This is a genomic window from Massilia sp. UYP11 (genome assembly GCF_050434805.1).
Lineage (GTDB): Bacteria > Pseudomonadota > Gammaproteobacteria > Burkholderiales > Burkholderiaceae_D > Telluria.
Genome location: NZ_JBNDJE010000024.1, coordinates 1 through 56,260 on the forward strand (window position 1 = coordinate 1; position 56,260 = coordinate 56,260).

Below are 56,260 nucleotides of genomic sequence, written 5' to 3' on the forward strand. Positions count from 1 at the left end.
CTCTTCTGAAAACAACCGTCTTTCACGTGCCATGTAATTCCTCCGATAGGGACATCATACCTATCGAAAGTGTCCGAGCTGGTGGGGGAAGGCCAGGATGCTTACCCCAAGTCGGGCCGCTACTTCGCTTGCTGGGTGACCGCCCTGCGCCACCTGCTTGGCCGCTGCAATCTTGAATTCCTCTGTGTACCGCTTACCGCTCATATCTTCTCCTTGTGCCCGATATTATGGCTCAGGAGTGTCTACGATAGTCGTGGCGATTCAATCCGAATGAAGAATGAGATCTTAATTCTGCTTGACGCTATGCCCAAGCCAGAGGTAGCTGTTCTGGCAGGCACGTCTGCGATAGGTGTCAAATATCCGCGTGCGTAGCGTCGATCTCAGAGTGTAGCGGCGGCCATTGCCGCCTCTCCAGGTAGTCTGAATTCACACTTCTCTGACCAAATTAGTACCCTTGTCAGCGAAGTGCTAGTTTTACTTACAAAAACAGGAAGTAAAACCGTCAGATCAGAGCTTTCGAAAGGCCATGTGCTGCTATGGCGAGCGATGATACCGATCTTACAAAATTACTTCCGAGAGCTCGGTGTCCCCGGCTCCGGGTATGACAGCACCGAGCAAGGCTGTTGGTGAGGTACGCGCTGATGAATACGGCTCTTCCATAAGGTCAGCCAGCCTCAATCATGCGCAGCCTGGGCACCTGCTATAGTCTGTCCACCACGATACCATTGCCTGGATACGCCGCGGGCGAGCCACAAACTGATACGGCGCCACGTTTCATCCTCAAGCTAACTATGCGCACATCGCTTCACACCGTCGGCTTTCTCGGGTTCGACGTTTTCGGCACCGTCGTCGACTGGCGCTCCGGCATTGCACGGGCAGCGCAGCCGTTTCTGGAACGGCACCGCATCGATGTCGATCCATTTGCGTTCGCCGACGAATGGCGTTCGCTGTACCAACCTGCCATGCAGTCGGTCCGGTCTGGTGAGCGCCCCTGGGTTCGCCTGGAGCTCCTGCAGCGCGAAAACCTGGAAACCCTCCTGGCCAGGCATGGCGCCGACTTCGGCGCCATGCCTGGCGCGGAACTGGCAGAGCTGAACCGGGCATGGGAGCGCCTTGACCCCTGGCCGGACGTGCTGGAAGGCCTCGCACGGCTGAAACGCCGGTTCCCGATCGGACCGCTGTCGAACAGTCACATCGCCGGTATGCTGCGACTGGCTCGCTATGGTGGCCTGCCATGGGACACCATCCTCGGCGCCGAGATCGCCAGGAGCTACAAACCCCAGCCACAGACCTACCTGAAGTCGGCCGACGCCGTCGGACTGCCTCCGCATGAATTCGCCCTGGTCGCAGCCCACAACGGCGATCTCCAGGCTGCCCGGGCCTGCGGCCTCAGGACGATCTTCGTGCGCCGGCCCCATGAACATGGTCCGGCGCAATCGACCGACCTGGAGCCGGAGCACGACTGGGACATCGTGGCCGACAGCTTCATCGAAGTAGCCGACCTGCTCGACTGCCCGCGGTTGTGAAACGCCCGCCACCCGGCGCGGAGAATCAGGACGTGGCGATCGCCGCCACATTTGGCCCCGGACTGCCGCATCGAAAGCAATTTGTGTTCTCGATTGCGCAACTAATATCCCAATGCATAAAACCGATTAATACCGAGTCACGGCGCTAATATCGTTAAGTTAAGCTGCTGAGCTAGCCGTCAAATACGTCGTCCCCGCGCAGGCGGGGGGCCAAGTGCTGCAAACGGCGTCGAAACGCTTGCAAGATTGGTTCCCCACCTTCTTGGGGACGACGTTTTTACGCTAACTCAAGAAGACTTTCGCCTAGCTTCCGCGCCGCGACAGCCGTGCTATACTGATTCGACCTATGAACCGTCTGCTCTCGACATTGCTGGTCTGGCTCCTGATGGGCATGCTCCCGCTCCATGCGGTTGCCGGTTCCATCAATATGTCGTGCGCGCCGGTTTTGCCGCAAGTCGCCGTGCCGCTCGCAGACCAGCATATGGCGCACGCCGCTTCCAGCGACATGCATGCGCATCACGGCGACCACGCCATGACCGAAGCGGACGCCGCCTTCGGCGATGACGGTTCCCATGCCAACGTTGAAAAGTCGACGCACTCGTCGTGCAGTGCCTGTTCGATATTTTGCGCCGGCGCCGTGGCGCCTCCATCCTTCTCCCTCTCCTTGCCTGTCTTTGACGGCTCCAGCGCGGCTAGCGCCTCGCCTGCCGACTTCGTGGCTGGTTTCATTCCTGACGGCCTCAGACGCCCTCCTCGGCAATAAATCCGCCTGATCGACCTGGACATCGCCTCGGCCTCTAGTTGCCGCCGCCTGTCCTGAACTTCGGCGCCCCCGCGCGCCCCTGTTTACCGATTTCGAGGATTGACAATGAAACTCAAGCTGTGGGCTGCCTTTGGCACCCTGCTCGCTGCTGCGCTTGGAGCACAGGCCCAGCAAAGTTCCCGTACTCCCGATCCGGCCGACGCATCCGTCGTCGTGCCACCAACCGGGTACGTCTCGGCGATGACCAATCATTCGCCGACCGTGAAAGGTGGCGTGTCACCTGACAAGAACTGGCGCGCCGCCAACGCCGCCGTCGCAGATCCGTCCGCCCACGCTGGCCACGCCAGTCATGGGACTCACGCTGGCCATGCCGGTCACGGGGCTCACGCTGGCCACGCCGATCATGGGGATCACACTGGCCAACCTGGTCATGATGCTGCCCCCGTTCAGAGGCCGCCCGGTAACGCGCCGGCCGACGCATCTGAAGATCACCACAAGCATCACTGAGGCGAGGCCAGGCTATGACAACAACACGAATGGCACCGTCTCTGCGCGCGGTCGCGACCGCGGTCGTCGCCCTGACACTGGGCGGATGCGCGACGTTTTCCAGTGACGGTGGTCTGGACGCCGTCTCGGCAATGACGACCGATCGCATCGGCCAGGACATCCAGCTCAAGCGCCCGGCCGGGACTGATCCTGCCACGCAGGCCGAACTGAACGAGCTGCTCAAGCAACCGCTGTCTGCCGACAGTGCCGTGCGGGTCGCACTGCTCAACAACCAGGGATTGCGTGCCTCCCTCCAGGAGCTCGGTGTGGCCGAGGCTGACCTGGTGCAGGCCGGCCGCATGGCCAACCCATCGGTGGGCTTTGGCCGCATGTCCGGCGGCGGCGAAACCGAAATCGAACGCAGCGTCATGTTTGACCTGGTCGGCCTGCTGACCATTCCGCTGCGCCGCGACATCGAATCGCGCCGGTTCGAAGGCGCCAAGCTCATTGCTGCCACCGATGCGGTGCGTCTGGCTGCCGACACGCGCAAGGCCTATTTCAATGCCGTAGCGGCCGCGCAGTCAGCGCAGTACGCCGAGCAGGTACGCGAGGCGGCGCAGGCAAGCGCCGAGTTGGCTTCCCGGATGGCCAAGGTCGGTAACCTGAGTGCACTGGACCAGGCACGCGAGCAGGCGTTCTCCGCCGAAGCGACTGCCCAGTTGGCCCGCGCGCGCCATCACGCCACCGCAGCGCGGGAGCAACTCACCCGCCTGATGGGCGTGTGGGGAACGAGCACCGCCTTCCAGCTGCCCGAGCGGCTTCCCGACATGCCGGGCACGCCACGTGAACCATCGAACATCGAGTCGCTCGCCATGCAGCAGCGCCTGGACGTCCAGCTCGCCAAACTGAACACGCAAGCGACGGCCCGCGCGCTGGGCCTGACGAAGGCGACCAGCTTCGTCAACGTGCTCCACGCCGGCTATGCCAACTCGAGCACCTCCGGCGAGCCGCGCGAGAACGGTTATGAGATCGAGCTTGCCCTGCCCCTGTTCGACTGGGGTGGGGCCCGCACGGCAAAAGCCGAGGCGCTGTACATGCAGGCGGTTCATCGCACGGCCAATACCGCCATCACGGCGCGCTCCCAGGTACGCGAAGCCTATTCGGCCTACCGGACGAGCTACGACCTGGCGCGGCACTACCGTGACGAGATCGTCCCACTTCGCAAGAAGATTTCGGAAGAGACCCTGCTGCGTTACAACGGCATGCTCATGAGCGTGTTCGAGCTCCTTGCGGACGCCCGCGCCCAGATCAACGGCGTCAATGCCGCCATCGAGGCGCAGCGCGACTTCTGGATTGCCGACACCGACCTGCAAGCTGCCATCCATGGCGCAGGCGGCGCAACCACCAGCCTTTCCAGTTCCGTGGCGACCGAGTCGGCCGCTGCCGGACATTGAAACAAGGATTAAAAACAATGAGCTCTCGTCGAGACTTCTTTACCGGCGCCGCGGCGCTCGTCGGCGCCGGCCTGGTGAGCCGGGCCGGCGCGGCCACGCTGCCCGAGGCGCCCATCATGGACAGCGCCGTCACCCAACCGCCGCCGCCACCACCGAATGGCCGCCCTTTCAACCCCGTCGTGACGCTCAACGGCTGGTCGCTGCCCTGGCGCATGAACAATGGCGTCAAGGAGTTCCACCTGATCGCCGAACCCGTGGTGCGCGAGATTGCGCCGGGAATGAAGGCGAACCTGTGGGGCTATAACGGCCAGAGCCCCGGGCCGACCATTGAAGTGGTGGAAGGCGACCGGGTGCGCATTTTCGTCACCAACAAGCTGCCCGAGCACACCAGCATCCACTGGCATGGCCAGCGCCTGCCCAATGGCATGGATGGCGTGACCGGCCTGAACCAGCCCGGTATCCAGCCGGGCAAGACCTTCGTGTACGAGTTCGTCGCCCGCCGCCCGGGTACCTTCATGTACCACCCGCATGCCGACGAAATGGTGCAAATGGCGATGGGCATGATGGGCTTCTGGGTCACGCACCCGAAAAATCCGGCCCACCACCGGGTAGACCGCGATTTCGTGTTCCTGCTCAATGCCTACGCCATCGAACCAGGCAGCTACACGCCGCGCGTGAACGAGATGCTGGACTTTAATCTATGGACCTTCAACAGCCGTGCATTCCCCGGCATCGATACCATGAACGTGCGCCAGGGCGACCGCGTGCGCATCCGCGCCGGTAACCTGACGATGACCAACCATCCAATCCACCTGCACGGACACGAGTTCGAAGTCACCGGCACCGACGGCGGCTGGACCCGGCCCGAGTCGCGCTGGCCGGAGGTGACGACCGACATCGCGGTGGGTCAGATGCGGGCGATCGAATTCATTGCCGACGAGCCCGGCGACTGGGCCTTTCACTGCCACAAGTCGCACCACACGATGAATGCGATGGGGCATGACGTGCCGACCCTGATCGGCGTCGACCACCGCGGCGTGGCCGAGAAGATCACGAAGCTGGTTCCCGACTACATGGTCATGGGCGAAAAAGGCGGCTCGATGGGCGACATGGAGATGCCGCTACCTGACAACACGCTTCCGATGATGACCGGCCAGGGGCCGTTCGGGGGCGTTGAAATGGGCGGCATGTTCACGATCCTGAAGGTGCGCAAGGATCAGAAGCGTGGCGACTACAGCAATCCAGGCTGGTACCAGCACCCGCCAGGGACTGTCGCCTACGAGTGGAAAGGCGAACCGCCCGCGGCCGTCCGTAGCCAGGACGCGGGCGGCCAGGCAATGCCCACGGCCAACAGGCCGGAAGTTGAAGTAACTGTCCGTAAACCCCAGAACCACCAGGGCCATCACTAACCCGCAAAAGGAGACCTACCCCATGATCAAGCGACTTATTTCACGTGCGGCCATGGCCGCCGTCCTGTCCATTCCGGTGCTGGCGATCGCCGCGGGCCCGGTCATCGACGTCTACAAGACCGAATCCTGCGGCTGCTGCGGAGCCTGGGTCGAGCACCTCGAGGCCAATGGCTTTACACCCCGCGTGACAAACGTCGCCAATCCGGCGGAATACCGCGAACGGGGCGGCATCCCGCACGAACTTGGCTCGTGCCACACGGCGATGATCCAGGGCTATGCGATCGAAGGCCACGTCCCGGCGGCCGACATCAAGCGGCTGCTCGCGCAAAAACCGATGGCCAAAGGGTTGGCCGTGCCCGGGATGCCCCTCGGCTCGCCCGGCATGGAGGGGCCACGCAAGGACCCGTACGACGTCCTGCTCGTGCAGCCCAATGGCAAGACCACCGTTTTTAAACGCTACAACTGATCCGTCTCGAAAGGAACAACGATGAACGCATTCTCGAAACCGGCCCTGGCGATCGTGATGGCCGTCGCAAGCTCGCTCACCCTGGCACAGGAAACCGCCCACGCCGGACACGAAGGCCATGAGTCCCATGCCGGCCACGAAGCGCCGGCGGCGTCCGGGCTCGTCGATGGTGAAGTCAGGAAGATCGACCAGGAGGCCGGCAAGATCACGCTGCGCCACGGTGAAATCAAGAACCTCAACATGGCCGCAATGACGATGGTCCTGCGCGTCAAGGATCCAGCCATGCTCGGGCTGGTCCAGGTCGGCGACAAGGTAAAATTTGCCGCCGATCGCATCGAAGGCGCCATCACCATCGTTCAGCTGGAAAAAGCCCAGTAGTCGAGGCGCGCCCATGCCCCGTGTCTTTCCGCGCCGGCGTGGCGCGGGATTGAGAGGAGAAACCACAGATGACAATGAAAAACCTGCTTGCCGCCGCTGCCGCGGCCATCATCACCGTGGCGGCGCCGTCCGCGCTCGCTCATGCCAGGCTGGAGGCGTCGACCCCTGCTGCGAACAGCGTCGTCAGCCCGGCGCCGGCCCAGGTCCGCCTGCAGTTCAACGAACCGCTCGAACTGCCCTTCAGCAAGGTCAAGCTCGTTGACGAAAAAGGGGGCGTCGTCGATGCATCCAGGGTCGCCGCGGACCCTGCCGATCCCAGGGCGCTGGTCGCGACCACGCCCGGGCTGCATGCCGGCGTTTGGCGTGTGCAGTGGACCACGGTCGCGCGCGATGGCCACAAGGTCAAGGGCGAATTCTCCTTCCGGGTGCAATAAGTGGAATCCGACCTCGCGTCGGTCCAGCGCGCCATCACCGCCCTCCTCAACCTGTCGCTCGCCGTGCTTGTTGGTGCGAGCGCAGCGCTGCTCTGGCTGCGCACCCGCCAATCGCCCTGGGCTGGCGCCCTGCTGGTGCGCCTGCAAAGAGCGCTGCTTGCGGGATCCGGCGCGGCGATCGCTACCTATATCGCCATCCTGTGGATCGAGGCGGCGTCGATGGCCGAAGTGCCACTCGCCGAAGCGCTGCCCGCAGTGAAGTCGGTCATCAGTGCGACCCATTTCGGATTGGCGTGGATGATCGGCGCTGTCGCGCTCGTGGTTGCAGGCGCGGCATCGGCTGCGCCGCTGCGGCTGCAAACCACGCCGGCCGTATCGGCGCTGCGCGTGCTGGCGATCGGCGTGCTGCTGTATAGCCGCAGCATGGTCAGCCATGCCGGCGCGGCGGGCGATTTCACGTGGGCCGTGGCAGTCGACTGGCTACACCTGGTATTGACCAGTATCTGGGTCGGCGAAGTGATCGTGGCAGGCTTGATCACGCTGCGACATGCACCCGACAGCGCTCCGGGCAGCCGATCGGACTGCGTCGCCTACGTCGAGGCGCTCTCGTGCAGCGCGACAGTCGCGCTGGTGGGTATTTTCGCCACCGGCGCAATCAGTGCCTGGCGCGTGCTGGAGCGCCCGGAAAACCTGTTCGGCAATCCGTATGGCGATGTCCTCATCATCAAGCTCGGCCTCGTGTTCTTCGCCGCGGCGCTGGGCGGCTTCAACCGCTTTATCGTGATGCCAGCCGTGCTCGCATCACTGACACAGTCCAGTCAACGTGCGCCGGACGCCAGCAAGCGCTTCGCACGGATCCTGCATATTGAAGCCATCGTCCTGATTGCCGTGCTGGTAGCGGCGGCTGTCCTGACGTCGACCTCTCCCCCAATGTCATCCTGAGCAAGTTCACCTGGAAAGAAAAAATGTTTAAGAAAACCCTGGCCGCCATCATCGTTACCGCTGCGTTCGCTGGCGTGCATGCCTCTGCCCTGGCCGCATCGCCCAAGGAAACAGTCGCCGCATTCCATCAAGCGCTGACCAGCGGGGACAAGGAAAAGGCACTATCGCTACTGTCTCCTGAAGTCGCCATCTACGAATCCGGGTTCGTCGAACGCTCGCGCGACGAGTACGCGGGCCATCACCTGGGTGGCGACATGGCATTTGCCAAGAATGTCACGCGCAAGACCCTCAAGCAGTCCGAGCGTATCGACGGCAACACCGCCATTGTCTGGGAAGAGACGGAAACCGTCGGGTCGTCGCGCGGCAAACCGGTGCATGTCTTCGGCACCGAGACCGCGGTCCTTGAAAAGAAGGGAGAGGACTGGAAAATCGTGCATGTACACTGGTCGTCGCGCAAAGCGAAATGATGCGCTGGTGAAGCGACAGGGCGGGCCTGAAGCCCGCCCTCTATTTCCTGCTCGACGGACTATCCTTGCGGACTATCCTTGCGGACTATCAGTCATCTGCTGGCAGTACTTGCCGAGATTGTCCGGCAGATCAGTCGGACACACGCCGCACTGCTTGTTGCCGGGAACCGCATAATCGATAAATTTCGGGTATGGCAGGTTGAGCCCCGCCATGATCTGCCGGAACTCCTCGATCGAGCGGTCTGCGCCAAGGCGAGGATTGCGCTGCTTTTCCTGCATGACGGAAGACACCCACCGGTTCTGATAATCGTGCGCCGGGTAGACGAGCGTTTCATCAGGCAATGCGAACAGCTTTCCCCGCACGCTGTGATAGAGCGCATCCGCATCGCCCTGCTGGAAATCGGTGCGCCCGCACGCGTCGATCAACAGCGCGTCGCCCGTGAAGACGCGGCTGCCCAGCACATAGGCGAAATGGCCAGACGTATGGCCCGGCGTATGCAGTGGCTGGAATTGTATGGAGCCTACCGTGAAAGGCGTCCCCTCTTCCAGCTGAACGTCCGCACAGTCAACGCGTTCCGCTGCTGGCGCTGCAATCTTGCTCCCCACCTTGTTCTTCAGTTCCAGCGCCGCCGTGATGTGGTCGGCGTGGACATGGGTGTCGACGCTGTATGCAAGTGTCAGCCCCAGGCGTCGAAGCTCCTCCAGGTCACGCTCGACGGTCACGATCACGGGATCGATCAATACCGCTTGACCGGTTTCCGGACAGCCGATCAGGTAGGTGTAGGTGCTGGACAAGGGCTCAAACAATTGGCGGAAGATCATGCGGATTCTCCTACTGACAATCAGGCGTACGTGCCCCTGGATGGCGCAGTATAGACGCCGATGAGATCTCGGGCGCGCGCGTCCACCCCGATACCCTGCGCTTACGCACGCTGCTCGCCCGGCGCATCGGGCAGGCGTTCCAGTAGTTCGAAGATCGCCATCCCGGCCAGCATTGCGCCAGTAAAAATGAGCGGTTTCTCGCCGCCGACGATCAGCGACACCAGCGCCGGCCCTGGACAGTACCCCGCCAGGCCCCAGCCCACCCCGAAGGCCAGACTACCGAACACCAGTCGCCGGTCGATCTGCGTGGCGGACGGCAAGCGCATGGCGTCGCCGAGCAGCGACTTGTTGCGCCCGGCGGCAACATGGAAGGCAATCAAGCCGACTGCGATCGCGCCACCCATGACGAATGCCAGCGACGGATCCCAGTTGCCGGCCAGGTCGAGAAAATTCAGGACTTTCGCTGGGTCTGCCATTCCGGAGACGAGCAGCCCGATACCGAAGATCAGCCCGACGATCAGTGCCATGACGATCTGCATGAATATTCCCCTCTTTACGCCATCAGGTGGCGTACGACATACACGGTGACGAAGCCGGCCAGCATGAAGCTCGCCGTGGCGACCAGGGAACGGGGCGAGCGCCGCGACAGTCCACAGACGCCGTGACCGCTGGTGCAGCCGGCCCCATAGCGCGTGCCCAGTCCGACCAGCAAGCCGGCGACAACCAGGGTCCCGGCGCCGGCATCGATGCGGGCCTCGGGCAAGATGGCAAACATCCCGACCACCAACGGCGCACCGATCAGTCCCGTCAGAAATGCGATACGCCAGGCGATGTCGCCGCGCAGCGGACGCAGCAAGCCGCCGAGCACGCCGCTAATGCCCGCGATCCGGCCGTTGAACAGCACAAACAGCGCCGCCGACAGCCCGATCAGCAGGCCGCCGAACAGCGACGCCCACGGCGTGAACTCGCTCCAGTTGATGGTCATGAATGACTCCCTTTCATCGTTTACAGTACAGCGCGTACAACACTTCCATCACGGCCATCGCTTCCCTGCTCGCTATGCTGTAATGGATCTGCTTGCCTTCGCGGCGGGTATCGACCAGCTTCTCGTCGCGCAGCACCGCCAGCTGTTGCGACAGCGTGGGCTGGCGAATGCCAGTCAAGGCTTCCAGTTCGCCGACACAGAACTCCCCCTGTGTCATCTGGCAAAGCAGCAGCAGGCGGTCGGGATTGCCCAGCGCCTTCAACAGGCCGCAAGCCTGCTCGGCAGCACGGCGCATCGATGCGATATCGATGCCGTCGGCAGGCCGTCGGCTCCCTTCTTCATGATTCATTGACATCGCACGTACCAATCAACATACACTTTTATAGTATATCTTTTATCGATATATATTCAAGTAGATTGTGATTCCTACCGGTGAGGGCTCGCGCCGCACTCACGGGCAGCGTCCTGCATGGCCGCGTGCTGGCGCCGTCGTGCCTGGCTTACGCCAGCAAGAAGAGTTGGTCAGATGGTAAAACCACCCTGGAGATACCATGAGGCAGCCTTTACCAGGCCGGCATGGTTGGGGGCGGAAATGCTCAAGGCCGGCGCCCCCACGCACGACCTCGCCCTGATCACGTCATAAAAAAAACCCAAAAGTTGACGTCCAACTTTTGGGTTTCAGCTCAGAGTGATCGCAACGCTTATTTCTCATCCTGCCAGACGGCCAGACCTGATCCAGTGCGCATTGGCAGGCGCACTGGATCAGGGCGGAATCTGCCCTGAACGCAGGCCGCGCGTCAGCGCGCGACCGCGCCCAGCGGCTGCATCTCGCGCACGCCGTGCGCCGACGCCGGCAGCGGATTGACCAGACGGATGCGCTCCAGCTGCAGGCCTTCGCGTGTCACCGTCTTGCCCGGCAGCGATTCGAGATAGCGCGCCACGACGTCGGTCGCGTCGAGCGTGGCGCCGTCCTTGTCCTTCACCACCACCACATCGGTCGCGGGCAGGCGGTTGATCATGGTCGGAATTTGCTGGTACCAGAAGCCGGCCACGCTGTAGCTGGCGTCCATTTGCACCGGTGCGGCGCCGATGCGCAGGTGTCGCACGCGCGACCCCTGTGGCGCCAGCGGATCGAATTCGGCGACCAGGCCGCTGATGCCGGCAGTCCAGCCGTTCACCCACTCGCCGGCACGCGCCGGGGTGTTCTGCGGCCTGCCCTCGAGCGCGTTCCGGACCTGTTTGCCGCTCAGCTGGCCGCGCGCGATCTGCGCGCCCACCGGCATGAAGTGGTACAGGTCTTCGAGCGTGATCGGGCCGGGAGCGACCACGGTGCCGTAGCGGAAGCCCGTGATGATGCCCAGCTGGGCGTCGCCCTGCTGGCGGAAGGCGTCGGTCAGGAAATCGTGCGACGAGCCCTCGATCACCGCCGGCATGCGCTCGTCCCCGAAGTTGCTGCGGTACAGCGGCACCTCGGTCCGTCCGACCACGGTGTCGATCGGGCGGCGCAGCGGCGCGCCGCTGAACGGATTGACGATGGCGCCGGTCTTGAACCCCGGCCCGCTCACCAGCGGCGCGCGCACCTTGGCGACCAGGGCGGCAATGCGCTTGTCTTCCGCCAGGAGCTCGGTGATCCGGTGCGACACGTAGCGCTTGTCCGTCACTGCGCCTTTCTCGACACGCACGCGCAGTTCGCCCACGACCTGCCCATCCATGCCCTGCTCGACGATCAGGGTGCCATTGCGCGAGACCACCGGCTTGGACGTGAGCTCATGCTTGTCGGACGAGAGAATCACGTCCACGCCGGGAATCGCATCGGCCAGCGTCAGGTTGCCATGCAGGCCGAGTTCCGAGATGACGACCAGCAGGTCGACGTCCTGGCCGCGCACTTCCTTCACGTAGCGCTCGTACTCGGCCCGGCCATCGGTGAAGCGCAGCCCTGCCGTGATCTTCGGGTCGCCGGCCTGCGGACCGCGGTCCGAGGTGAACCCGATGATGCCGACACGCAGGCCGCCGACTTCCTTGACGATGTAGGCTGGTGCAACGGTCTGGCCGTTTCGGGCTTCGAGCCCTGGATAATTATCGTAGTACAGGTTGGCCACGACCAGGTTCCACGGCGCGCGCGGCTTCGGGCCGGTAAAGTAGGACAGGAACTTGTCGGCGCCATACACATAATCCCAGTTGCCTGGCGCATAGGCATCGAAACCGAAGGCGTTGAGCACCTCGATCATCGCCTCGCCCTGGGTGAACATCGCCTCGGCGCCGCCGTGCAGGGTGTCGCCGGTGTTGACCAGCAGGGTCTTGCCGGGCTGGGCGCGGCGGATCTGTTCGACCAGCGTGTAGATCCGTGCGACGCCGCCTTCGGTCTTGCCGAGAGAATCGCTGCGCACGCTGGGGTGCGGCACCAGGTGGCCGTGCAGGTCACCCATGTGGATCAGCGTGACCTCGCCGCTGCCCTTGCCGGCCTGCGCCTGGCCGCCCAGGCCGAACAGGACGGCGGCAAGCGCCGCCGCCAGAAACTTATTGGATTTCATTGCAATTCCTTGGATAACATTGATTAGCTGGCACGGGTCAGCAGGGCCGGTTCGGCGTGGCGTCCGAGCGCTGGTACGGGGGCGGCGGGAAGCCGGAATACGCTGACCGAGCGCGCCAGATCGGCGGCCTGGTCCTGCATGGCGCCGGCTGCCGCCGCCGCCTCCTCGACCAGGGCCGCATTCTGCTGGGTGACCTGGTCCATTTGGACGATCGCACCGTTGACCTGCTCGATGCCGGCGCGCTGCTCCTGGCTGGCAGAGGTGATTTCCGCGATCACGTCGCTGACGCGACGCACGCTGGCGACCACCTCGCTCATGGTCTGCCCTGCGCGGCCGACCAGTTCGCTGCCGATGCCGACTTTCTCGGACGAGCTATCGATCAGGCCTTTGATTTCCTTGGCGGCTGCGGCGCTGCGCTGGGCCAGGTTACGTACTTCCGCCGCGACAACGGCAAAGCCACGCCCCTGTTCACCGGCGCGGGCCGCCTCCACCGCCGCGTTCAGCGCGAGGATATTGGTCTGGAAGGCGATGCCGTCGATCACACCGATGATCTCGGCCATCTTGCGGGCGGATTCGTTAATCGCCCCCATCGTGTCGACCACTTCCGCCACCACGGCGCCGCCGCGGGTGGCCACTTCGGAAGCCGAGATCGCCATCTGCTTTGCTTGATGCGCGTTATCGGCATTCTGGCGCACGGTGCCCGTCAGCTCTTCCATCGAAGAGGCGGTTTCCTCGAGCGCACTGGCTTGCTGCTCGGTGCGGGCCGACAGATCGAGGTTGCCCGACGCAATTTGTTCGGATGCGGTCGCAATACTATCGGTGCCGATACGCACTTCGGCCACGATGCCGGCCAAGCGTTTGGTCATGTCCTGCAGGGCGCGCAGCAACTGGCCGATCTCGTCGCGTCCCGTCGCCACGGCCTCGATACTCAGGTCGCCGCCGGCAACCGCCTCGGCGATGCCGACCGCCCGCTCCAGCGGGCGCGTGATCGAGCGTGCAATCAAGACCATGATGACCACACCGGCGAGGAAAGCCGCGATGCTGAGCGACAGCAGTTGCACGCGGCCGCTCAGGAAGGCTTCCTCCACCAGGAGGCTGCGTGCATCCAGTTTGCCTTGCAGATGCTGCGCCAGCTTGCCCTGAGCGGCGCCGAGTGCGGCCAGACGCGGCCTGACATCGACCTCCATCAGGCGGTTAGCCTCAACCATGTCGCCATTTGCCTTGGCCTTGAACGCGGAATCGAGCGCTGCGCGATATGGCTTCCTGATCGCCTGGGCCTCGGCAAACAGCTCCTTGCCCAAGGGATCATCGGCCAGGCGTTCCTGCAGCTGGCGCTGCAACTCGACGCCGCGCTTGGTTGTCGTGGCGATGGTGTCGAGGAAAAATTTGGTTGCCTGCTCATTGCCGGCCTCGAGCGCCGCCAGGCTGCGTACGCCGGTCACCTCGGCGAGACCCACCCATTCCCGGACAATGCGTGCGGAAGCAAGGTCTTCCTCGACCATTGCACGGTTGGTCAGGCCAACGTCTTGCAGGCGTGTCATGCCAATGCCGGCCACGGCCGCGAGCAAAAGAAGGAGAACGGAAAAACCGAGGCCGAGGCGGACCCCAATTTTCAAATCTGTGAATTTCATGATTGACTCTGCAAGAATGCGCGCGCCGTCGAACACGCCTGACAGCGGACACAATAGAAGGGAGGGAAATGTAGTTTCCGTAAGGCAACAAGTATAGCACCAGCTTTGGACTATATAGGCGACAGATCCATAATTCACGTCGAATTGCAGCCTTTTTGCCACGTTTGGGGCTGTTTCGCGATGAAATCGCTTCTTTTCCGGCCCGGTTGCGCATCCGTCCCTATTGCTTACGGATCCATCTGATGTGGTTTGGAGACGGGGTGGTCGGAAGGAACTTTGAAGAGGGATGCACTCGTCCAACGCAGAAACGACTGACGGCCAAGCGCTACCGCCTGCGCAACGTATCGGGGATAGTCGATCGATCCAGTCCCATGGCGATGAGCGGCGAAGATCCATGGCGCAGTTATTTACATCCCAAGTCTATCGCCAGCACGCCATGTTCACTACGCAGGCTCGTTGGGCTTCGGACGTCTCAACCACGCATAAGCGAAGGCAGCATGAACAGCGTCAGCAGCGTCGCCGAGAACAGCCATCCGACGGCGACGGTGGGCAAAGGCAACTACACCTCGGCCCCGGCCGTTGGCAATCGGCATCGACACGAAGCCGTGCTACGCGCCCAGAGCCATCATCGGCACAGTACACAACCGGCGCGGCGCCCCCGCCCTCACCGCCTCAACCAGCCTCACTAGTTTCTCTAACTACAACAGATGGGTGCACTGAACCGGGTTAACCATCAGCGATGGTCCAAAGGCCGTGCAAAAGCATGCCGCTTAACATGGCTGCGGGTCAGGCCGCCAGCGGTCGGTCGACAGCAGCGCGTCCAGGGAAGCGGGCCGAGCCCAGCCCTCCAGTTCGAGCATGGGTTTCGTATAGAATGCGGTCACGTGACCCAGGCAGAGGATGGCAACCGGCTTGGCGCCATCCGGGATGCCAAGTAGCCCAGCCAGCCTGGCGGGATCGAACAGCGACACCCAGCCCATGCCAAGCCCCTCGGCGCGCGAAGCCAGCCACATGTTCTGGATTGCGCAGGCCACCGATGCGAGATCCATCTCGGGCAGGGTGCGGCGGCCGAACACATGGCGTTCACGCCGGTCCATCAACGCCGCCACCAGCACTTCACCACACTCCCGAATGCCTTCGACCTTCAGCCGCATGAAGGCGTCGCCGCGATCGCCCAGTGCAGCCGCGGTCGCTTGGCGTTCGTCGTCTACGATCTGGCAGATCTGTTCGCGCACGGCACCATCCTTGATGCGGATGAAACGCCAGGGTTGCATCAGCCCAACACTGGGCGCCTGGTGCGCCGCAGTCAGCAGGCGCAGCAGAACCTCCTCGCTGACCTCCCCCGGTATGAAGTGGCGCACATCGCGGCGGTTGGCGATGACGCTGTAGACGGCGTCGATGTCGGCGCTACTGAATTCTTTTGGCAACACAAACCTCATCTAAAAAGAGCGGCCCTTCCGGCATCTGACGGCAGGGGGCGCCATCATGCGCGCCGGATGCGCGCGAACCGACCTTGGTCGAACGACGCAAGCGCTGACGCATTGTCGTCGCGCTCATCCATCTCACTGAGCCTACGCCGCCTTTGCCGCCGGATAGCGAAATGATACCCGACCATCCGCGTACGCCGACGCTGGCGCTGGTGGGTCGCATCAATCATCGTTCATGTCGACGAAGGTGCGCAGCGGTAAAACGGAACTTCGGAGGGGGCTGCACCTGTCCAACGCCAGAAACACTGGTGGCAGCCGGCTGCCGCCTGTGGCGCCTGCGTACCTTCGGCACTTCTGCATGATGCCGGCGTTGTGTCGCGTGGGTCCTGCCGTGTCGGGCAGGCGGCCGACGAGATAGCCGCCCAGGTGCGCGAGCACGGCCATGCCTGCATCGTCAAGGGGACGCATGGCCCAGGCCTCATCGCCAGCCTGCTCTCTGGTGCGCTCGCGCGCCGGGGCTCGGCCTGGCGCGCGTGCCGGTCACGCTCGTCAAGTAAGGGAACAGGAAAAATTCTCCATGAGCGCTACCCGGCAAGCTACTGTCCCCCGCCCCGATCCGCGCGCGAGCCGGCTGGCGAAAAGGATCGCGTCGCTCCGGGCCGCCTGCCTGCTTATCCTGCTGGCCCTGCTCGCGCTGTTGCCCGCCCCGGCCTGCGCCGCACCGGGCGTGGGCCTCTTGACGATCGACGGCGCGCTCGGCCCGGCAAACGCCGACCATGTCGTTCGCGGCATCGAGCGCTCCGCCGCGCAAGGCCACCAGCTGCTGATCCTCAAAATGGACACGCCGGGCGGCCTCGATACCGCGATGCGCACCGTGATCAAGGCGATCCTCGGTTCGCCGGTGCCGGTGGCGGCCTACGTGGCGCCAAGCGGCGCGCGCGCGGCCAGCGCCGGCACCTATCTGCTGTATGCGAGCCACATTGCCGCCATGGCGCCCGGCACCAATGTCGGCGCGGCCACCCCGGTCGAGATCGGCCTCGCGCCGCAGCCGCCGGCATCCGGCGAGCGGGACGGCAAGCAAAAGGACGGGCAAGGCGGCGAGGACGTGGCCTCGCGCATGAGCGCCAAGCAGCTCAACGACGCCGCGGCCTACCTGCGCGGCCTGGCGCAGCTGCGCGGGCGCAACGCCGAATGGGCGGAACGCGCCGTGCGAGAATCGATCAGCCTCACGGCCGAGGAAGCCCTGCAGCAGAACGTCATCGGGTATCTGGCGGCGGACGTGCCGGCCCTGCTCGGCCAGCTGGAGGGCCAGTCCGTCGCGGTGCTTGGCCAGCAGCGCCGCCTGGCGACCAAGGGCGCGATCATCGTCGAGTACGCGCCCGACTGGCGCACAAGGCTGCTCGTGGCGATCACCAATCCAAGCGTTGCCCTGTTGTTGATGACCCTCGGGATCTACGGCCTGGTATTCGAGTTCATGAACCCGGGTTCGGTCGCGCCGGGCGTGATCGGAGGGATCTGCCTGCTCCTGGGTCTGTATGCCCTGCAGCTATTGCCGGTAAATTACGTCGGACTGGCCCTGATCGTGCTCGGTCTGGTCTTCATGTGCGCCGAGGCCTTCCTGCCCAGCTTCGGCATTCTCGGACTCGGTGGGATCGCCGCCTTCGTCGCCGGCGCACTCATGCTCATCGATACCGAACTGCCGGGCTATGGCATCCCCCCCGGCCTGGTGGGCACGCTTGCCGTGGCCAGCGCGCTGCTGCTGTTCGGGACGATGCGCCTGGCCATGAAGACGCGCCGGCGCAAGGTAACGAGCGGCGTCGAAGGCCTCATCGGCACACTGTGCACGGTCGAGAAGGTGGCCGACAACGACGCGCGCCAGGGCTGGACCCGCGTGGATGGCGAGCTCTGGCACGTCGCAGGCGGTTTTCCCCTGTTTCCTTCGCAAGTCGTCCGGATCATCGGCAGACGAGGCCTGACCCTGGACGTCTCCCCTGTCGAGAAAAACTAGGAGAGCTTCACCATGATCGCGATTCCCGGATTCGGCATCGGCCTTGGCGCCGTCTTGTTTTTGGTGCTGGTGCTGCTGGCAGCGGCAATCCGGATACTGCGCGAGTACGAGCGCGGCGTCGTGTTCCAGTTGGGCCGTTTCTGGGGCGTGAAGGGTCCGGGGCTGATCATCATCATCCCGGTATTGCAGCAAATGGTCCGGGTTGACCTGCGCACCATCGTGCACGACGTGCCGACCCAGGACGTGATCTCTCGCGACAACGTCTCGGTCAAGGTCAATGCCGTGATCTATTTTCGGGTGGTCGATCCGGAACGCGCCATCATCCAGGTCGCGAACTTCATGGAAGCGACCAGCCAGCTGGCCCAGACCACGCTGCGCGCCGTGCTCGGCAAGCACGAGCTTGACGAGATGCTGGCCGAACGCGAACGGCTGAACATGGACATCCAGCAGGTTCTCGACGCCCAGACCGACGCCTGGGGCATCAAGGTCGCGAACGTCGAGATCAAGCACGTCGACCTGGACGAATCGATGGTGCGCGCCATCGCGCGCCAGGCCGAGGCCGAGCGAGAGCGGCGCGCCAAGGTGATCCACGCGGAAGGCGAGCTGCAGGCCTCGGAAAAACTGCAGCAGGCGGCTTACGTGCTGGCGCAGCAGCCTGGCGCGATGCAGCTGCGCTACATGCAGACGCTCGGTTCGATCGCAGGCGACAAATCGACCACCATCGTCTTTCCGCTGCCGATGGAGCTGCTGGCTGGGTCCGGCACGCCGATGCGCAAGGAGGCGATCTGAGCGCCAGGTCGCGGCGCGCAATAGCGTTGTCCGCAAACACCGGCGCCCGGAACTCACTTCGCCGTTTGCGCCGGCGCTCGACGCGTCGATCGCCGGGATCGCAGCCTGGTCATTTCGCGCGGCGTTTCACGGCATAGCCATATTGCACCGGCCAATCCGGCTCCTCCTCGAACGCATGCTGGGCCTTCAGGCTCCAGTACGGCTCGCGCAGCAATTCGCGCCCGACCAGCACCAGGTCGGCGTCGCCCCCGGTCACGATGTCGTCCGCCTCCTTCGGATCCGTGATCAGCCCGACCGTGCCGGTAAGGATGCCGGCGTCGTCGCGGATGCGGCGGCTGCATGGCACCTGGTAGCGCTTGGCGACGGGAATGCGTGCGGTCGGCAGATTGCCGCCCGTCGACACGTCGATGAGATCGACGCCCAGGTCCTTGAGGCGCTGCGTCAGTTCGACCGACTGCTCGATGTCCCAGCCGCCGGCGACCCAGTCGGTGGCGGAGATGCGCACGAACAGCGGCAGCTCGGCGGGAACGGTGGCGCGCATGCGTTCGGCGACGCGCAGCAAGAAGCGCATCCGGTTCTCGAGGCTGCCGCCGTACCCGTCAGTGCGCTGATTACTGTGCGGCGACAGGAATTCATGCAGCAGGTAGCCATGCGCGGCGTGGATTTCCAACACCTTGAACCCGGCGGCAAGTGAGCGCCGCGCAGCCGCCTCGAAGGCGTCGACGATGCCGTCGATGCCGGCTTCGTCGAGCGCGATGGGCGTTGGATCGTTCGGATGGAACGGGATCGGACTGGGCGCGACCACGGGCCAACCGCCCTCCTCGGGCGTCGTCAGGGTAGCGCCGCCCGTCCACGGTGCCGCCGTACTCGCCTTGCGTCCCGCGTGCGCGAGCTGGATGCCCGCGCACGCGCCCTGGCCTTCCAGGAAGCGGGCGATGCGCGCCAGGGGTTCGATCTGATCGTCGCTCCAGAGCCCCAGGTCGCCCGGGGTGATGCGGCCGTCCGGCGTGACACCAGTCGCCTCGACGATCACGAGCCCGGCGCCGCCCACCGCGCGGCTGCCCAGGTGCACCAGATGCCAGTCGTTGGCCATGCCCTCCACGGCCGAATACTGGCACATCGGCGCCATGGCGATGCGGTTGCGCAAAGTCAGGCTGCGCAGCGTTAGCGGACTGAGCAGGTCAACTTCCGGCACTTCCTGGTCATGGGCGGCGCCGGCCATCGCGCCATGCACGCCTGGATGGGCAAGCTGGGCGGCCGGCCCCGTGGATTGGTTCTGTTGCGGGTTCATTGCTTGCCTCCGGGTGAAAACAATGGTGAAAGTACATGGCGACCGCTGGGAGAACACTGTTTGCGCTGTTGCGCCCACCGCCGCGGTGGCGCTGGGGCCCTTGCGCACCAAGCCGGGTTGTCGCGCAGCTTAGAGCGGATTCCCATATTCCCGAGCACATTGGACAGGTGGCTGTGCCCCAGGGAGAAGGTTGGACACCGGCGCCGGTGGCACGTTCGTCATGGGCGCGCGACGCTTCTTCCTGCCGCCGCGCGCCCTGCGCCCCTAGGAACCCGGGTGCAGGATCACCTTGGTCCAGCCGTGCTCGCGCTGGTCGAAGTGCTGGTAGGCGTCCGGCGCCTGGTCGAGCTTGAGCTCGTGCGACACGATGAATGACGGCTTGGCGCGGCCGGCGTGGATCAGGTCGCGTAATTGCCGGTTATAGGCCTTGACGTTGCACTGGCCGGTGGCGACGAGCTGGCCCTTGAACCAGAGCGCGCCCCAATCGAGCGCGATCTTGCCTTCTTTCTCGAGCGCGTCCGGGGCGTTCGGGTCCTGCGGAATGAACACCCCCACCACGCCGATCCCGCCGGTGGGCTTGACCGAGGCGACCAGGTTGTTCATCGTGAGTTCGGGCCGTTCCTGCCGGTGATGGTGGTGATCGTGGCACTGGTAGCCCACGCATTCGCAGCCCACGTCCGCGCCGCGCCCGTGGGTCAGGTCCATCACCCGCTGCACCGGGTCTTCCTTGGAAAAATCGATGGCCACCGCGCCGATCGACTCGGCCAGCTTGAGCCGGTCCGAATGGCAATCCACCACCATCACGCTGCACGCTCCCTTGATCATCGCCGAGTGCGCGGCCATCAGGCCGACCGGCCCGGCGCCGTAAATTACCACCGCATCGCCGGGCTTCATGCGGGCCAGCTCGGTCGCGTGCCAGCCGGTCGGGAAGATGTCCGCGCACATCACGTAGTCGGACTGTTTTTGCTCCGCGTCCGGCGGCAGCTTCAGGCAGATGAAGTCGGCCCAGGGCACGCGCAGGAATTCGGCTTGCCCGCCCTGCCATGGCCCCATGGAGGCAAAGCCGAAGGCGGCGCCGACGATGCCGGGCACGTTCGCCCTGAGGCAGTAGGCGGTCAGCCCGCGTTCGCAGTTCTTGCAATGCCCGCAGCTGACGTTGAAGGGCATGCAGACCCAATCGCCGGGCTTGAGCCGCTCGACCGCGGGACCGACTTCCAGGACCACGCCCAGGTTCTCGTGGCCAAAGACGCGGCCCTGCTCGAAATCGGTCCGCCCCTCGTACATGTGCAGGTCGGAGCCACAGATGTTGGTGCTGGTGATCTTGACGATCGCATCCGTCGGGCGTTCGATCTTGGGATCTGGCACGTTTTCGACCGCAACCTGGTTGGGACCTCGGTAGACAACAGCTTTCATGATCTACTCCTTGAGCTGCCGGAGAAGGGCCTGCGGCGAGACGGAGACAGGACGCGGCAATGCGTTCCGGCAGTGGTTGGCGATACCCGCGAAAGGCGCCCGCGGGACCCTCTGCCGGCCGCCTGGGCATCGGTGGTCCGCGGCAGAAGCGAAACAGGTTAGATACGCGCCCGCCCGATCGCAAGCGGTAATTCGATTGACGTCACTACCGACGAGTCGCTTTTCCGGCGTGTGCATGCATGCGACACGCTTCGTACGGCGTGATAACCGTCACTCGTGGAGTGCCGGATTCGCTGCACGACGGCGCTGCGCGAGCGCCACCATCCGGTTGCGCAGCTTGAGCGGTGATGTGCTTATATTGCCACTCGACGAAATACGATATCCATTAAATCGGCACTCCTGCAGTGGCGGTTTTCCCAGAGCCAGAGCCCCGCTACATCACTCCGGCCTGACGGTCGGGGCCGGGATGAATGCCGACAGTTTCACCTGGCTGAACTCGCGCAGCAAGGCGCCCGCCGCCTGCGCCATCGCCACCTCGAGTGCGCCGTTGATCGCCTGCTCTTGAAGACAGCCAGGATGATCGACATGCGCCCCGATGGCGAAGATCACCGGCTCTTCGAGCGCCTCGTAGACGTCCAGCACCGTAATGGCGTCCGGGTCCACCGCCATCACCCAGCCGCCATTGCGGCCCGCGGTCGAGCGCACGTAACCCGCCTCGCGCAAGCCGCCCATCATGCGGCGGACCAGGACGGGATTGGTGTCCAGCATGACAGCCAGCTCTTCCGAACTCGTCGTGCCCTTGCGGCCGTGTATATGCACCAGCGCGTGCAGCATGCGCGCCAGCCGAAAATCAGCTCTCATCGATATCCTCCTGCCGCAAGGATACCGCAACTCCGAAAGTATCGGAATCAAGATCCCTATCGCGATAGCAGGAATCCGCATGTTCCTTGCCATGCCCTCCCCTGGCCTTGCCGAACGTTCATCCTGTTTCCTGGTGGCTTTCGTCTGATGTGTTAGCGCTTTCGTAGTCAGCGGCTGTGAAGATACTTGTTTGGCGTTGTAACTTTGTTGGTTAGTTACGTTTTGATGCAAAGACCTAGACTGTGCCAGTCCCCGATATATCTTCCGGACTCAACTTTGTATTGCGGGCTAGTATTTATTGAACGACAATGATTGCGCAATCATTCGTGACGTTCCCCTTACGATCCCAACCGCCTGACGCATCCAAAGCGGCGGTTAATTTTTCAAGGTCATCATGATTTCCCTACGCACCCTGGCAGGCATCGCATCCATTGCCGGATTGGCGGCCTGCTCCACTCCGGGCAGCCAATCCGCCACCGATGGCGCATCGGCCCGAGCCGCCCTCTTCGAGCGCTTCAGCTATCAAGGCCGGTCGCAGGAGACGGTAACGCCCACCGCCACGCAATACCGCAATCCGATCCTGTCCGGCTATTACCCCGACCCCTCCGTGCTGCGCGTGGACGACGACTATTACCTGATCAATTCGTCGTTCACGAACTTCCCCGGCCTGCCCCTGTTCCATTCGCGCGACCTGAGCACCTGGACCCAGATCGCCAACGTGATCAGCCGGCCTTCGCAAGCGAACTTCCAGGGCCTGAGTTCATCACGCGGCATTTTCGCCCCCGACATCTCTTTCCACAAAGGCGTGTTCTACGTGGTGACCACCTGCGTCGATTGCGGCGGCAATATGGTCATGACCGCCACCAGACCGGAGGGCCCGTGGTCCGAGCCGGTCAAGCTCGCCTTCGGCGGCATCGACCCTTCGCTGTTCTGGGATACGGATGGCAAGGTCTACCTGGTCGGCAACGACGCTCCGGCAGAGAACCCGCGCTACGACGGCCACCGCGCGATCTGGGTCCAGGAATTCGACCCCGCCGCGCTGGCGGTCAAGGGCGATCGCACCTTGCTCGTCAACGGCGGCGTCGACATCGCGGCCGAACCGAGCTGGATCGAGGGGCCGCATATCTTCCGCCGGGGCAGCCATTACTACCTGATCGCAGCCGAAGGCGGCACCGGCGACAACCATTCGCAAGTGGTGTTCCGCTCGGCCAGCGTGCGCGGTCCGTTCACGCCTCATGCGCATAATCCAATCCTCAGCCAGCGCAAGCTCGATCCGGCGCGCCCGAACCCGGTGACCTCGGCCGGCCACGCCAAGTTCGTCCAGACCCCGGACGGGCAATGGTGGGCAACCTTCCTGGCCACCCGGCCCTACCGCGACGGCATGTACAACATCGGACGCGAGACCTTCCTGCTGCCCGTCACCTGGAAGGACGACTGGCCGCTGGTGCTCGAGGACGGCAAGGCGATTCCCTTCGTCGCCGATCGGCCCGCGCTGGCGCCGCAGGCGCGCCCCGCCCCGCCGCTGTCCGGCGACTTCGCCTATGTCGACGAGTTCGACGGCGCGCGCCTGTCCGAGGCCTGGATCGGCGTGCGCACCCCGGCCGCGCCATTCCACCGCCTGGCGGCGGGGCGCCTAGTGCTGGAGCCGCGCGGCCGGCTCGGCGACCTGAAAGCAACGCCGGCCTTCCTTGCGCGGCGCCAGCAGCATCACATCGCCACGGTCGGCGCCAGCCTGCGCTTTCGGCCCGCCCGCGAAGGCGACCGCGCCGGCCTCGTGGCCTACCAGAGCGACGCTTCGCACCTGTTCTACGGCGTGACCCGGCTGGGCCGGCGCGACGTGCTGGCGCTGATCGTGCGCGACAAGGCCGACGCCAGGGACGACACCGGCGCCGACCGCCTGCTGGCCAGCGCTCCCGTGGACGGCGACGCGATCGACCTCGAGATCCGCTTCGATGCCGGCAGCATGGACTTCTTCTATACCGCCGGCGGCGTGCGGCGCACGCTGCGCGCCGACGTCGACGGGACCTTCCTGTCGACCAGCAAGGCGGGCGGTTTCACGGGCACGATTATCGGCCCCTACGTCTGGCGCGCCGACGGCGCGGATGCGCCTGAATGAGAACGTGGCGGTCTCCTGGCCAAGGTCGGCGCCTTGGCCAGCGTCACCTCTAACATTGCGTATTATGCGCCACCATGGCACAGCAAGATACGGCAAGCTGGCCGGGCAGGCCTCGTGTGCGCCCGGCCTTGCCCGCTATCGCCCCGTCGCCCCGCAGCCGGCCAACGCCGCGAGCTGCTGCGCGCGCATGAAGCTGCAGCAGACCACGATCTCGCGCATCAAATAGACGAAGCCGACAATCAGCGCCAGCATGCCGCCCACGAAGCACAGGACGATGTACTGGTCGAGCGGCAGGTCGGTGGTGCCTTCGAGGAACAGCGTTGCGATCACGACGCAGATCAGCAAGCCGCAGGCGGTGCTGGCGGCGATGCCGACGTTGATGAGACGGGCGCGGTGATGGAGGTTGAGCAGTTCACCGACGTCATCGCTTTCCTGACGCATCTTCAGGCGCTCTTCCAGCACCCGGCTGCGGTCGATCAGGCGGCCCAGGCGGTTGGTCAGCACGATCAGCATCGTGCCCACCCCGGCCAGCAGGAATACCGGCGCGGTCGCCAGCTGGATGGCTTCACCGATATTGCTGAGCTGGAGGTCCATGGGAAAGTGGCGTCGGCCTGATGACGGGGATGCGGCTAGTGTAGCAGCACGGCATGCGTCATTGCAGCACGCACGCCTGGCTGCCTGCCGGACAGGCGAACTCATGCGTAAGTGGTACGATGCAATTTTTACAATACAGCTGCGATGCCTTCCGAACTGCCCTCCACCGGCGCGCCCCTGGCGCCGCTCCTGCGCACGGCGCTCCCGTCCCTGCGCGATGCCGCGCCAGCGGCCGCATTCAAGCGGCTGGTCGCGCTTGGCCTGGACCGCCTGCCGCTGCCGGGCCACGGCGCCACGCTCGAACGCTGGCGCGCGCTGGCGGCCGTCGGCGCCCACGACCTTGCGCTTGCCAAGCTGTTCGAAGGCCATACCGACGCCCTGGCCATCCTCCATGAAGCGGGCGCCCCCGCCGGCGGCGACGACGCGCTCTGGGCCACCTGGTGCGCCGAGCCGCCGGATGCGCGCCTGGCACTGTCCCCCGGCCGGGATGGAGGATTGCGGCTGGACGGGCGCAAGGCCTGGTGTTCGGGTGCGCGCGACGTCACCCACGCCGTGGTGAGCTGCTGGCGGCGCGACGGCGCCGCGATGCTGGCCGCGGTCGACCTGCGCCAGGCCGGCGTCACGGTGACCGGCGACGGCTGGAACGCCGTCGGCATGGCCGCCAGCGGCAGCGTCGACGTGCATTTCGACGCCGTCGAGGCCCGGGCGCTGGGCGGGCCGGGATTCTATGTGGAGCGCGCCGGTTTCTGGCACGGCGGCGCCGGTGTCGCGGCCTGCTGGTTCGGCGCCGCGACCCGTCTTGCCGACGCCCTGGCCGAACGCCTGGCCGGCCGCGGCGACCCGCACCGCTTCGCGCAACTGGGCGAAGCGGCAGTGGCCCTGCAGGCCAGCGCCGCGCTGATGCGCGAAGCGGCGGCGCGGATCGACCGCACGCCGCAGGCCAACGCCATGGGCGAGGCGCTGTCGGTGCGCCTCTCGGTCGAAGCCAGTGCGGGCGCGGTGCTCGCCGTGGCCGGCCGCGCGCTGGGCGCGGGCCCTCTGTGCAAGGACGCGGCGCTGGCGCGGCTGTATGCCGACCTGCCGATCTTCCTGCGCCAGAGCCATGCCGAACGCGACCTGGAAGCGCTCGGGCGCCTGGTCGGTGAATCGGGAGCGGCGCCATGGACGCTGTAGCGCACTCGCGCCACATCGCCGGCGCCGGCACCACGGCCGCGGCCTGGCGCCAGGCCACTGAACTGGCCGCCGCGCCGTCCACCACGCTCGATCGGCTGGCGCCGCCGGGCAAGCGCGTGGTGGTGGTCGCCCCGCACCCGGACGACGAAATCCTTGCCTGCGGCGCGCTGCTGTTTCTGCTTGCGCAGCGGGGCGACGCGCCGCTGGTGGTCGCCGTCACCGATGGCGAAGCGAGCCACCCCGGCTCGCCCGACTGGCCGCCGGCGCGTCTGCGCGCGCAGCGCGCACGCGAGACCGTGGCGGCGCTCGCCTGCCTGGGCCTGGCCCATGCGCGCATCGAACGGCTCGGCATTCCCGACGGCGCCGTCGCCGCGGCCGAGCCGCAGCTGGCACAGAAGCTGGGCGCGCTGCTGCGGCCCGGCGACCTGTTGATCACCACCTGGCGCCACGACGGCCATCCGGACCACGAGGCCACGGCGCGCGCCTGCGCGGCGGCGGCGCGCGCGCACGCGGCCAGCCTGCTGCAGGCGCCGGTGTGGGGCTGGCACTGGAGCGCGCCGGGCGATGGCGCGATGCCGTGGGCGAACGCCCGCAAGCTGGCCCTGCCCGCCCATGCGCTCGCGCGCAAGCGCGCCGCGCTGGCCTGCTTTACCAGCCAGATCGAGGCCGACGCCAGCACCGGCGCCGCCCCGATCCTGCCGGCCTTCGCCATGGCGCGCGTGCTGCATCCCTTCGAGCTGTTCTTTGCCGACCATGATTGACGACCACCTGCGCCACTTCGAAGCGCTGTACGCGGCCAGCGACGATCCCTGGAACGTGCGCGGCGCCTGGTACGAGCAGCGCAAACGCGCCATCCTCCTGGCCAGCCTGGGCAAACCCGTCTACCGCAGCGCATTCGAGCCCGGCTGCGGCAACGGCGCAATGAGCGCAGCGCTCGCGGCGCGTTGCGAGCGCCTGCTGGCCTGCGACGGCGCGGGCGCGGCGCTCGAGGCGGCGCGGCGCGCCCTGCCGCCGGCCGCGCGCGGCGCGGTGCGTTTCGAACGGCGCCGGCTGCCGGCCGACTGGCCCGATGGCCAGACGTTCGATCTCATCGTCGTGAGCGAGCTGGCCTATTATTTCGAACTGGACGCCGCCAGCGCGCTGCTGGCGCGGGCCGCCGCCTGCCTGGCGCCGGACGGCGAGCTGGTGCTGTGCCACTACCTGCACGACTTCGACGACCGCGCCTGCGGCACCGAGGCGCTGCACCGGGCGGTCGCCGCGCTCCCGGGCCTCGCGCCCACGCTGCGCCACCAGGACCAGGACTTCCTGCTCGAGGCCTGGACGCGGGCCGGAGGCCACCCGTGATCGGCGTCGCCATTCCCGCCCACAACGAAGAAGCCTGCCTCGACGCCTGCCTGCGTTCGCTGCTGCGCGCCGCGCGCCACCCCGCGCTGGCGCGCGAACCAGTCTGCGTGTGCGTGGTGCTCGATGCCTGCGCCGACGGCTCGCGCGCCATCGTCGCGCAGCACCAGCAGCGCTTCGCGGCCGCCGGCTGCGTCCTGGAATGGGTCGAGATCGCGGCGCGCCGGGTCGGCGCCGCGCGTGCGCTCGGAGCGCGGCGCCTGCTCGAGCAAGGCGCGCGCTGGCTGGCGTTCACCGACGCCGATACCCGGGTCGGACCCGGGTGGCTCGCCGCCCAGCTCGCGCAGGACGCCGACGTGGTCTGCGGCTCTGTCGCGGTGGACGACTGGTCGCCGCATGCCGGCATGGCCGCGGCGCTGCGCGAGCAGTTCGTGCGCGACTACCAGGATCGCGACGGTCATCGCCACATCCACGGGGCCAACCTGGGGGTGAGCGCAGAGGCCTACATGGCGGCCGGCGGGTTCGCCGCGGTCGACTGCCACGAAGACGTGATGCTGGTGCGCGCGCTCGAGCATATCGGCGCGCGCTTCGCCTGGAGCGCCGCGCCGCGGGTGTTCACCAGCGCCCGCGTGGATGCGCGCGCGCGTGGCGGCTTCGGCGATACGCTGGCAGCGCTGAGCGCGTGCCTGCACCCGTGCCTCGGCAGTCCCTGAACCCCGCGACCCACGGTGGATGAACCGGCCGGCGTTCAGTCCCCGGCGCGCCGTCCCAGACCTGCCAGTGCCCGACGCCCCGCGCGGCCGGCCGCGATCCGCATGCCGTCGGCGAGCAGGCGGGCCGCCCAGCCGAATACCGTGTTCTGGCTTACCACGGCGCGCATGGCGCGCATGCGGGCGGTCTGCTCCTGCGCCGGCATGTCCAGCGCGCGCCCGATCGCGCGGGCGACGCCGGCGATGTCGCGCGGCTCGACCAGCAGGGCCTGCTCCAGTTCGGCCGCGGCGCCGGCCTGGCGGCTGAGCACCAGCGCGCCGCGCAGGTCACTGCGCGACGCCACGAATTCCTTGGCCACCAGATTCATCCCGTCGTGCAGGCTGGTGACCAGGCACACGTCGCTGGCGCGATAGCAGTCGGCGACGGTGGCCGCATCGGCGCTGGCGGCGTGCAGCACCACCGGTTGCCACGCGCCATCGCCCGCATGGGGACTGAACCGGGCATTGATCCGGTCGGTCAGCGCCTTCACCTGGCGCGCGACCTCCTGGTAGGCCGGCAGCGCGCCGCGGCATGGCGCGCCGATCTGCAGCAGGGTCACCTGTCCGAGCAGCTCGGGACGCCGTTCCAGCAGCAGTTCGAAAGCCTGCAGCCGCTCCGGTATGCCCTTGGTGTAATCCATGCGGTCGACGCCGACCAGCAGGCGCACCCCCGGCGCAATGCCGAAGCGGCGCCGGACGTCGTCGCCCAGCCCCGGCGCGGGCAATTCCTGGCGGCCGGGCCAGGCGATCGAAATCGGGTAGGCGTCGACGTGGGCGGCACCTGGGCCCTGGGCGCAGCCGGCGCGCGCCAGCTCGAAGTTGGCCAGGTCGCCCGGGGTCTGCAGGCCGACGACGGTGCTGGCCAGCAAGCTGGAGATCACCCGCTCGCGCCACGGCAGGCGCGCCAGGCGCTGCGGCGCCGGGAACGGGATATGCCAGAACAGCACGATGACCGCCTCCGGCAGGCGCTCGCGCACCATCTGCGGCACCAGCGCCAGGTGGTAATCCTGGACCAGCACCACCGGACGCGCGCTCGCGGCTTCGGCCACCACGGCGTTGGCGAAACGGCGGTTGACGTTCACATAATGGTCCCAGTCGGCGGCGCGGAAGGTCGGCTCGACCCCGGTGTGGTGGCACAGCGGCCACAGGCCCTCGTTGGACAGGCCGTCGTAGTAGCCGGCGACTTCGTCAGCGTCCAGCCACAGGCGGCGCAAGCGGTAGGGAGCATTCAGGTAGTGCTTGCGCACGCGGTCGTGCTCGTCGCAGGTGGCGCGGTCGGCGTCGCCGCTGCCGTGGGCAATCCAGCACCCGCCTTCCTTGGCCAGCACCGCTTCGAGCGCCGTGACCAGGCCGCCGGCCGGGCGCTGGGCCTTGATGCCGTCAGGCGTATGGGAGTGGATGCAAGGGGCCCGGTTCGAGACGACGATCAGGTCGTCGCCGCAGCCCAGCTGCTCGAGCAGGCGGGCCAGGTCGGCGCCGTCGCGCACGTCGCCCGGAGTGAGCAGGCTGGCCGGCACTTGATGCCTGCGAACGTCGCGGCGATCGGCGGGCAGCCCGTCCGGAAGATGGGTCGGTAGATGCGCAGGATTGCCGCGCATCCGTGTAGTCGGATGGTTGTGGTATCTCGCTGTCATGCAAACAGCTTAATATCTTAACGTTCCGCCCCACCGTGCGCCAGCGTACTCAAATTTACAATTTCCCAACTACCACTTTCAGTGGCGCAGGTATCAAAGTACAACGTATCAGGCTACAACGTAATGGTCCAGCAGCAGTGCCGCGAACAGCAGCGCCAGGTACGCGATCGACCAGGCGAACGCCTTGCGGGCGATCCGGTCGCTGTAGCGCTTGTGGATCAGCCAGCCGTAGCGCAGGAACACCGCGTTCAGCGCACAGGCGGCCACCAGATAGACCGGCCCGCTCATGCCCACCACCCATGGCAGCGCGGTGCCGGCCGCCAGCGCCAGGCTGTAGCGCCACACCTGCCGGCCGGTATGGGCCATGCCGTGCGTGACGGGCAACATCGGCAGGCCGGAGCGCGCATACTCGTCGCGGCGCGCCATCGCCAGCGCCCAGAAGTGCGGTGGCGTCCACAAGAAAATGATCAGGACCAGCAGCCAGGCCTCCATCGGCACCGCATTGGCGACCGCGGCCCAGCCCAGCGCCGGCGGCATCGCGCCGGCGAAGCCGCCGATCACGATGTTTTGCGGGGTGGCCGGCTTGAGCAGCAGCGTGTAGATAAAGGCATAGCCGACGAAGGTGGCCAGGGTCAGCCACATCGTCAGCGGATTGACCCTGGTGTACAACAGCGCAGCGCCGGCGCCGCCCAGCGCCAGCGAGAACGCGACGGTTTGCAGCGGGCTCAGGCTGCCGTTGGCGGTCGCGCGGCGCGCCGTGCGCGCCATGCGGGCGTCGATCCGCGCCTCGAGCAGGCAATTGACCGCGAAAGCGGCGCCGGCAAGCAGCCAGATGCCGGCGCCGCCGAACAGCAGCACGCCCCAGCCGGGAAAGCCGTCGCTGGCCAGCAGGCTGCCGATGACGGCGCAGAAGACGGTCAGCAGCGTGACGCGCGGCTTGGTCAGCGTCCAGTACTGGGACACATACCGGGACCAATACCGGACCGGGGACGGCAGCCAGTCGCGGGCCGGGCCGGCAGCGGCGCCGGCGCCCAGCTCCGGCGTGTCCGGATCTACAACTTTAACGTTCGACATGATCGCTCGACCGCGCTGCGACGTCGGCGGTCCCTTACCAAAACCCGACATCGTAGAGGAAATCGCACTGCAGACAAACGGGCAAAATGTCCCAGTTGCCGTCCATGCCATGAAATCAGGGCGGGCTAACCGGCTTCCTGCGCCGTTTCCTTGGGCGCCGCAGCGGGCGCATGCACGGCGTCGGGCAAGCGCGCCGCGCGCGTCTGATGCATGAACACCCTATGCTGGACCATGCAGAGCGCCACGTAGGCCAGCAGCTCGCACAATTCCTCGAACACCTGAGCGCCTGGCAACACCTGGTCGAGATGACAGGCCATATGGCCCTCGGCGCAGGTCGACCCCATGGCGACCGCCAGCAGGACCGCCAGGACGACCCAGGGTACGCGCTCGGCGAAGGCGGCCCGCAGCGGCCGGTCGATCCGGTAGTACACGGCGCTGAACAGCAGCCAGGCCAGCAGCACGGCGGCGCCGGGCCGGACCAGCGGCTCGACCCAGAGCGCCGTCGCGGCCATGGCCTCGCTGGCGTGCTCCGGCAGCCACGCCCTGCCCCAGCTGAGCTCACGCCCCGCCAGCAGCAGCCAGACCGGCGCGACCCACAGCGCCAGCATGGCGACGCGCGCCGGCCAGGCGCGCGCAACCATCCGCAGCGCCAGCACGCAGCCGGCGCAGAGCACCAGCACCTGCAGGCTTTCCAGCAGGCCGCCCTCGCGCGCCCAGGACGCGGGCAGCGCCAGGCTGGCCGGATAGCAGGCGGCCAGCGCCGCCAGCAGCGTCCACTCGCCGCGTCCGGCCGGCAACCATGGAGGACGTCGTCGCATCTGCGCTCCGTTCGCATGAGGCCGCCGTTCCCGTGTCGGGAAACCGGTCGGCAATCACGCGATTGTACGAAGCGGCATCATGCGCACGTTTGGTCTAGATGAAACTCCAACCGCCGGTTGTTGTTTTCGCGTCAACCGTCACGCTGCCGCGCTCAGTGTCCGGCGTGGGCCGGCCTGGCGCCGCTGTTCAGCGCTTTCACGGGCGCCTGGATCTCGACCTGCTCGCGCTTGCCGTCCTTGCCCTCGAACACCAGCGTCAGCGGCACGGTATCGCCCTCCTTCACCTGGGCTTTCAGGTTCGTCATCATGATGTGATGGCCGCCCGGCTTGAGTTCCACCGTTTTTCCTGCGGGCAAGTCGACCGACTGCACCTGGCGCATGCGCATGACGTCGCCCTGCATCGCCATCTCGTGCACCTCGACCGTCTGGGTCAGCGGTGAGCTGACCGAGACGAACTTGCTGTCCCTGGCGGCCTGCAGCTGCATGAAGGCGCCGGTCGCCTTCTGGCCCGGAACGGTGGCACGCACCCAGGCGTCCTTGACGCTGACGTTGACATTGGCGTTGACATTGGCGTTGGCCTGGGCCTGAGCCGAACCTGCGGCGGCGACGAGCATGGCGGCGGCGGCGATGGTGCGAATGAAGTGTTGCATGGTGTTCTCCTTGGATGGTCTGGATTGGCAGGGTTCAGGCGGCATGCAGCAGCTTGCGCACGTCGGCTGCGTATTCGATCGCCGACTGGCTGTGCGAAAGCTTCAGGCGCAGCTTGCCGTTGGTGTCATAGGCGTAGGTGACCGAGGTATGGTCGATGGTGTAGGAGTCGCCGGTTGGCACCTTCTGGACGATCACCTTGAATTCCTTCGCCGTCTCGGCCAGGCGTTCCTGGTCGCCGTACAGGGCGAGGAAGGTCGGGTCGAAGGCGGCCGTGTAGGCGTTCAGGACTTCGGGCGTATCGCGCTCCGGGTCGACGCTGACGAACAGCACCTGCAGGCGGTCGCCATCCGGTCCCAGCAGGGCCTTGACCTCGGCCGCGCGCGCCAGCGCGGTCGGACACACGTCGGGGCACTGGGTAAAGCCGAAGAACACCAGCACGACCTTGTCCTTGAAGTCGGCCAGCGTGCGCTCCTGCCCGCTCGGATCCTTGAGGCGGAAATCGCGGCCGAAATCGGCGCCGGTGATGTCGGTGCCGTTGAAACTGACCGACCCGCCGAGGCTGCAGCCGGCCAGTGCGCCAAGCGCGAGGGCCGCGCCCGACAGCATGAAGGCGCGGCGCGGGTTGCTACGTGAAACTCGTTGATGCATGTTGCTGCTCCTGACTACGTCACTACTCGTGACTACTCGAAACTACGCGTAATGCGCGCGCAAGGCGCGGGCGCGGGACCCATATCGGCCGCGCCGCGCCGCGCGCATGAAGACTGCGCCGGCCTGTCTGCCGGCGGAACAAGGTCAGGAGTGCGCGGGCGGCCCACGTGGCGGCAGCGGTGCGCCGACCGCGGCGGCGACATGGAAGGCGGTAGGCGCCTGCGCCACCGCGGCCGGCGGCCGGGACGGCGCAAGGCATGGCGCTGCCGCCGGGGGCGGCGGCGCGGCGGCGGGCAGGCACAGCGGACAGTCGAGGGTATGTCCCCTGGGGTGCACGGCGGCGCCGTCGCGGTCGACGAGCACGACCTTGACGCCGCCCTCGGAACAGACCAGCGCCATCGCGACCGGCTGCACCATGGGCGCGGCGCTGGCGACGCCCAGGGTGAGGACGAACCAGGCCAGGACCAATCGGACCAGCATCGACGATGTGCGCAGGATGTGCATGACCTGCGATTATTGGTGATGACTTCCACATCCGTCAACGCAAAGCTGCGTTAAGTTGCATCGCGGAAGTTAAACCTTGCTCATTGAGGGAAGTTACCCTCACGGCCGATCAGGCAGCGCTACGTCGAAGGACGCCTCGTGGTGCACACCAACTTCACCACGGGCAAGCACAACGAGCCGGGCAACGATCCCCATCCAGGATGGTCGCCGCCTAGAAAACAAGCATGCGCCAGCCCGGCGCGCTGCCCTGCTCGACGAAGGACACCATGCCTTCGACGCCGGCGCACTGCGGGGCCAGCATGGCGCGCTCGGCGCCGCTGGCGTGCAGCGCCTGGGTGCAGGCGCGGATCTCCACGCCCAGATCAAAGCTCGCCTCCAAGTGACGTGAAACCGGCCACTGCTCTGCGCCGAAGCCGGTCACACGCGCCGCATTGTCAGCCAGCAGCCACTCCACCGACTGGTTTGAGAACAGCATCTTGACGCGCATGTCGAGCGCCGCCGCGGCTTGCGCGGTCATGAAAGGCGTCGCGAGCAGCTCGGGCCGTGTCAGGTCGCACGACCAGACCAGGATGGCCAGCCCGCGCTGCTCCTGGCTCACGGCTTGATCCAGTCGTCGATCGGCTCGAGGCGCATGCGGCGCTCCGCCTGTTCGGCCAGCGTGGCGCCATGCGCCAGCCGCGCGCGATCCCGTTCCCAGTCGCTGGCCTGGACCACCGTGATCCAGCCCTTGCCGTACGGGTCCTCGTGGATGAGCTCGGGCCTGTCTTCGAGCAGCTCGTTGATCTCGACCACAGTGCCTCCGACCGGCGTCTTGATCGTCACCACCGTCTTGCTCAGCTCGACGACGCCCATGGTCTTGCCCTGCTCGAGCACGGTGCCGACCGATTTCGGGCGGCACATGTAGAAATAGCTGCCGCTGATCTTGACGCCGAAGGCGCTGACGCCGACCTGCATGCGACCGTCGCCCAGGTCGCGGCACCACATATCGTTATCGAGATCGAAGTAGCAGTCGTCTGGATAGTCGAAGCCGAGGATGAGCATGGTCTTGGTGTAAAGGGGATTTGAGGGAAACGAAAAGCGATGAACGGCTGGCGGAAGGATGCGGGAGTCGAACCCACCCGGCGACGCATGGCGCCACCAACTGGGTTTGAAGCCCAGCCGCCCCACCAGGGACGATTTCCTTCCGATCAGCCCGCATTCTACCGCGTGCGGGCGATTCCATCCAGTGCCGGGTTGGAACGACGGTTCAGCAGCTGCAACTGACCCAGGACGCTCGCCACTTTGGTCGTGATGACGTCGATCGCCGGGCCGTTCGCGCCGTGCGGCAGGATCACGTCGGCCTTGCGCCGGGTCGGCTCGATGAATTGCTTGTGCATCGGACGTACCGTATCGAGGTACTGGCCGATGATGCTGTCGAGCGAACGGCCGCGCTCGGCGACGTCGCGCTGCAGGCGGCGGATGAAGCGCACGTCCGGCGCGGTGTCGACGAAGATCTTCAGCGACATCATGTCGCGCAGGTCGGCGTCGTACAGGGCGAACAAGCCCTCGATCACGATCACCGGGGCCGGCTTGACCGGAATGGTGCGGTCGGTACGGTTGGATACCGTGAAGTCGTAGATCGGCATCGCGATCGCTTCGCCGTTGCGCAGGGCGCGCACGTGCTCGACCAGCAGCGGCCAGTCGAAGGCTTGCGGGTGATCGTAGTTCTGCTCGCGCCGCTCTTCCAGCGTGAGATGGGTCTGGTCGCGATAGTAGTCGTCCTGCATGACGACGGACACGAGATCGGCGCCGAACGACGACAGCACTTGCTGCGTCACCGTCGACTTGCCGCTGCCGCTGCCGCCGGCCACGCCAATCACGAAGGGAACGAAGGGTTGCGAAGGGTTCTGATTCATCCCGCCATGATACCGGAGCGGCGTGCCTTGCGACAGGGGTGGCGCCCCGGCGCGCCGGCCCTGATGGTGGCGGCGCGCCGGCGGCCGGCTAGTCCTGTGGCGGGAACAGCAAGGTTCCCGGCCGTAGCAGGTGCGCGTCGCCGACCCGGCGCAAGAAACCGATGCGGTCGAAGAACTCCAGGATCTGGATCGCGCGCTTGCGGCCCAGGCCAGTCTCGTCGCGAAAGCGCGCCGCCGTGACCTGGCCCCCGGCGTCCTCGCGCGCCAGGCGCCGCACCAGGTCGGCGGCTTCCTGCATCACGGCCGGGTGGTAGAACAGGTCCTTGACCACCTGGTAGACGTCGCCGCCGCGCGCCATGCGGCCCAGCACCTGGCGCACCTGGACTTCGGGCAGGCGCGCGGTCTGGGCGATGTCGCGCACCCAGGGCGGATCGAACCGCCCGTCCAGCAGCTTCGGCAGCGCGTGTTCGGCCACCACCTGCTCGGCCGCGCGCAGCGCCACGCCGTGCTCCGGCAGGTGCAGGAAGCCGTTGCGGCGGTTGACGCTGCCGGCGGCGATCATGTGCCCGGTCAGCTGCAGCCACAGCGCCTCGGGCATGCGCGGCGCAGCCAGGCGCCGCGCCCGCAGCAGGTCGGGGCCGATCTCGTCCGGGTATTTGGCATGGAAGTCGCCCAGCGCGCGCAGCAGGCCGGCCTCGTTCTCCTGCAGCCGTGCGCGCGCGATCAGCCATTCGCCGCCGGCGCCGACCACGATGTCAGGTACGTTCGCAAGATCGAACGGCCAACGCGCCAGGCCCGCGCTCCTCAACCAGATCGCGCCGTTGACGCCGTACGGCGCCTGGGCCAGCGCGCCCAGCAGGCGCGTCAGGGGGTCGGCGGCGCGCTGGGTCTCCAGGTAGGCCAGGCGCTCCGGCGTCTGGCGGTAGCGCACGGGGCCCAGGGGATCGAGCACCGCGCCGCCGGCCACGGTGCGGATCGCCGAGGCGTCACGCAGGATGAAACGGTCGCCGTGCCAGACGTTGGCCGGCTTGTGCAGCACCAGTTGCGCCGGGGCCGCGGCGCCCGGCGCGATCGACGGCTGCCCAAGTACGGCCACGGTGGCCAGGCAATCCTGGGTCGCGGCGTGCAGGTGCACCAGGGTGCCCGAACGCAGCGCGCGCTCCTCGGTGGCCGCCACCTGCAGCCAGACGTCGATGCGCTGCGTGGTGAGCGCGATCGCCGGATCGCACAGCACCTGGCCGCGCAACTCGTCGCTGCGTTCCAGGCCGGCCAGGCCCACGGCGCAGCGCTGGCCGGCGTGGGCCTCTTGCGCGGCGCGGCTGTGCACCTGCAGGCTGCGCACGCGGTACTCCCTGTTCGGCGCGGCGGCCAGCGCGAGACCATCGCCGATGGCGACGGCGCCGCGCGAGACGCTGCCCGCGACCACGGTGCCCACGCCGTCGAGCGTGAAGGCGCGGTCCAGGCCCATGCGAAAGCCCGCGCCGGGCGCGTCATCGACCGGCGCCGCCTGCAGGGCCCGCACCAGCAGCGCGCGCAAGGCGTCGATGCCGTCGCCGCGGATGCTCGACACCTGCAGCACCGGGTAATCCGCGAGGCCGGCGCTGGCCAGGAGGCCGGCGACCGCCGCCTCGGTGTCGCGCAGGCGCTCGGCATCGACCCGGTCGACCTTGGTGATCACGGCGGCGCCGCGCCGCACGCCCAGCAGCGACAGGATGGTCGCGTGCTCGATCGTCTGCGGCATGGGACCGTCGTCGGCCGCGATCAGGAGCAGGCCGAAGTCGATGCCGCTGGCGCCGGCCACCATGGTGCGCACCAGCTTTTCGTGACCCGGCACGTCGACGAAGCCGATCCGTCCGCCGTCATCGAGCGGCATCCAGGCATAGCCCAGTTCGATGGTAATGCCGCGCTTTTTTTCTTCGGGCAGGCGGTCGGCGTCGATGCCGGTCAGCGCGCGCACCAGCGCGGTCTTGCCGTGGTCAATGTGTCCGGCGGTGCCGACGATCATGCGAAATCCTTCAGGTTCTGATTCTTGGACTAATTCTTCGTCTTATTCGTCGACGAGCGCCGCGCGCAACGCGCCCAGTTGCCCCAGCAGCTCGGCCGGGTCGTCGACGCAGCGGCAGTCGAGCAACAGGCGGTCGTCGGCAATGCGGCCGATCACCGGCAGCGGCAAGCCGCGCAGCGCTTCGGCCAGGGCGTCGAGCGCCGTGCCCATGCCGCGCTTGCCCGACAGGTTCGGCGCGATGGCCAGCCCGCAGGACGGCAGGCGGTCGACCGGCAGCGAGCCCGAGCCGATCTGGCTCAGCATCGTCTCCAGCGTCACCGTATAGCGCGGCGCCAGCGCTTCGCGCAGCGGCGCCAGGAGCGCGTTCGCGGTCGCACCCACCTGCTCCTGGCTGCGCGTGAGCCAGCGCAGGGTCGGCAGTTCGCGCACCAGCAGCTCGGGCTGCAGGTACAACCGCAGGGTCGCCTCCAGCGCCGCCAGCGGCAGTTTCGACAGGCGCAGCGCGCGCTTCATCGGGAACTTGCGGATGCGGGTGACGGATTCCTTCGAGCCGACGATCAGGCCGGCCTGCGGCCCGCCCAGCAGCTTGTCGCCCGAAAAGGTGACCACGTCGCAGCCGGCGGCGAGCATCTGCTGCGGCGTCGGTTCCTGCGGCAGGCCGTATTTGCCCATGTCGATCAGGGAACCGCTGCCCAGGTCGCTGACCAGGATCACGCCGCGCGCCTTCGCCAGCGGCGCGAGTTCGGCTTCGGACACCGCGCTGGTGAAGCCCTGCACCGCATAATTGCTGGTGTGAACCTTCATCAAGAGCGCCGTGCGTTCGTTGATGGCGCGTTCATAGTCGGCCAGGTGGGTGCGGTTGGTGGTGCCGACTTCGACCATGTGGGCGCCGGCGCTGGCCATCACGTCGGGCATGCGGAAGGCGCCGCCGATTTCCACCAGTTCGCCGCGCGAGACGATCGCCTCGCGTCCGCCGCCCAGGGCGGCCAGCGACAGCAGCACGGCGGCGGCGTTGTTGTTGACCACGGTCGCGGCTTCGGCGCCCGTGATCTCGCACAGCAGGCCTTCGACGATGCTGTCGCGGTCGCCCCGGCTGCCCCTGGCGAGTTCGTATTCGAGATTGTTCGGGCCGGCCATCATCGCCACCAGGTGGTCGATCGCCGCTTGCGGCAGGACGGCGCGTCCGAGATTGGTATGGATGACCGTGCCGGTCAGGTTGATCACCCGACGCATGCGCGGCGCCAGGCGTTCGGCGATGCGCCCGGCCAGCATCTGGCCGAGCGCCTCAGGCAGCAGCGCGCTCGCAGGGAGCACGCCCGCCAGGGCCTGCGCGCGCAGGCTGTCCACTTGCGCGCGCGCTTCCAGCGCGACCAGGGTATGGCCGTGACTGGAAACCAGCGCCTGCACGGATGGCAGGCGCAGCAGTTTATCGATCGAAGGCAGATCCTTGACTGTCGCCTTCGAGCCGTGGACCACGGACTCGCCGAGCGACATGATCAATTACTCCTGGATTGACTGGATGGGCCGTCGTCATCCGACGGCGCTTCTTCGCCGCCCGTGAGCAGCAGCAGGTTGACGCCATGCGGCTGGAAGCCCGCTTCCGACACCAGGATGTCCAGCGTCAGGGTGGCCACGTCGTCGGCCACCGGATCGACGTGGAGATCTCTCTCCATGCGCACGATCTTGAGGTAGTGGCCGCACTCGTCGCAGGTTTCGGCCTGGACCGATGCCTGCGCCGTGTCTTCCTGCGCGCCATCGGTGGCCATCGCCTGCAGCGAATGGTAGTGGATGCCCTTGGTGGACTGGCAGTGGCTGCACTTGACGCGCACCATATGCCACTGCGTCGAGCACAGCGCGCAGTTCAGGTAGCGGAAGTTGCTGCCACCGGGGTCCAGCCTGGTGATCGACGAGGTCGGCAGGCTGCCGCAGCACGGGCACAAGGTCACGTCGAGCGTGCGCCCGAACGGTTCCTGGCGCGCCGCGCCGTGGGCCTGCTGGGTCGCCAGCACCATATGGGTCCAGTAGACCTGCAGGCCGGCCGCCACCAGCGGCGCCGCGCTCATGTCCAGGCCGGCTGCGCCTTGCAGCAGCAGTTCGGCCTGGCCCTCGAGGTGGGCGTCGTCCTGCGCCAGCAAGGCCTGCACGGCCGCCTGGGCCGGGCTGTCCGCGAGACGCGGGACCAGGAGCTCCAGCATGCGGCGCAAGGCCGCACGCCAGGCCGGGTCACGCGGCCACAGCGCCGCAGGCAGCGGCGCCTGGGCGGCGCGGCCGGCGGACAGCAAGTCGTCGTTGCTGGGCAGCGCGACGCCGGGATAGTCCTGCAGGACTTCATGCTGCACGTGCGCCAGTTCGGCGGCGAACAGCATGAAGTCGCGCATCGCATGCCCGGCCGCCAGCTGGCGCAGGCGGGTTTCACGGGTGGCGAAGAGCTCTGCCCGCACCGGGAGGTGCAGGTAGGGCATCTGCTGCCCGGACCGGACCGCGATTTCTTCCGGGCTGAGCAGCGGTGTTGCTTTGGTAACACTCATAGAGCAGTGAAGTCCTTAATGTTTCTTGCGCGTTGCGTTGTCTTGCGTGGATTGCGCGACTTCCTTATACCACAGCGGATGGTGCGACTTCGCCCAGTCCTCGTGCACGGTGCCGCGGGTCATGGCGCGGAACGAGCCCTTGACCCAGATGGCGGCGTACACGTGGATGATCACGCTCATGACCAGCGCCAGGGCCGCCACCGCATGCAGCAGCATGGCGAAACGGCGCAGCGGAATCGGGAAGAAGTCCGCGAACCATGGCTGCCAGAACATGAAGCCGGTGATCAACAGCAGCACCAGGCTGATGGCGAAGATCCAGAACACGAACTTCTGGCCGGCGTTGTACTTGTGCACCGGCGGCATGCCGTGCTCGTCGCCGGTCTTGACCATGTTCGGCGCCTTCTTGACCCACTCGGTATCGAGCTTGGTCCAGAAGTTGTCGCGCACCACGGCGAAGAACAGGAACACGAAACCCAGCACCATGAACAGCCCGAAGAACGGGTGCAGGATGCGGGTCCACTGGCCGCCGCCGAAGAAGACGCTGAAGAAGTACATCGAAGGATGGAACAATGCCAGCCCGGTCAGACCGGCGCAGATGAACAGCAGGGCCACGGCCCAGTGGTTCATCCGCGTGCGGTCGCGATAGCGAGTGATATACATGTTCTTCTCCTTAAACGCGCGTATCTTCGCGCTGGTCTGCGTCGGGCGTCGGCTGCACCGGCGGTTCGTCCACGTGGGTCTCGATCGGACCCACTTTCATGTAGTGGAAGAAGCCGGCCACGGCGGCGCCGATCATCGCGGCCACGCCCAGCGGCTTGGCCACGCCCTTCCACAGCGCCACGGTCGGGCTGATGGTCGGGTTTTCCGGCAGGCCCGAGTACAGGTTCGGCTTGTCGGCGTGCTGCAGCACGTACATCACGTGCGTGCCGCCGACGCCGGCCGGATTGTACAGACCCGCGTTCTGGTAACCGCGCTCCTTCAGGTCGACCACACGGTCGGACGCGTAGTGGATCATGTCCTCTTTGGTACCGAAGCGGATCGCGCCGGTAGGACAGATCTTGACGCAGGCCGGCTCCATGTTCACTGCCACGCGGTCCGCGCACAGCGAGCACTTGTAGGCCTTCGAGTCCACCTTGCTGATGCGCGGCACGTCGAACGGGCAACCGGCGACGCAGTAGCCGCAGCCGATGCAGTTCTCGCTGATGAAGTCGACGATGCCGTTGGTGTACTTGACGATCGCGCCCGGCGCCGGGCAGGCCTTCAGGCAGCCCGGTTCGTCGCAGTGCATGCAGCCGTCCTTGCGGATCAGCCACTCGAGGCGGTCACCTTCGTCAGGCGTCTGGGTGACGACTTCCGAATACTTCATGACCGTCCACGACTGCGGCGTCAGGTCGCGCGGGTTGTCGTACGTGCCGTTGGTGTCGCCGATGTCGTCGCGCAGGTCGTTCCACTGCATGCACGCCACCTGGCAGGCCTTGCAGCCGATGCAGCTGGAAACGTCGATCAGCTTTGCGACCTCGGCCTTGTGGGTACGCGCCATCGGCGTCGTCGCGGTCGTCGCCGACCGCAGGGCGATATCGAGAGATTGAAGCGAAGACATGGTATTAAGCCCTTTCGATATTGACCAGGAACGACTTGAACTCAGGCGTCTGGGTATTCGCATCGCCCACGAACGGGGTCAGCGTGTTCACCAGGAAGCCCGGCTTGGTCAAACCGACGAAGCCCCAGTGGTTCGGCAAGCCCACCGTATCCACCTTCATGCCATCGCAATCGAGCTGCGGAATCCGCTTGGTGACGACGCACTTGGCCTTGATGTAGCCGCGCATCGACGACACCTTGACCATGTCGCCATTGGCGATGCCCTTGGCCTTGGCCAGCTCTTCGCCGATCTCCACGAACTGCTCTGGCTGGATGATCGCGTTGCTCTGGACGTTCTTGGTCCAGTAGTGGAAGTGCTCGGTCAGGCGGTAGCTGGTCGCCACGTACGGGAAGTCCTTCGCGGTGCCGAACGCTTCCATGTCGCCCTTGAACACGCGCGCCGCAGGGTTGGCACGGGCTTTCGGGTTCTTCGGATGCATCGGGTTGACCGGGAACGGCGACTCGAACGGCTCGTAGTGCTCAGGCAGCGGGCCTTCGGCCATGCCGGTCGGCGCGAACAGGCGCGACACGCCTTCGGCCGTCATGATGAACGGCTGCACGCGGTCCTCGTCGCTCGGATTGGCGTCCGGACGGATGTCGGGGATGTCCGAACCGGTCCAGCTGGTGCCGTTCCAGGCGATCAGGTTGCGATGCGGGTTCCACGGCTTGCCGGTCTTCGGATCGGCCGAGGCGGCGTTGTACAGGACGCGGCGGTTCGCCGGCCATGCCCAGGCCCAGCCCAGCGTATTGCCGATGCCATACGGATCGGCATTGTCGCGGTTGGCCATCTGGTTGCCGGCCTCGGTCCAGGCGCCGGCATAGATCCAGCAGCCGCTGGCGGTCGAGCCATCGTCGCGCAGCACGCCGAAGCCCGGCACCTGCTGGCCCTTCTTGAGCAGCAGCTTGGACGGGTCCTTCGGATCGTACAGGTCTGCCAGCGCCTTGCCGTTGAACTCCTTGGCCAGCTCTTCGGCCGACGGGCTGTGCGGGATCTTGTACGGCCACGACAGGTTCACCATCGCATCCGGGAAGGCGCCGCCCTCCTGGATGTAGGCGTTCTTCATGCGCGTGAACAGGTCGGCGATGATCTCGATGTCCGGCTTGGCTTCGTATGGCGCCGCGGCGCCCTTCCAGTGCCACTGCAGCCAGCGCGACGAGTTCGACAGCGAACCGTCTTCCTCGGCGAAGCAGGTGGTCGGCAGGCGGAACACGGTGGTCTGGATCTGGGTCGGATCGACGTCGTTCGACTCGCCGAAGTTCTGCCAGAATTCCGAGGTCTCGGTGTTCAGCGGATCCATCGTCACCAGGAACTTCAGTTTCGACAGGCCGGCGATGATCTTCTTCTTGTTGGGGAACGAACCAACAGGATTGAAGCCCTGGCAGATGTAGCCGTTCAACTTGCCCTGACCCATCAGCTCGAACGCCTGCAGCACGTCGTACAGCTTGTCGATCTTCGGCAGGTAGTCGAACGCCCAGTTGTTCTCGGCGGTCGCGGCATCGCCCCACCAGGCTTTTTGCAGGCTGACGAAGAACTTGGGATAGTTCTGCCAGTAGCTCGTCTGGTTCGGACGCAGCGGCTTGAGGGCGCGCGGCTTGTAGTAGGTTTCCAGGTCCTGCTCGTTGTCGGTCGCCAGGGACAGGTAGCCCGGCAGCGAGTTCGACAGCAGGCCCAGGTCGGTCAGACCCTGGATGTTGGAGTGGCCGCGCAGCGCGTTCAGGCCACCGCCGGCGACGCCGACGTTACCCAGCAGCAGCTGCATGATGGCGCCGGTACGGATGATCTGGCTGCCCTGGCTGTGCTGGGTCCAGCCCAGCGCGTACAGAATGGTCATGGCGCGGCCCGGCACGGAGGTCGACGCGATGTATTCGCACACTTTCAGGAACTGCTTGACCGGGGTGCCGGTGATCTTGCTGACTTGCTCCGGGGTGTAGCGCGAGTAATGGCGCTTCATCACCTGCAGGACGCAATTCGGGTCTTGCATGGTCGGATCGACCTTGGCGTAACCGTCTTCGCCCATGGCGTAGCCCCACGACTTGTTGTCGTAGCGGCGCTTGCTTTCATCGTAGCCCGAGAACAGGCCGTCCTCGAACGTGAAGTCCGGACCGACGATGAACGACGCATTGGTGTAGCTCCGGACGTATTCGGTCTGGATCTTGTCGTTACTCAGCAGATAGTTGATGACGCCGCCCAGGAAGGCGATGTCGGAGCCAGCGCGGATCGGCGCGTAATAGTCGCTCATGGCGGCCGAACGCGTGAAGCGCGGGTCGACCACGACCAGCTTGGCTTTGTTGTGATGCTTGGCTTCGATCACCCACTTGAAACCGCAGGGGTGCGCCTCGGCGGCATTGCCGCCCATAATCAGTACTACATCGGCATTCTTGATGTCAACCCAATGGTTGGTCATCGCGCCACGTCCGAACGTCGGGGCCAGACCGGCCACCGTAGGTCCGTGTCAAACGCGAGCCTGGTTATCGAAAACGAGCATGCCCATCGAACGCATCGCTTTGTGCGTGATGTAGCCCGTTTCGTTGCTCGCCGCGGACGCACACAGCATACCGGTGCTGGTCCAGCGGTTGACGAGTTTGCCTTCGGCGTTGGTCGCGATGAAATTGGCGTCGCGATCTTCCTTCATGAACTTGGCGATGCGGGTCATCGCGTCGTCCCAGGACACGCGCTTCCATTCCTTGCTGCCCGGCTCGCGTACTTCCGGGTATTTCAGGCGGTTCGGCGAATGCACGAAGTCGAGCAGGCCGGCGCCTTTCGGGCACAGGGTGCCGCGGTTCACCGGATGGTCCGGGTCGCCTTCGATATGAATGATGTCCGAAGTGACGTTCTTTGCCCCGTCGCCGATGCTGTACATCAGCAGGCCGCAGCCCACCGAGCAGTACGGACACGTGTTGCGCGTCTCCTTGGCCTTTGCCAGTTTATAGTGCCGGGTCTCGGCCATTGCCGGCAGCGGCGAAAAGCCGAGCGCGACGATGGTGGACGCGGCAAGTCCCGCCCCGCTTACGCGGAGGAACTGCCTACGATTCATGCCCATCTAGGTTCTCCTACTAGTAATGGATTGCGCACGCCGCAATTGCCGCTGCCGGGGTCTCGGCCCCGGCATTTTCGCCAATCGCGACGATGCCGCCGTCAGGCGGCGTGCGCGCGTTGCTACGTCGCCGGTGGGGTTACCTGGCCGGCGGCGTCGTTGCCTGGGTGGCGCCATCGCCACCGGTTGGTTCGGAAGCGCCGCTGTCGCGGGGCTTGCCTGCATCCTGGCCGGCGACCACGCCGCCGATCGCGGTGCCGCCTTCGCCCGGACCGGTGCCGGCAACCACGCCCGGGGCGGTGGCGCGCTCGGGCACGATGGCGGCGTGCGGATCGGGATTCTGGGTGGCGACTGCGGCGGGCGACGCCGGATCGGTCGGGGCCGGCGAAGCTTCGACCTCCGCCTTCTTGTCGCAGGCGGACAAGGCGAGCACGGCGGCCAACATGCCGATGCTCAGCAGGGTGCGATTCTTGCGTGGTTCAGTGCTATATGAGGTATGTTGCATTGCAATATCCGTTGACCGTGAGATATGGGTGGAATATATATGAATTTATGAACGCTACAAATAAGTATTTTACGCAATATATGCATTCTCTGCGTGACATTGGGTGAGAATTGAACCGCGATTGTCATGCTAGGCTCGAACTCTTGCCGCTAATGCAGCGAAACGTCGCCGCCACCGCGCCGCGCCGGGTGCCACCCGGCCGCCTCCGGCTCGCCCTGGCGCAGCGCCGCCGCCGCCTTTTCCTCGACGTCGACCAGCCGCGTTTCGCCCAGGCGCCAGCCCCCGTCGCCCTCGCCACCGTCACCGTCACGCAGCAGCGTGCTGCCTTTCAGTCGCAGCAGGCGCCCCTCCACTTCGGCTTCGGCCGCATGCCAGCGCAGGCTGGCATGGCCGGCGCCCTCGATCGTGATCACGTCCGGCGCCACCAGGCCGCCGGCCATGCGCGCCTGCCCCGGCAGATAAGGCATGGCGCGCGCCAGCCGGTCGCTGGGCCGGGCGCCCATCATGCCTACCTGATGCGCCAGCGCCTGCCACAACGCGCCCGATTGCGCGCGCAGCGCCAGATAGCGCCGGGCCTGCTCGCGACCATGCGCGAGCAAGGCCTGGGCCAGTCGCGGGTCGCGGTCGAACTTGGAAAACAGACCCAGCTCCCTGCGCACCGCGGCGCCGACCGCCGCGCCGTCGAGCACGACGCGCACCACCTCGATCGGCTTGTCGTGGGGACGGAAGCGCTGGCCGGGATCGTCGAGCCGGGCATTGACGGCTTCGATGAATGCCACCTCCTGGTTCAGGGACAGGTTGCCGGACAGGGTGTCGCGGCGATGCCACAGTTCATCGCCCGACTGGGCGTTGCCCGGAGCGGCGACCTTGCCGCTGAAGTCGTAGCGGTCCTGGTTGATCTGCAGGATCCAGAGCCCGTCCGGCTTCTTGGCCGGGTCGACGCCGGACGACACGAAATTCTTGATCGGCGGATTTTGCGAGAACAGGCCGTCCCAGCACGCCATGCGGCGCGGCTCATGGGTCTCGGGGTCGAGCGCCTGGATCGATTGCGCCATGAAGACCCACGGCAGCGAGGCCGAGGCCACCACCGCGTCGAGCGTGATGCCGGCATCGATCGGTGACCGGTCCGAGCTGAAGGCGACGAAGGCGCCGCTGTCGACGTCGACCGCGCCGATCAGCAATTGCGGCAGCGCGCGGGCGGCGCCGCGCACGGCATGCGCCAGGCGGTCCAGGGCGTCCGACTCGAAGCGCAGCGCGGGCAGCTCGAGGTCGTCGAAGATGGTCCGCAGCAGCGAGTCCGGCGCCAGGGCGTGCGCCCGCGACCAGGCCGCGATCCAGTCGCCGGACGCCAGCCGGGCCCGCAAATCAACCTCGAGCGCGGCCTGACGCGCCTGCAGCCGTGCGCGCTCGCGCGGCGCAGCCGCCATGCGCGCCTCGAGGGCGAGCGCCTGCCAGCGCTTGATTTCTTGCGGAATGCTGCAGAAGTCGCCGATGGCGCCGACCAGGTCGAAGTCGACGTGCGGCGCGATCGACTCGCGCAGCTGGAAATAAGTGCCGCGGATCCAGCCGTCCAGCGGCGGCCACAGGGCGGTGAGCATCGGCCAGGTCGCGGTGGCGAAGTACTCGATCTCGCGCAGCGGCGACAGGTAGGGACTCAGCTTGAGGTCGACCTGGACCAGGCTGCCGGCCCATTGGCCGATGTCGTTGAGCAGGCGCTCACCGGGCGCGCTGGCGCAGTTCGCATCCCAGAAGCGCGCGAGACCGGCCCTGGCCGCCTCCGGGCCGCCCACCAGGTAACCGTACCAGGCCAGCAATGCGCTGATGGCGCCGCCCGAGGTGCCGCTGATGCCGGTCAGCTGCAGGATGTCGGCGGCCCCGTCGGCCGGCGCGTCGGCCCCTGCATCGGCCAGCGCATCGGCCCGCGCATCGGCCCGCGGCGCCCGCCCCTGGCGCGACGCCAGCTCGACATTGCGAAACTGCGGCAGCAGCACCGGCAAGGCGCCGGCGGCATAGGCCGCGTGACTGCCCCCGCCCTGGCAGGCGATGGCGATGTTCTTCATAGGCATGATGTTCTCCCTCGTCCGGTTCGACAATCGCGGCAGGCATTCGCCCATGGATGACGTGTCAGGCACCGGAAAACGCCTGCCTGTCGCTTTTAGGCAGTTGGTGCGGCGCACAGTTCCACGCCCGGCCCGGCGCTGACCAGCGGGTGGGGCGTCATGATAACGATTTCATCAAAAGCGCAACGGTATCAATGAATATTTGCGAGGAGCTCATCGATCGGATGATTGCGCGCAACATTAAGTGTTATATTTATTAGCAGATCGCGCCGTCGCCATCGCCTGCCGGCGTCGCGCTGGCAGCGCCAGAAAAAGGACCCCACAGACGGGTTCTGCAAACACAGACGGAGACACACGATGAGGAAGTTGAACAAGCCGGTCATTGCCGTGGGCGCCACACAGCGGTGCGGGCTGTCCGCGGCCTTCGCGCAGCGCGCTGCGTCGGCGGCGAGCGCCGATCGTATCGGCGTTCGCTGCGTCAAGACCGATGCCTGGTCCTGCGGTTGCACGGTCTACGACGCAACCTTCGACCTTCCCCCCGGCGCCACCACCGGCCTGCCCGCGCCCGTCATCGCCCCCTTCGCCGGCCGCGCGCCCTGTCAGAACGGCGATCACGACTGGCGCGACATCATCATCCATCAGAGCGGCTTCTTCCAGCTGATTGGCTCGGCTGGTCGTGTAATCGATTTCACGATCGCCACGCTGGTGGACGGTGGCCAGTCCGATGGCGCCGTCAGCGACAAGTTCAACGACAACGACCGCATCGACTTCCAGGCCCGGAACCTGATCGACGCGAAGGTCGAGCAAACCATGACCCACCACGTCGGCTACCAGGGACGCGCGTGGTTCGTGACCCGGCCGCGCCGTCCTTCATCGGCGGCGCGGTCATCCAACAAGAGCAAAAGGAGACAACAGTATGCAGCATGTTTTGCCTAGCGCCCGCTGGGCCATTGCCTTCGGCGCCGCCTGCGCGGTCCAGTGCGCGCACGCCGCCCCCGACGCCGCCCAGCAGCGCGCGGCGAAGCTGGTGAGCCAGATGACCATCGACGAGAAGATCAGCCTGGTGTTCGGCCAGTTCGGCGCCGAACACCAGGGCAGGCAGCCGCCGCCCGGATCGCTGGCGCAGTCGGCCGGCTACGTCAAGGGCGTCGAGCGCCTGGGCATCACGCCGCAATGGCTGACCGACGCCGGCATCGGCGTCGCCTCGCAGCCGGGCAAGCACGCGCGCGAGCGCACGTCGCTGCCGGCGGGGATCGCCACCGCCGCCACCTGGAACCCGGCGCTGGCCTTCAAGGGCGCGGCCATGATCGGCAAGGAGGCCCGCCTGTCGGGCTTCAACGTGATGCTCGGCGGAAGCGTCAACCTGGCGCGCGAGCCGCGCAACGGCCGCAACTTCGAATACACCGGCGAAGACCCGCTGCTGGCCGGGATCATGGCCGGCGAGCAGATTCGCGGCGTGCAGTCGAACCACGTCATCTCGACCGTCAAGCACTACGCCTACAACGACCAGGAAACGGGGCGCAACCACCTGAACGTCAAGATCCAGGACGCGGCCGGCCGCATGTCCGACCTGCTGGCCTTCCAGATCGCCATCGAACGCGGCAACCCGGGGGCCGTCATGTGCGCGTACAACCGCATCGGCGGCGTGTACGGCTGCGAGAACGACCACCTGCTGAACAAGGTGCTCAAGCGCGACTGGGGCTACAAAGGCTATGTGATGTCCGACTGGGGCGCCGTGCATTCGACGATTCCCGCGGCGCTGGCGGGCCTGGACCAGCAGTCCGGCTACCCGTTCGACAAATCGCCCTACTTCGACGGCGCCCTGAAAGAGGCGGTGCAGAACGGCCACGTGCCGGAGCAACGCCTGGACGACATGGTGGCGCGCATCCTGTGGGCGATGGGCGCGCATGGCGTGCTCGACCATCCGGTCAAGGTGCGCGACAAGGAAATCGACTACGCCGCCCACGCGCGCATCTCGCAGGAGGGCGCCGAGGAAGGCATCGTCCTGCTCAAGAACGCGGGCAACGTGCTGCCGCTGGCGCCGGGCTTGAAGCGCATCGCCATCATCGGCGGCCACGCCAACAAGGGCGTGCTGTCCGGCGGCGGTTCGGCCCAGGTGTATCCGCGCGGCGGCATGGCGGTGCCCAACGAGGGGCCGAAGGCCTGGCCGGGCCCGATGGTATTTCTGCCGAGCTCGCCAATGCAGGCCCTGGCCCGCCGCAGCAAGGCCAGGCTCGACTGGCATGACGGCAGGGACGCCGCGGCCGCCGCGAAGGTCGCCGCCGGCGCCGACGTGGTGCTGGTGTTCGCGACCCAGTGGACCTCGGAGTCGAACGACGTGCCGAACCTGTCGCTGCCGAATGCCCAGGACGCGCTGATCGCCGCCGTGGCCAGGGCCAATCCGCGCACGGTGGTGGTGCTGCAGACCGGCACCCCGGTGACGATGCCGTGGGTGGACGCCGTGGCCGGGGTGGTCCAGGCCTGGTATCCGGGCACGCATGGCGGCGAAGCGATCGCGCGCGTGCTCAGCGGCGAGGTCGACGCCTCGGGACGCCTGCCGCAGACCTTCCCGCTGTCCGAGAACCAGTTGCCGCGCCCGAAACTCGACGGCCTGGACCTGCCCAAGGACAGCCGCTTCGACGTCGACTACGACATCGAAGGCGCGGCGGTCGGCTACAAATGGTTCGACCTGAAGGGCCACAAGCCGCTGTTCGCCTTCGGCCACGGCCTGTCGTACACCAGCTTCACCTATACCAATCTCAAGGCCGAGGCGGTGGACGGCGGCATCCAGGTCAGCTTCGACACCCTCAACAGCGGCGCGCGCGCCGGCAAGGCGGTGCCGCAAGTCTACGTGTCGAAGGTCGGCGCCGGCTGGGAAGCGCCGAAGCGGCTGGGCGGCTGGGACAAGCTGGCCCTGAACGCCGGCGAGCGCGGCGCCAGCAAGGTCACGCTCGACCCGCGCACGCTGGCGGTGTTCGACGCCGGGTCGAACCGCTGGAAGATCGCCGCCGGCGACTACCGCGTGATGCTCGCGACGGCGGCCGACGCCCCGGTCCAGACCGTGACCGTGCGCCTGCCGGAGCGCGAGTTCGCGGCCGGAGCGCGCTGACGAGCCGGACCCGACGCGTACGGAGACGCCGCAACCGCCGCTCGCCGGGGCCGCTCTGGCGCTCCTGGCGGGCCTGGCTGGCTGCGGCGCTCGTCCCGCCTTCGCCGGCGGCCAATGATGCGTCAGCCTCGCGCCAGGATGGCGGCAATCGCCGCGTCTGAGCGTTTATAGAACGCCGGCCATTCCTGGTCATAGCTCGCCCTCGCCTTTTGCGTGAGCGCGCTTCGGGAGGTGAATATCTGCAGCACACTGCCGTCACGCTGGATGACGACCTCGGGCGTGACGATCTCTGACTCGATGACCTTTTCGCCCGGCTTTTTCGCGATCGGCGCGAAGCGGCCCGGCACTTCGTAGACCTGGACCCGGCCGTCCGTCCCTTGCCGGATATGGATGATCTTGGTCTCGCCCGGCCCCATCGCGTCGCGCAGCCGCACGACGCCGGCATGCGCCTCGCGCGCGGCCCGGACATCGAAGCCTCGCTGCAGCATGTCGACCACGACGCCGAATCCGCCGAGGTATTTTCCGATGGCCGGGTCGATCGGCTGCGGCCGCTGGAGGCCTTGCCAGGCCATGCCGAGCAACTCGACGATGGTCGCGCTGTCGAGCCCGGCGGCGCCGGCCGGCGCTGCGGCCGCAGTCGCAGCCATGGCGGGGGCGGAAGCGGAAGTGTCGGTCGGCCCGGCGCTCGCCGTGGACGAGCCCTCTGCGGCGCTGCCACCAGGAGCTTGCTCCGGGAAGCCTGTCGGGCCAGCCCCGCCATCGGTCGTGCGCGGGGATGCCCCCGGACCGCCGGCAGTCGTGTCCGAGGACTGCTGTAGCGGCTTCCCGCCCGCATTGGCCGTTGACTGCGGCCACCAATCGAATGCTGCGCAACCTGTCAGCCCGAGAATCGAGCCGGCGATCGCTGCACGCGCCAAGAGCAATTTCATCGCGACCTCCCTGAATCTGTGTCGATAGAGGGAGTATGATGACGCCCACCACGGGCGGCTTTTTATATCTATAACAAGCCGCGCGCCGGTCGGCCTGTCGTCGCGGTGAGCATTCGCCTCGACATGCGGCTACGTTAGAATCGTGCAACGCTGATCGCAACGATCCAGCGTTTTATTGGTCACGCAACAATTTGGGAATAGTCATGGCAAAGAAGGAAGAAGAACTGGACGAAGAAACATTAGCGTTCATCGCGTGGTGCATCGAAGTGGAAGGTTTCCTGGTCGCCGGCGGCGCCACCGTCCGGCAAGCCCAGGACCATATCGAGGAAGAGATCGACTGGTTCACCGACCAGTTCTACGATGGACTCACGCCAGAAGCAGTGGCGAAGGAAGCGCTGGCCTGATCCCGCTCAGCGCGGATAGGTGAAGCCGGTGCGGATATCCATCGGCGCCAGCCTCTCGCGCGTGCGCACCATCAGGCGCTGCGGCGGCGCCTCGCCGGCCAGGGCGCCCGGCGTGAACGGCAATCCCTCGGCCTTGCGCACCAGCGCATCGCAGCGCTCGTAGACGTTTGGGCAACCGGTGGCGGCCAGCAGCGCCTGCACCACCGGCACCTTCCACAGGTCGACGCCCCCGGCGTTGAACTGGCAGACCAGGTAGCCGCCCGGGCCGCCGTAGCCCTCTACGACCAGGCCGGGCAAGCCGTCCTTTTCCCCATCGATCAATTGCACCAGCGCTTCCGGTCCAACCGCGCGCCAGGTATCGAAACGGCGCTCGATGGCGGCGCGCACGCGGCGCTTGACGAGCGCATGGTCGACCGCTTCATCCTCGCGCAAGGTCCAGACGCGGGCCGCGATCTGCGACTTGCCGTTGTAGGCGGCGCGCGCCAGGAAAACGCGCGCCGACGACTGCACGAGCGCGGTGACGCCGATCTTGTTGCGCTCGTACGGCTTGCCGTCGACTTTCTCGATGGCGGACTGGTAGATCCAGGGGTCGCCGGCAAGAATCGATGATTCCTTGCCCTGCTTGATGGTGATGATGAGCATGTGCGGCTTTCTTCATTAAGGGCGGGATGATATCACCCCCCCTGCCGCCGCACTACCAACCCATTCGCTTGCGCACGAACGCGGTCAGGATGTCCGCATTCGCCTGGTGCTGCGCCACGCGCGGGTGCTTGCCGAAGCCCGTGAACGGAAAGAACAGCGTGTCGATGCGCGCGTCGCCTGCGGTGCGCAGGTTGTGCACGGCGGCCGCGACATACCCCGGCCAGGGCGAGCCAGCCCTGGTCGCATCCATGCTGCCCAGCGCGCACACGATATAGGCCTTCGGGTACAACGACCGGATGCGCGCGAGCGATCCGCTGCGCATCGTCGGGCTCGGGCTGCAGCTTGTGGTCGCGCCCGATCAGCCAGCTGTCGTTCTGCATCAGGTTCACCACCACCACGTCCGGCGTCCAGCGCGCGAAGTCCCAGCGGCTGTCATTGTCGCCGACCGCATTCAGCTGGTCGTAGAAGTCAGGCATCGTGAACGGGAACCAGCTGATCATGACGCCGATGCCGCCCTGCGAGGTGAAATGCGCTTCGGCGCCGAGCTGGCGGGCGGCGATCGCGGCGTAGGAGCGGTAGTTGTTCTTGTCCTTGCCGTGATGATCGTCGCCCTCGACCGGCGCTTCATTGCCCATGCCGCTGGTGATCGAGTCGCCGAAGAACTCGATCCGCCGTTCAAGCCTGGGCGGCGGCGCCTGCAACGCGGCCCGGTCGTCCAGTTCCAGGCCGAGGAAGACGGTGGCGCCCTCCTCGCCCTCGGTGCGCTTGGTCAGCAGGACCCGATGCGCGCCGGGCGCGAGCCCGTTGGCCACCAGATACGTCTTCTTGCCCTTGTCGAGATGGAGGATGATCGGCCGTGCGGAGTCGCCGTCGAGAAAGACGTTGTAGTAGTTCTTGCCGTGCTGGTCGTCGAGGACGATCGCGAGCGACGTGCCGGTGAAGGTGGCGGCCACGGACGTGCCCGGCCAGCTCAGCACCGGCGCGCGGCCGTCGCTGAAGTCGATCCGCCCCGTGTACTGCAGGTGCTGGTGGTCCGGCGCCACCGTGTCGGCCGCGTGGGCCGGCGCAAAAGCAAGCAGCCCGGCAAGAAGCAGGCTCGCCGCATGGAGCACAATATTCATCGATTCCACCCCAAAAATGCCGGACGCGCGCACGCGTCCGGCGACTACTTACAGCTTGATGCTGACAGGCTTGCCGTCATACACCACCGACTTGTCGGACGCATCCATGTCGGCCGCGGTCGACACGCCTGGCTTGATGACGCGCACGCGGAACTCGCGTTTTTCCACCATGCCCTGGTAGCGGCCGGCGCGCGCGCCGATGTGCACCACACCGGCCTTGTCGTCGTAGCTGATCGGAATGCGGCTGGCTTCGCCGCGCTGATAGGCGTTCGAGACGCCATCGTCCTCGTACAGGGTCGCGGCGCCGTTCGCCCCGGCGTACACGTGCACGGTGATCGGCGCATCCGGCTTCTCGTCGACGTACTGGGTCACCGGGCCGGTCGTGATCACCGAGCCGGCCCTGACGAACAGCGGCATGCGCTCGCGCGGCGCCTCGATGGTGCGGGTGGAGCCGCCCTGGTGGCGCTCGCCGGTATGGAAGTCGTACCAGTCGGCGCCGCTTGGCAAGTAGACCCGGCGCTGACGCGCTTTGTATTCATACACCGGCGCCACCAGGAACGCGGGGCCGAACAGGTACTGGTCCTTGACGTTCCTGGCCTGGGCGTCGTGCGGGAAGTCCATCGCCAGGCCGCGCATCATGGTGCCCGAGCGGTAGTGGGTGTCGGCCGCGATCGTGTAAATGTACGGCATCAGGCGGTAGCGCAGCTTCAGCCACCACACCATATTGTCGCGCATCGCGTCGTCACCGGCGGCGATGTTATAGATCTCGCGCTTGACCACCTCGCCGTGCGAACGGAACAGCGGCGTGAAGGCGCCGAACTGGAACCATCGCTGGTTCAGCTCGCGCCACTCTTGCATGTCTTCCGGATTGGCCCTGGCGCGGCTGGTGGCGCGGTTTTCCTGGGCCGAGCCGACGTCGCCGCTCTGGAACCGCACTTCCTGGGCATAGCCGCCGATGTCGTGGGTCCAGTTTGGAATGCCCGACATCGACATATTGGCGCCCGCCGCGATCTGGTCGTACAGGTTGTTCCAGCGCCCGACAGTGTCGCCGCTCCACACCGCCACCGCATTCCGCTGGATGCCGGCGAAACCCGAGCGCGACAGGATGAACTGGCGCTTGTCGGGCTGGTCGCGCCTGAGGCCGTCGATCATGGCCCCCGTGCTCACCAGGCTGTAGGGATTGAAGGTGATCTCCCCGGCGCCATACACGGTCGGCCCGATCAGCTGCTTGAAGTCCTCCAGGCGGCTGTTCGACAGCACGTCGGGTTCGGTATTGTCCATCCACCAGGCGTCGAAGCCCAGGTCGACCAGCTTCGGTTTGAGCTGGCGGTAATAGATCTCGCGCGCTTCCCGGGTGTACGGGTCGTAGTGGCTGTTGAGGTAACCCTTGCCGACCCAGTCCTTCGAGCCGTTCTCGACGTTCCTGGTCCACATATGGCCCTTGGCCGCGAGCTCCTTGTAGTTGTCGGTATTGGCGTAGAACTTGCCCCACACCGACAGCATGATGCGCGCATTCTGCTTGTGGACCGCGTCGACCATGCCCTTCGGATCGGGAAAGCGCGTCTTGTCGAAGTCGTGCGAGCCCCAGCCATCCTCGGGCCAGTAGAACCAGTCCTGCACGATATTGTCGAGCGGCCAGCCGCGCTTGCGGTATTCGCCCAGGGCGTCGAGCAGCTGCTGCTGGGTTTCGTAGCGCTGGCGCGACTGCCAGAAGCCATAGGCCCATTTCGGCATCATCGGCGCCTGGCCGGTCAGGTGCCGGTAGCCGGCGATCGCGCCGTCCATGCTGTCGGCGCTGATCACGTGGTAGTTGATCGCCTCGGCGATCTCGGACGACATGGTCAGCGAATGGCGCTGCGCATCCGGCAGCGGGTTGTTGTGGGTGATCGCCACCATGCCGCCCGACGGGTTCCACTCGAGGTGCAGCTTCACCGGCCGGTTCTTCTCGAAACGCACCTCGAAGTTGTGGTACCACGGGTTCCAGCCCATCCGCCACACGTCCATCACTTCCTTGCCGTCCACCGTCAGCCTGGCGTAGTCCGACGAATAGAGCTGCATCTTGTGCAGGCCCGGCTTGTCGCTCGTCATCGTGCCTTCCCATACCACGCGCACGTTCTTGAGGTCCTTGGCGGGCTTGAGCCCCCTGGGCCAGTTTTCTTCCACGTCCTTCAGGTACTGGTAGTCGATGTCCTTTTCCTGGCGCGTCAGCGCCAGCTTGCCGTCGACGTAGTAGCGCGCCGTCAGGCCGGCCTGCTTGCCGTCGAGGCTGCGCAAGACCAGGTCGCGCGACATGTGGTCGTAGGGCGTGGGGTCGCCGAAGCGCGAGATCCCGTTGTTGTCCCACAGCAGGCCATAGCCCTTGTCCGACACCACGAAGGGCACGGCGGCGATCATATTGTGCTGGGCCAGCAGCACGTCTTCGCCGTTGTAGTTCATCTCGTTGTTCTGGTGCTGGCCCAGGCCGTAATAGGCGTCTTTGGTGCCGTGGTTGAAGCCCTGCTCGATCGCCAAAAACGGTTTGCCGCCGACGTCGACCGGCCGCATCGACTCGGCAGCCTGGGCCAGGAAGCGCTTGCCGGCGGCGTCGAAGAACTGGACCTGCCCGTCTTTCAGGGACACGGTGGCGGAGATCCTGCCCGCCTTGAGCTGGACGTGTTCGGTTGCGGGCGTGACCGTGAACGCGCACTTCTCGGCGCAGGGCGCCGCCACCGTCATGAGCGAGGGCGTGAGCGCTTTGTTCTCCCGGTCGGATTTCACGACCTGGATGATGTTGTCGCGGGCTCTGGTGCAAATTATGGACAAAGGCACGCCAACCTGCCGGTGCGCCGGCTGAGTTCACGCAGCCAGAACAGCTGCCCAGATTTCGGACGAAGTTTGCCCCTGAGTTCCCAGACCTCGTAGGTCGAACTGCCCTTTGCGAATGCGATGCATGAGCTCAATGCCTTGTATTGTCGTGGTAGCGGAAGTGAAGCTTTTCAAGCCCAGCATCGGTCCAAGTCTGGAT

The 56,260-nt window shown here is 66.3% G+C and carries 52 protein-coding genes, 1 tRNA gene and 2 pseudogenes; 19 read left to right on the top strand and 36 right to left on the bottom strand.

Annotated features, from left to right (window positions below; genetic code table 11):
- Window positions 1–99: 99 nt before the first annotated feature.
- Window positions 100–204 (bottom strand): annotated as a pseudogene (locus tag ABIB38_RS21480) (transposase); the annotation flags it as partial.
- A 587-nt stretch (window positions 205–791) separates the two neighbouring features.
- Here ABIB38_RS21480 and ABIB38_RS21485 point away from each other — a divergent pair.
- Window positions 792–1,526 (top strand): haloacid dehalogenase type II, encoded by a 735-nt coding sequence (locus ABIB38_RS21485; RefSeq protein WP_429206735.1) that lies wholly within the window; start codon window positions 792–794, stop codon window positions 1,524–1,526.
- A 346-nt stretch (window positions 1,527–1,872) separates the two neighbouring features.
- Window positions 1,873–2,289, top strand: coding sequence for a hypothetical protein (locus ABIB38_RS21490; protein WP_429206736.1), 417 nt, complete (start codon window positions 1,873–1,875; stop codon window positions 2,287–2,289).
- Window positions 2,290–2,565: 276 nt separating this feature from the next.
- On the opposite strand, the gene ABIB38_RS21495 is transcribed toward ABIB38_RS21490, so the two are convergent.
- A complete protein-coding gene (locus tag ABIB38_RS21495; RefSeq protein WP_429206737.1) occupies window positions 2,566–2,721 on the bottom strand; it encodes a hypothetical protein in 156 nt (51 codons plus the stop codon).
- A gap of 104 nt (window positions 2,722–2,825) precedes the next feature.
- Between ABIB38_RS21495 and ABIB38_RS21500 the strand changes: the two genes are divergently transcribed.
- From ABIB38_RS21500 to ABIB38_RS21530, 7 genes are all read left to right on the top strand, one after another.
- Complete coding sequence (locus tag ABIB38_RS21500; protein ID WP_429206738.1) at window positions 2,826–4,229, top strand: TolC family protein; 1,404 nt, start codon at window positions 2,826–2,828, stop codon at window positions 4,227–4,229.
- Window positions 4,230–4,246: 17 nt separating this feature from the next.
- Window positions 4,247–5,638, top strand: a complete 1,392-nt coding sequence (locus ABIB38_RS21505) for a multicopper oxidase family protein (RefSeq protein ID WP_429206739.1) — start codon at window positions 4,247–4,249, stop codon at window positions 5,636–5,638.
- Window positions 5,639–5,660: 22 nt separating this feature from the next.
- Complete coding sequence (locus tag ABIB38_RS21510) at window positions 5,661–6,104, top strand: DUF411 domain-containing protein (protein ID WP_429206740.1); 444 nt, start codon at window positions 5,661–5,663, stop codon at window positions 6,102–6,104.
- A gap of 21 nt (window positions 6,105–6,125) precedes the next feature.
- Window positions 6,126–6,482, top strand: a complete 357-nt coding sequence (locus ABIB38_RS21515) for a copper-binding protein (protein WP_429206741.1) — start codon at window positions 6,126–6,128, stop codon at window positions 6,480–6,482.
- A gap of 68 nt (window positions 6,483–6,550) precedes the next feature.
- Window positions 6,551–6,916 carry a copper resistance protein CopC gene (locus tag ABIB38_RS21520; protein ID WP_429206742.1) on the top strand — a complete coding sequence of 122 codons (366 nt, stop codon included), beginning with the start codon at window positions 6,551–6,553 and terminating at the stop codon, window positions 6,914–6,916.
- Window positions 6,917–7,858 carry a copper resistance D family protein gene (locus ABIB38_RS21525; protein ID WP_429206743.1) on the top strand — a complete coding sequence of 314 codons (942 nt, stop codon included), beginning with the start codon at window positions 6,917–6,919 and terminating at the stop codon, window positions 7,856–7,858. It begins immediately after the preceding gene.
- A gap of 23 nt (window positions 7,859–7,881) precedes the next feature.
- Window positions 7,882–8,325, top strand: a complete 444-nt coding sequence (locus ABIB38_RS21530; protein ID WP_429206744.1) for a YybH family protein — start codon at window positions 7,882–7,884, stop codon at window positions 8,323–8,325.
- A gap of 72 nt (window positions 8,326–8,397) precedes the next feature.
- On the opposite strand, the gene ABIB38_RS21535 is transcribed toward ABIB38_RS21530, so the two are convergent.
- The 7 genes from ABIB38_RS21535 to bluB all read right to left on the bottom strand — a co-directional run bounded on the left by ABIB38_RS21535 (window position 8,398) and on the right by bluB (window position 15,721).
- Window positions 8,398–9,147, bottom strand: coding sequence for an MBL fold metallo-hydrolase (locus tag ABIB38_RS21535; RefSeq protein WP_429206745.1), 750 nt, complete (start codon window positions 9,145–9,147; stop codon window positions 8,398–8,400).
- Window positions 9,148–9,248: 101 nt separating this feature from the next.
- Entirely contained in the window at window positions 9,249–9,686 is a 438-nt protein-coding gene (locus tag ABIB38_RS21540; RefSeq protein ID WP_429206746.1) for a YeeE/YedE family protein, read from the bottom strand.
- Window positions 9,687–9,700: 14 nt separating this feature from the next.
- Window positions 9,701–10,132, bottom strand: a complete 432-nt coding sequence (locus ABIB38_RS21545) for a YeeE/YedE family protein (RefSeq protein WP_429206747.1) — start codon at window positions 10,130–10,132, stop codon at window positions 9,701–9,703.
- A 13-nt stretch (window positions 10,133–10,145) separates the two neighbouring features.
- The gene (locus ABIB38_RS21550) at window positions 10,146–10,427 is read right to left on the bottom strand and encodes an ArsR/SmtB family transcription factor (RefSeq protein ID WP_429206785.1); all 282 of its coding nucleotides are present in this window, start codon (window positions 10,425–10,427) and stop codon (window positions 10,146–10,148) included.
- Window positions 10,428–10,929: 502 nt separating this feature from the next.
- Window positions 10,930–12,663, bottom strand: a complete 1,734-nt coding sequence (locus ABIB38_RS21555) for a bifunctional metallophosphatase/5'-nucleotidase (RefSeq protein ID WP_429206748.1) — start codon at window positions 12,661–12,663, stop codon at window positions 10,930–10,932.
- Between the two features lie 23 nt (window positions 12,664–12,686).
- On the bottom strand, window positions 12,687–14,294 hold the full coding sequence (locus ABIB38_RS21560; RefSeq protein WP_429206749.1) for a methyl-accepting chemotaxis protein: 1,608 nt from the start codon (window positions 14,292–14,294) through the stop codon (window positions 12,687–12,689).
- Window positions 14,295–15,064: 770 nt separating this feature from the next.
- The gene (bluB, locus tag ABIB38_RS21565; RefSeq protein ID WP_429206750.1) at window positions 15,065–15,721 is read right to left on the bottom strand and encodes a 5,6-dimethylbenzimidazole synthase; all 657 of its coding nucleotides are present in this window, start codon (window positions 15,719–15,721) and stop codon (window positions 15,065–15,067) included.
- A 577-nt stretch (window positions 15,722–16,298) separates the two neighbouring features.
- On the opposite strand from bluB, the gene ABIB38_RS21570 reads away from it, so the two are divergent.
- Window positions 16,299–17,729 (top strand): NfeD family protein, encoded by a 1,431-nt coding sequence (locus ABIB38_RS21570; RefSeq protein ID WP_429206751.1) that lies wholly within the window; start codon window positions 16,299–16,301, stop codon window positions 17,727–17,729.
- A gap of 12 nt (window positions 17,730–17,741) precedes the next feature.
- A complete protein-coding gene (locus ABIB38_RS21575; RefSeq protein ID WP_429206752.1) occupies window positions 17,742–18,518 on the top strand; it encodes a slipin family protein in 777 nt (258 codons plus the stop codon).
- A 109-nt stretch (window positions 18,519–18,627) separates the two neighbouring features.
- On the opposite strand, the gene ABIB38_RS21580 is transcribed toward ABIB38_RS21575, so the two are convergent.
- The 3 genes from ABIB38_RS21580 to ABIB38_RS21590 all read right to left on the bottom strand — a co-directional run bounded on the left by ABIB38_RS21580 (window position 18,628) and on the right by ABIB38_RS21590 (window position 22,083).
- A complete protein-coding gene (locus ABIB38_RS21580) occupies window positions 18,628–19,809 on the bottom strand; it encodes an NADH:flavin oxidoreductase/NADH oxidase (RefSeq protein WP_429206753.1) in 1,182 nt (393 codons plus the stop codon).
- A 264-nt stretch (window positions 19,810–20,073) separates the two neighbouring features.
- Window positions 20,074–21,222: a glutathione-independent formaldehyde dehydrogenase gene (locus tag ABIB38_RS21585; RefSeq protein WP_429206754.1), complete on the bottom strand. Its 1,149-nt coding sequence runs from the start codon at window positions 21,220–21,222 to the stop codon at window positions 20,074–20,076.
- Window positions 21,223–21,660: 438 nt separating this feature from the next.
- The gene (locus tag ABIB38_RS21590) at window positions 21,661–22,083 is read right to left on the bottom strand and encodes an Rrf2 family transcriptional regulator (RefSeq protein WP_429206755.1); all 423 of its coding nucleotides are present in this window, start codon (window positions 22,081–22,083) and stop codon (window positions 21,661–21,663) included.
- 394 nt (window positions 22,084–22,477) lie between these two features.
- Here ABIB38_RS21590 and ABIB38_RS21595 point away from each other — a divergent pair, with 394 nt between their 5' ends.
- On the top strand, window positions 22,478–24,199 hold the full coding sequence (locus ABIB38_RS21595) for a glycoside hydrolase family 43 protein (RefSeq protein WP_429206756.1): 1,722 nt from the start codon (window positions 22,478–22,480) through the stop codon (window positions 24,197–24,199).
- A 135-nt stretch (window positions 24,200–24,334) separates the two neighbouring features.
- On the opposite strand, the gene ABIB38_RS21600 is transcribed toward ABIB38_RS21595, so the two are convergent.
- Window positions 24,335–24,793, bottom strand: coding sequence for a DUF2721 domain-containing protein (locus ABIB38_RS21600; protein ID WP_429206757.1), 459 nt, complete (start codon window positions 24,791–24,793; stop codon window positions 24,335–24,337).
- Window positions 24,794–24,937: 144 nt separating this feature from the next.
- Between ABIB38_RS21600 and ABIB38_RS21605 the strand changes: the two genes are divergently transcribed.
- Genes ABIB38_RS21605 through ABIB38_RS21620 form a run of 4 tightly spaced genes read left to right on the top strand, consistent with a single transcriptional unit; the run spans window position 24,938 to window position 28,020 of the window.
- Window positions 24,938–25,966: an acyl-CoA dehydrogenase gene (locus ABIB38_RS21605; protein WP_429206758.1), complete on the top strand. Its 1,029-nt coding sequence runs from the start codon at window positions 24,938–24,940 to the stop codon at window positions 25,964–25,966.
- Entirely contained in the window at window positions 25,954–26,727 is a 774-nt protein-coding gene (locus ABIB38_RS21610) for a PIG-L deacetylase family protein (RefSeq protein WP_429206759.1), read from the top strand. The genes ABIB38_RS21605 and ABIB38_RS21610 overlap by 13 nt, the downstream gene beginning before the upstream one ends.
- Window positions 26,720–27,310 carry a methyltransferase domain-containing protein gene (locus ABIB38_RS21615; protein WP_429206786.1) on the top strand — a complete coding sequence of 197 codons (591 nt, stop codon included), beginning with the start codon at window positions 26,720–26,722 and terminating at the stop codon, window positions 27,308–27,310. Before ABIB38_RS21610 ends, ABIB38_RS21615 begins: the two co-directional genes overlap by 8 nt.
- A complete protein-coding gene (locus ABIB38_RS21620) occupies window positions 27,307–28,020 on the top strand; it encodes a glycosyltransferase (RefSeq protein WP_429206760.1) in 714 nt (237 codons plus the stop codon). The genes ABIB38_RS21615 and ABIB38_RS21620 overlap by 4 nt, the downstream gene beginning before the upstream one ends.
- A 35-nt stretch (window positions 28,021–28,055) precedes the next feature.
- Here ABIB38_RS21620 and ABIB38_RS21625 read toward each other — a convergent pair whose 3' ends face one another.
- The 18 genes from ABIB38_RS21625 to ABIB38_RS21710 form a co-directional block, all read right to left on the bottom strand.
- Window positions 28,056–29,573, bottom strand: a complete 1,518-nt coding sequence (locus ABIB38_RS21625) for an alpha,alpha-trehalose-phosphate synthase (UDP-forming) (protein ID WP_429206761.1) — start codon at window positions 29,571–29,573, stop codon at window positions 28,056–28,058.
- 225 nt (window positions 29,574–29,798) lie between these two features.
- A complete protein-coding gene (gene cyoE / locus ABIB38_RS21630; RefSeq protein ID WP_429206762.1) occupies window positions 29,799–30,764 on the bottom strand; it encodes a heme o synthase in 966 nt (321 codons plus the stop codon).
- 125 nt (window positions 30,765–30,889) lie between these two features.
- Complete coding sequence (locus tag ABIB38_RS21635) at window positions 30,890–31,582, bottom strand: hypothetical protein (protein ID WP_429206763.1); 693 nt, start codon at window positions 31,580–31,582, stop codon at window positions 30,890–30,892.
- Between the two features lie 152 nt (window positions 31,583–31,734).
- Window positions 31,735–32,232 carry a copper chaperone PCu(A)C gene (locus tag ABIB38_RS21640; protein ID WP_429206764.1) on the bottom strand — a complete coding sequence of 166 codons (498 nt, stop codon included), beginning with the start codon at window positions 32,230–32,232 and terminating at the stop codon, window positions 31,735–31,737.
- Between the two features lie 34 nt (window positions 32,233–32,266).
- A complete protein-coding gene (locus ABIB38_RS21645; protein ID WP_429206765.1) occupies window positions 32,267–32,881 on the bottom strand; it encodes an SCO family protein in 615 nt (204 codons plus the stop codon).
- A gap of 144 nt (window positions 32,882–33,025) precedes the next feature.
- Window positions 33,026–33,385, bottom strand: coding sequence for a DUF2946 domain-containing protein (locus ABIB38_RS21650; RefSeq protein ID WP_429206766.1), 360 nt, complete (start codon window positions 33,383–33,385; stop codon window positions 33,026–33,028).
- Window positions 33,386–33,596: 211 nt separating this feature from the next.
- Window positions 33,597–33,983 (bottom strand): hypothetical protein, encoded by a 387-nt coding sequence (locus tag ABIB38_RS21655; RefSeq protein ID WP_429206767.1) that lies wholly within the window; start codon window positions 33,981–33,983, stop codon window positions 33,597–33,599.
- Window positions 33,980–34,426, bottom strand: a complete 447-nt coding sequence (locus ABIB38_RS21660; protein ID WP_429206768.1) for a glycine cleavage system protein H — start codon at window positions 34,424–34,426, stop codon at window positions 33,980–33,982. The genes ABIB38_RS21655 and ABIB38_RS21660 overlap by 4 nt, the downstream gene beginning before the upstream one ends.
- Before the next feature lie 48 nt (window positions 34,427–34,474).
- A tRNA-Sec gene (locus ABIB38_RS21665) sits at window positions 34,475–34,570 on the bottom strand.
- 14 nt (window positions 34,571–34,584) lie between these two features.
- A complete protein-coding gene (gene udk / locus ABIB38_RS21670) occupies window positions 34,585–35,280 on the bottom strand; it encodes a uridine kinase (RefSeq protein WP_429206769.1) in 696 nt (231 codons plus the stop codon).
- A gap of 88 nt (window positions 35,281–35,368) precedes the next feature.
- A complete protein-coding gene (gene selB / locus ABIB38_RS21675) occupies window positions 35,369–37,285 on the bottom strand; it encodes a selenocysteine-specific translation elongation factor (protein ID WP_429206770.1) in 1,917 nt (638 codons plus the stop codon).
- Between the two features lie 42 nt (window positions 37,286–37,327).
- Window positions 37,328–38,779 (bottom strand): L-seryl-tRNA(Sec) selenium transferase, encoded by a 1,452-nt coding sequence (gene selA / locus ABIB38_RS21680; RefSeq protein ID WP_429206771.1) that lies wholly within the window; start codon window positions 38,777–38,779, stop codon window positions 37,328–37,330.
- A gap of 2 nt (window positions 38,780–38,781) precedes the next feature.
- Window positions 38,782–39,813, bottom strand: a complete 1,032-nt coding sequence (gene fdhE / locus ABIB38_RS21685) for a formate dehydrogenase accessory protein FdhE (protein ID WP_429206772.1) — start codon at window positions 39,811–39,813, stop codon at window positions 38,782–38,784.
- 15 nt (window positions 39,814–39,828) lie between these two features.
- Window positions 39,829–40,473: a formate dehydrogenase subunit gamma gene (locus tag ABIB38_RS21690; protein WP_429206773.1), complete on the bottom strand. Its 645-nt coding sequence runs from the start codon at window positions 40,471–40,473 to the stop codon at window positions 39,829–39,831.
- A gap of 10 nt (window positions 40,474–40,483) precedes the next feature.
- Window positions 40,484–41,413 (bottom strand): formate dehydrogenase subunit beta, encoded by a 930-nt coding sequence (gene fdxH, locus ABIB38_RS21695; RefSeq protein ID WP_429206774.1) that lies wholly within the window; start codon window positions 41,411–41,413, stop codon window positions 40,484–40,486.
- 4 nt (window positions 41,414–41,417) lie between these two features.
- On the bottom strand, window positions 41,418–44,492 hold the full coding sequence (gene fdnG, locus ABIB38_RS21700) for a formate dehydrogenase-N subunit alpha (protein ID WP_429206775.1): 3,075 nt from the start codon (window positions 44,490–44,492) through the stop codon (window positions 41,418–41,420).
- A gap of 133 nt (window positions 44,493–44,625) precedes the next feature.
- Window positions 44,626–44,991, bottom strand: a complete 366-nt coding sequence (locus ABIB38_RS21705; RefSeq protein ID WP_429206776.1) for a hypothetical protein — start codon at window positions 44,989–44,991, stop codon at window positions 44,626–44,628.
- Window positions 44,992–45,140: 149 nt separating this feature from the next.
- Entirely contained in the window at window positions 45,141–47,057 is a 1,917-nt protein-coding gene (locus ABIB38_RS21710; protein ID WP_429206777.1) for a patatin-like phospholipase family protein, read from the bottom strand.
- 351 nt (window positions 47,058–47,408) lie between these two features.
- On the opposite strand from ABIB38_RS21710, the gene ABIB38_RS21715 reads away from it, so the two are divergent.
- Entirely contained in the window at window positions 47,409–47,987 is a 579-nt protein-coding gene (locus tag ABIB38_RS21715) for a hypothetical protein (RefSeq protein ID WP_429206778.1), read from the top strand.
- The gene (locus ABIB38_RS21720; protein ID WP_429206779.1) at window positions 47,968–50,160 is read left to right on the top strand and encodes a beta-glucosidase; all 2,193 of its coding nucleotides are present in this window, start codon (window positions 47,968–47,970) and stop codon (window positions 50,158–50,160) included. Before ABIB38_RS21715 ends, ABIB38_RS21720 begins: the two co-directional genes overlap by 20 nt.
- Window positions 50,161–50,282: 122 nt before the next feature.
- On the opposite strand, the gene ABIB38_RS21725 is transcribed toward ABIB38_RS21720, so the two are convergent.
- Window positions 50,283–51,089 (bottom strand): hypothetical protein, encoded by an 807-nt coding sequence (locus ABIB38_RS21725; protein WP_429206780.1) that lies wholly within the window; start codon window positions 51,087–51,089, stop codon window positions 50,283–50,285.
- Window positions 51,090–51,292: 203 nt separating this feature from the next.
- Here ABIB38_RS21725 and ABIB38_RS21730 point away from each other — a divergent pair, with 203 nt between their 5' ends.
- Entirely contained in the window at window positions 51,293–51,493 is a 201-nt protein-coding gene (locus tag ABIB38_RS21730) for a hypothetical protein (RefSeq protein ID WP_429206781.1), read from the top strand.
- A gap of 6 nt (window positions 51,494–51,499) precedes the next feature.
- On the opposite strand, the gene ABIB38_RS21735 is transcribed toward ABIB38_RS21730, so the two are convergent.
- The 4 genes and pseudogenes from ABIB38_RS21735 to ABIB38_RS21750 all read right to left on the bottom strand — a co-directional run.
- Window positions 51,500–52,135 carry an SAM-dependent methyltransferase gene (locus tag ABIB38_RS21735; protein WP_429206782.1) on the bottom strand — a complete coding sequence of 212 codons (636 nt, stop codon included), beginning with the start codon at window positions 52,133–52,135 and terminating at the stop codon, window positions 51,500–51,502.
- A gap of 32 nt (window positions 52,136–52,167) precedes the next feature.
- Window positions 52,168–53,256: an SGNH/GDSL hydrolase family protein gene (locus ABIB38_RS21740; RefSeq protein ID WP_429206783.1), complete on the bottom strand. Its 1,089-nt coding sequence runs from the start codon at window positions 53,254–53,256 to the stop codon at window positions 52,168–52,170.
- 48 nt (window positions 53,257–53,304) lie between these two features.
- Window positions 53,305–56,064, bottom strand: a complete 2,760-nt coding sequence (locus ABIB38_RS21745; RefSeq protein ID WP_429206784.1) for a TIM-barrel domain-containing protein — start codon at window positions 56,062–56,064, stop codon at window positions 53,305–53,307.
- Between the two features lie 27 nt (window positions 56,065–56,091).
- Window positions 56,092–56,260: pseudogene (locus tag ABIB38_RS21750) on the bottom strand (IS6 family transposase); the annotation flags it as partial.

Coding starts and splice junctions, on each gene's coding strand:
- ABIB38_RS21485 (WP_429206735.1), top strand. CDS start 792: ATGCGCACATCGCTTCACACCGTCGGCTTTCTCGGGTTCGACGTTTTC.
- ABIB38_RS21490 (WP_429206736.1), top strand. CDS start 1,873: ATGAACCGTCTGCTCTCGACATTGCTGGTCTGGCTCCTGATGGGCATG.
- ABIB38_RS21495 (WP_429206737.1), bottom strand. CDS start 2,721: ATGACCAGGTTGGCCAGTGTGATCCCCATGATCGGCGTGGCCAGCGTG.
- ABIB38_RS21500 (WP_429206738.1), top strand. CDS start 2,826: ATGGCACCGTCTCTGCGCGCGGTCGCGACCGCGGTCGTCGCCCTGACA.
- ABIB38_RS21505 (WP_429206739.1), top strand. CDS start 4,247: ATGAGCTCTCGTCGAGACTTCTTTACCGGCGCCGCGGCGCTCGTCGGC.
- ABIB38_RS21510 (WP_429206740.1), top strand. CDS start 5,661: ATGATCAAGCGACTTATTTCACGTGCGGCCATGGCCGCCGTCCTGTCC.
- ABIB38_RS21515 (WP_429206741.1), top strand. CDS start 6,126: ATGAACGCATTCTCGAAACCGGCCCTGGCGATCGTGATGGCCGTCGCA.
- ABIB38_RS21520 (WP_429206742.1), top strand. CDS start 6,551: ATGACAATGAAAAACCTGCTTGCCGCCGCTGCCGCGGCCATCATCACC.
- ABIB38_RS21530 (WP_429206744.1), top strand. CDS start 7,882: ATGTTTAAGAAAACCCTGGCCGCCATCATCGTTACCGCTGCGTTCGCT.
- ABIB38_RS21535 (WP_429206745.1), bottom strand. CDS start 9,147: ATGATCTTCCGCCAATTGTTTGAGCCCTTGTCCAGCACCTACACCTAC.
- ABIB38_RS21540 (WP_429206746.1), bottom strand. CDS start 9,686: ATGCAGATCGTCATGGCACTGATCGTCGGGCTGATCTTCGGTATCGGG.
- ABIB38_RS21545 (WP_429206747.1), bottom strand. CDS start 10,132: ATGACCATCAACTGGAGCGAGTTCACGCCGTGGGCGTCGCTGTTCGGC.
- ABIB38_RS21550 (WP_429206785.1), bottom strand. CDS start 10,427: ATGCGCCGTGCTGCCGAGCAGGCTTGCGGCCTGTTGAAGGCGCTGGGC.
- ABIB38_RS21555 (WP_429206748.1), bottom strand. CDS start 12,663: ATGAAATCCAATAAGTTTCTGGCGGCGGCGCTTGCCGCCGTCCTGTTC.
- ABIB38_RS21560 (WP_429206749.1), bottom strand. CDS start 14,294: ATGAAATTCACAGATTTGAAAATTGGGGTCCGCCTCGGCCTCGGTTTT.
- ABIB38_RS21570 (WP_429206751.1), top strand. CDS start 16,299: ATGAGCGCTACCCGGCAAGCTACTGTCCCCCGCCCCGATCCGCGCGCG.
- ABIB38_RS21575 (WP_429206752.1), top strand. CDS start 17,742: ATGATCGCGATTCCCGGATTCGGCATCGGCCTTGGCGCCGTCTTGTTT.
- ABIB38_RS21580 (WP_429206753.1), bottom strand. CDS start 19,809: ATGAACCCGCAACAGAACCAATCCACGGGGCCGGCCGCCCAGCTTGCC.
- ABIB38_RS21585 (WP_429206754.1), bottom strand. CDS start 21,222: ATGAAAGCTGTTGTCTACCGAGGTCCCAACCAGGTTGCGGTCGAAAAC.
- ABIB38_RS21590 (WP_429206755.1), bottom strand. CDS start 22,083: ATGAGAGCTGATTTTCGGCTGGCGCGCATGCTGCACGCGCTGGTGCAT.
- ABIB38_RS21595 (WP_429206756.1), top strand. CDS start 22,478: ATGATTTCCCTACGCACCCTGGCAGGCATCGCATCCATTGCCGGATTG.
- ABIB38_RS21600 (WP_429206757.1), bottom strand. CDS start 24,793: ATGGACCTCCAGCTCAGCAATATCGGTGAAGCCATCCAGCTGGCGACC.
- ABIB38_RS21605 (WP_429206758.1), top strand. CDS start 24,938: ATGCCTTCCGAACTGCCCTCCACCGGCGCGCCCCTGGCGCCGCTCCTG.
- ABIB38_RS21610 (WP_429206759.1), top strand. CDS start 25,954: ATGGACGCTGTAGCGCACTCGCGCCACATCGCCGGCGCCGGCACCACG.
- ABIB38_RS21615 (WP_429206786.1), top strand. CDS start 26,720: ATGATTGACGACCACCTGCGCCACTTCGAAGCGCTGTACGCGGCCAGC.
- cyoE (WP_429206762.1), bottom strand. CDS start 30,764: ATGTCGAACGTTAAAGTTGTAGATCCGGACACGCCGGAGCTGGGCGCC.
- ABIB38_RS21635 (WP_429206763.1), bottom strand. CDS start 31,582: ATGCGACGACGTCCTCCATGGTTGCCGGCCGGACGCGGCGAGTGGACG.
- ABIB38_RS21640 (WP_429206764.1), bottom strand. CDS start 32,232: ATGCAACACTTCATTCGCACCATCGCCGCCGCCGCCATGCTCGTCGCC.
- ABIB38_RS21645 (WP_429206765.1), bottom strand. CDS start 32,881: ATGCATCAACGAGTTTCACGTAGCAACCCGCGCCGCGCCTTCATGCTG.
- ABIB38_RS21650 (WP_429206766.1), bottom strand. CDS start 33,385: ATGCACATCCTGCGCACATCGTCGATGCTGGTCCGATTGGTCCTGGCC.
- ABIB38_RS21660 (WP_429206768.1), bottom strand. CDS start 34,426: ATGCTCATCCTCGGCTTCGACTATCCAGACGACTGCTACTTCGATCTC.
- udk (WP_429206769.1), bottom strand. CDS start 35,280: ATGAATCAGAACCCTTCGCAACCCTTCGTTCCCTTCGTGATTGGCGTG.
- selB (WP_429206770.1), bottom strand. CDS start 37,285: ATGATCGTCGGCACCGCCGGACACATTGACCACGGCAAGACCGCGCTG.
- selA (WP_429206771.1), bottom strand. CDS start 38,779: ATGTCGCTCGGCGAGTCCGTGGTCCACGGCTCGAAGGCGACAGTCAAG.
- fdhE (WP_429206772.1), bottom strand. CDS start 39,813: ATGAGTGTTACCAAAGCAACACCGCTGCTCAGCCCGGAAGAAATCGCG.
- ABIB38_RS21690 (WP_429206773.1), bottom strand. CDS start 40,473: ATGTATATCACTCGCTATCGCGACCGCACGCGGATGAACCACTGGGCC.
- fdxH (WP_429206774.1), bottom strand. CDS start 41,413: ATGTCTTCGCTTCAATCTCTCGATATCGCCCTGCGGTCGGCGACGACC.
- ABIB38_RS21705 (WP_429206776.1), bottom strand. CDS start 44,991: ATGCAACATACCTCATATAGCACTGAACCACGCAAGAATCGCACCCTG.
- ABIB38_RS21710 (WP_429206777.1), bottom strand. CDS start 47,057: ATGCCTATGAAGAACATCGCCATCGCCTGCCAGGGCGGGGGCAGTCAC.
- ABIB38_RS21715 (WP_429206778.1), top strand. CDS start 47,409: ATGAGGAAGTTGAACAAGCCGGTCATTGCCGTGGGCGCCACACAGCGG.
- ABIB38_RS21720 (WP_429206779.1), top strand. CDS start 47,968: ATGCAGCATGTTTTGCCTAGCGCCCGCTGGGCCATTGCCTTCGGCGCC.
- ABIB38_RS21725 (WP_429206780.1), bottom strand. CDS start 51,089: ATGAAATTGCTCTTGGCGCGTGCAGCGATCGCCGGCTCGATTCTCGGG.
- ABIB38_RS21730 (WP_429206781.1), top strand. CDS start 51,293: ATGGCAAAGAAGGAAGAAGAACTGGACGAAGAAACATTAGCGTTCATC.
- ABIB38_RS21735 (WP_429206782.1), bottom strand. CDS start 52,135: ATGCTCATCATCACCATCAAGCAGGGCAAGGAATCATCGATTCTTGCC.
- ABIB38_RS21740 (WP_429206783.1), bottom strand. CDS start 53,256: ATGAATATTGTGCTCCATGCGGCGAGCCTGCTTCTTGCCGGGCTGCTT.